61 protein-coding genes and 5 pseudogenes (1 of these 66 running past the window's edge) are annotated in these 57671 nt (G+C 32.0%); 50 read left to right on the forward strand and 16 right to left on the reverse strand.

Features of this window, described 5'->3' with window-relative positions; all coding sequences use genetic code 11:
• Positions 1-389: 389 nt before the first annotated feature.
• The 3 genes from desA (at position 390) to COJ46_RS22940 (ending at position 3252) form a co-directional block, all read left to right on the forward strand.
• On the forward strand, positions 390-1415 hold the full coding sequence (gene desA / locus COJ46_RS22930; protein ID WP_097976886.1) for a Delta(5) desaturase DesA: 1026 nt from the start codon (positions 390-392) through the stop codon (positions 1413-1415).
• Between the two features lie 104 nt (positions 1416-1519).
• The gene (locus COJ46_RS22935) at positions 1520-2656 is read left to right on the forward strand and encodes a sensor histidine kinase (protein ID WP_097976888.1); all 1137 of its coding nucleotides are present in this window, start codon (positions 1520-1522) and stop codon (positions 2654-2656) included.
• A complete protein-coding gene (locus tag COJ46_RS22940) occupies positions 2653-3252 on the forward strand; it encodes a response regulator transcription factor (protein WP_097976890.1) in 600 nt (199 codons plus the stop codon). The genes COJ46_RS22935 and COJ46_RS22940 overlap by 4 nt, the downstream gene beginning before the upstream one ends.
• Positions 3253-3358: 106 nt before the next feature.
• On the opposite strand, the gene COJ46_RS22945 is transcribed toward COJ46_RS22940, so the two are convergent.
• Entirely contained in the window at positions 3359-4219 is an 861-nt protein-coding gene (locus COJ46_RS22945) for an alpha/beta fold hydrolase (protein ID WP_097976892.1), read from the reverse strand.
• Between the two features lie 300 nt (positions 4220-4519).
• Here COJ46_RS22945 and COJ46_RS22950 point away from each other — a divergent pair, with 300 nt between their 5' ends.
• Together COJ46_RS22950 and COJ46_RS22955 are read left to right on the forward strand one after the other, a co-directional pair.
• The gene (locus COJ46_RS22950) at positions 4520-4759 is read left to right on the forward strand and encodes a hypothetical protein (protein WP_097976893.1); all 240 of its coding nucleotides are present in this window, start codon (positions 4520-4522) and stop codon (positions 4757-4759) included.
• Between the two features lie 42 nt (positions 4760-4801).
• Complete coding sequence (locus COJ46_RS22955; protein ID WP_098566379.1) at positions 4802-5671, forward strand: proline iminopeptidase-family hydrolase; 870 nt, start codon at positions 4802-4804, stop codon at positions 5669-5671.
• Between the two features lie 770 nt (positions 5672-6441).
• Here COJ46_RS22955 and COJ46_RS22960 read toward each other — a convergent pair.
• Complete coding sequence (locus COJ46_RS22960; protein WP_097976896.1) at positions 6442-7089, reverse strand: 2OG-Fe(II) oxygenase; 648 nt, start codon at positions 7087-7089, stop codon at positions 6442-6444.
• Positions 7090-7560: 471 nt separating this feature from the next.
• Positions 7561-8388 carry a 5'-nucleotidase, lipoprotein e(P4) family gene (locus COJ46_RS22965; RefSeq protein WP_097976898.1) on the reverse strand — a complete coding sequence of 276 codons (828 nt, stop codon included), beginning with the start codon at positions 8386-8388 and terminating at the stop codon, positions 7561-7563.
• Positions 8389-8605: 217 nt separating this feature from the next.
• Between COJ46_RS22965 and COJ46_RS22970 the strand changes: the two genes are divergently transcribed.
• On the forward strand, positions 8606-9070 hold the full coding sequence (locus COJ46_RS22970; protein ID WP_097976900.1) for a GNAT family N-acetyltransferase: 465 nt from the start codon (positions 8606-8608) through the stop codon (positions 9068-9070).
• Positions 9071-10548: 1478 nt separating this feature from the next.
• Positions 10549-12507, forward strand: coding sequence for a fructose-1,6-bisphosphatase (locus tag COJ46_RS22980; protein WP_098566380.1), 1959 nt, complete (start codon positions 10549-10551; stop codon positions 12505-12507).
• A 197-nt stretch (positions 12508-12704) separates the two neighbouring features.
• Here COJ46_RS22980 and COJ46_RS22985 read toward each other — a convergent pair whose 3' ends face one another.
• Together COJ46_RS22985 and COJ46_RS25160 are read right to left on the reverse strand one after the other, a co-directional pair.
• Complete coding sequence (locus COJ46_RS22985) at positions 12705-13769, reverse strand: FUSC family protein (RefSeq protein WP_098566381.1); 1065 nt, start codon at positions 13767-13769, stop codon at positions 12705-12707.
• 280 nt (positions 13770-14049) lie between these two features.
• A pseudogene (locus COJ46_RS25160) lies at positions 14050-14181 on the reverse strand (IS1595 family transposase); the annotation flags it as partial.
• A gap of 693 nt (positions 14182-14874) precedes the next feature.
• Between COJ46_RS25160 and COJ46_RS22990 the strand changes: the two are divergent.
• From COJ46_RS22990 to COJ46_RS23030, 8 genes and pseudogenes are all read left to right on the forward strand, one after another.
• Positions 14875-16344, forward strand: coding sequence for an MFS transporter (locus tag COJ46_RS22990; protein ID WP_097976907.1), 1470 nt, complete (start codon positions 14875-14877; stop codon positions 16342-16344).
• 89 nt (positions 16345-16433) lie between these two features.
• Positions 16434-16958 (forward strand): NAD(P)H-dependent oxidoreductase, encoded by a 525-nt coding sequence (locus COJ46_RS22995; protein ID WP_097976908.1) that lies wholly within the window; start codon positions 16434-16436, stop codon positions 16956-16958.
• A gap of 80 nt (positions 16959-17038) precedes the next feature.
• Positions 17039-17461 carry a universal stress protein gene (locus COJ46_RS23000; RefSeq protein ID WP_176522562.1) on the forward strand — a complete coding sequence of 141 codons (423 nt, stop codon included), beginning with the start codon at positions 17039-17041 and terminating at the stop codon, positions 17459-17461.
• Between the two features lie 125 nt (positions 17462-17586).
• Complete coding sequence (locus COJ46_RS23005) at positions 17587-17841, forward strand: aldo/keto reductase (RefSeq protein ID WP_483294975.1); 255 nt, start codon at positions 17587-17589, stop codon at positions 17839-17841.
• Between the two features lie 231 nt (positions 17842-18072).
• On the forward strand, positions 18073-18621 hold the full coding sequence (locus tag COJ46_RS23010) for a TetR/AcrR family transcriptional regulator (RefSeq protein WP_097976914.1): 549 nt from the start codon (positions 18073-18075) through the stop codon (positions 18619-18621).
• Between the two features lie 251 nt (positions 18622-18872).
• Positions 18873-20108, forward strand: coding sequence for a beta-ketoacyl-ACP synthase II (gene fabF, locus COJ46_RS23015; RefSeq protein ID WP_097976916.1), 1236 nt, complete (start codon positions 18873-18875; stop codon positions 20106-20108).
• A 91-nt stretch (positions 20109-20199) separates the two neighbouring features.
• Positions 20200-20423 (forward strand): annotated as a pseudogene (locus COJ46_RS25165) (FGGY family carbohydrate kinase); the annotation flags it as partial.
• A gap of 448 nt (positions 20424-20871) precedes the next feature.
• Positions 20872-21447, forward strand: a pseudogene (locus COJ46_RS23030) (TetR/AcrR family transcriptional regulator).
• Positions 21448-21615: 168 nt separating this feature from the next.
• On the opposite strand, the gene COJ46_RS23035 reads toward COJ46_RS23030, so the two are convergent.
• Positions 21616-21873: a hypothetical protein gene (locus COJ46_RS23035; RefSeq protein WP_097976918.1), complete on the reverse strand. Its 258-nt coding sequence runs from the start codon at positions 21871-21873 to the stop codon at positions 21616-21618.
• Between the two features lie 1055 nt (positions 21874-22928).
• Between COJ46_RS23035 and COJ46_RS23040 the strand changes: the two genes are divergently transcribed.
• From COJ46_RS23040 to COJ46_RS24710, 3 genes are all read left to right on the forward strand, one after another.
• Positions 22929-23708 carry an alpha/beta fold hydrolase gene (locus COJ46_RS23040; RefSeq protein WP_097976920.1) on the forward strand — a complete coding sequence of 260 codons (780 nt, stop codon included), beginning with the start codon at positions 22929-22931 and terminating at the stop codon, positions 23706-23708.
• Between the two features lie 27 nt (positions 23709-23735).
• Positions 23736-24074: an NIPSNAP family protein gene (locus COJ46_RS23045; RefSeq protein ID WP_176522563.1), complete on the forward strand. Its 339-nt coding sequence runs from the start codon at positions 23736-23738 to the stop codon at positions 24072-24074.
• Between the two features lie 293 nt (positions 24075-24367).
• Positions 24368-24520 carry a hypothetical protein gene (locus tag COJ46_RS24710; RefSeq protein WP_176522564.1) on the forward strand — a complete coding sequence of 51 codons (153 nt, stop codon included), beginning with the start codon at positions 24368-24370 and terminating at the stop codon, positions 24518-24520.
• A 221-nt stretch (positions 24521-24741) separates the two neighbouring features.
• Here COJ46_RS24710 and COJ46_RS23050 read toward each other — a convergent pair whose 3' ends face one another.
• Positions 24742-25206 carry a hypothetical protein gene (locus COJ46_RS23050; RefSeq protein ID WP_097976923.1) on the reverse strand — a complete coding sequence of 155 codons (465 nt, stop codon included), beginning with the start codon at positions 25204-25206 and terminating at the stop codon, positions 24742-24744.
• A gap of 197 nt (positions 25207-25403) precedes the next feature.
• On the opposite strand from COJ46_RS23050, the gene COJ46_RS23055 reads away from it, so the two are divergent.
• Positions 25404-25784 (forward strand): FixH family protein, encoded by a 381-nt coding sequence (locus COJ46_RS23055; protein ID WP_176522565.1) that lies wholly within the window; start codon positions 25404-25406, stop codon positions 25782-25784.
• Positions 25785-25906: 122 nt separating this feature from the next.
• On the opposite strand, the gene COJ46_RS23060 is transcribed toward COJ46_RS23055, so the two are convergent.
• The gene (locus COJ46_RS23060) at positions 25907-26347 is read right to left on the reverse strand and encodes a cupredoxin domain-containing protein (RefSeq protein ID WP_069032110.1); all 441 of its coding nucleotides are present in this window, start codon (positions 26345-26347) and stop codon (positions 25907-25909) included.
• Positions 26348-26548: 201 nt separating this feature from the next.
• Here COJ46_RS23060 and COJ46_RS23065 point away from each other — a divergent pair, with 201 nt between their 5' ends.
• The 5 genes from COJ46_RS23065 (at position 26549) to COJ46_RS23080 (ending at position 28767) form a co-directional block, all read left to right on the forward strand.
• Positions 26549-27304: a sporulation protein gene (locus tag COJ46_RS23065; RefSeq protein ID WP_097976927.1), complete on the forward strand. Its 756-nt coding sequence runs from the start codon at positions 26549-26551 to the stop codon at positions 27302-27304.
• Positions 27305-27483: 179 nt separating this feature from the next.
• Complete coding sequence (locus tag COJ46_RS23070) at positions 27484-27780, forward strand: hypothetical protein (protein WP_097976928.1); 297 nt, start codon at positions 27484-27486, stop codon at positions 27778-27780.
• A gap of 233 nt (positions 27781-28013) precedes the next feature.
• Positions 28014-28217, forward strand: coding sequence for a hypothetical protein (locus tag COJ46_RS24245; RefSeq protein WP_141437801.1), 204 nt, complete (start codon positions 28014-28016; stop codon positions 28215-28217).
• Positions 28218-28231: 14 nt separating this feature from the next.
• Positions 28232-28552 carry a DUF2085 domain-containing protein gene (locus COJ46_RS23075; protein WP_097976930.1) on the forward strand — a complete coding sequence of 107 codons (321 nt, stop codon included), beginning with the start codon at positions 28232-28234 and terminating at the stop codon, positions 28550-28552.
• Positions 28553-28635: 83 nt separating this feature from the next.
• Positions 28636-28767, forward strand: a complete 132-nt coding sequence (locus tag COJ46_RS23080) for a DUF4023 domain-containing protein (RefSeq protein WP_056466015.1) — start codon at positions 28636-28638, stop codon at positions 28765-28767.
• Between the two features lie 99 nt (positions 28768-28866).
• Here COJ46_RS23080 and COJ46_RS23085 read toward each other — a convergent pair whose 3' ends face one another.
• Positions 28867-29019, reverse strand: coding sequence for a YpzG family protein (locus tag COJ46_RS23085; protein WP_069032114.1), 153 nt, complete (start codon positions 29017-29019; stop codon positions 28867-28869).
• Positions 29020-29455: 436 nt separating this feature from the next.
• On the opposite strand from COJ46_RS23085, the gene COJ46_RS23090 reads away from it, so the two are divergent.
• A complete protein-coding gene (locus tag COJ46_RS23090) occupies positions 29456-30241 on the forward strand; it encodes a DUF4931 domain-containing protein (protein ID WP_438825642.1) in 786 nt (261 codons plus the stop codon).
• Between the two features lie 79 nt (positions 30242-30320).
• Here COJ46_RS23090 and COJ46_RS23095 read toward each other — a convergent pair whose 3' ends face one another.
• Positions 30321-30812, reverse strand: a complete 492-nt coding sequence (locus COJ46_RS23095; protein ID WP_097976933.1) for a DinB family protein — start codon at positions 30810-30812, stop codon at positions 30321-30323.
• A 295-nt stretch (positions 30813-31107) separates the two neighbouring features.
• Between COJ46_RS23095 and COJ46_RS23100 the strand changes: the two genes are divergently transcribed.
• The 6 genes from COJ46_RS23100 (at position 31108) to COJ46_RS23125 (ending at position 38517) form a co-directional block, all read left to right on the forward strand.
• The gene (locus tag COJ46_RS23100; protein ID WP_286133577.1) at positions 31108-31863 is read left to right on the forward strand and encodes a DeoR/GlpR family DNA-binding transcription regulator; all 756 of its coding nucleotides are present in this window, start codon (positions 31108-31110) and stop codon (positions 31861-31863) included.
• Positions 31860-32771: a 1-phosphofructokinase gene (gene pfkB / locus COJ46_RS23105; protein WP_097976937.1), complete on the forward strand. Its 912-nt coding sequence runs from the start codon at positions 31860-31862 to the stop codon at positions 32769-32771. The genes COJ46_RS23100 and pfkB overlap by 4 nt, the downstream gene beginning before the upstream one ends.
• Before the next feature lie 11 nt (positions 32772-32782).
• Positions 32783-34633: a PTS fructose transporter subunit IIABC gene (locus tag COJ46_RS23110; RefSeq protein WP_097976939.1), complete on the forward strand. Its 1851-nt coding sequence runs from the start codon at positions 32783-32785 to the stop codon at positions 34631-34633.
• 177 nt (positions 34634-34810) lie between these two features.
• Positions 34811-36307 carry a spore germination protein gene (locus tag COJ46_RS23115; protein ID WP_097976940.1) on the forward strand — a complete coding sequence of 499 codons (1497 nt, stop codon included), beginning with the start codon at positions 34811-34813 and terminating at the stop codon, positions 36305-36307.
• Positions 36297-37400: a GerAB/ArcD/ProY family transporter gene (locus COJ46_RS23120; protein WP_176522566.1), complete on the forward strand. Its 1104-nt coding sequence runs from the start codon at positions 36297-36299 to the stop codon at positions 37398-37400. Before COJ46_RS23115 ends, COJ46_RS23120 begins: the two co-directional genes overlap by 11 nt.
• Complete coding sequence (locus COJ46_RS23125; protein WP_097976944.1) at positions 37390-38517, forward strand: Ger(x)C family spore germination protein; 1128 nt, start codon at positions 37390-37392, stop codon at positions 38515-38517. Before COJ46_RS23120 ends, COJ46_RS23125 begins: the two co-directional genes overlap by 11 nt.
• A 37-nt stretch (positions 38518-38554) precedes the next feature.
• Here COJ46_RS23125 and trhA read toward each other — a convergent pair whose 3' ends face one another.
• Entirely contained in the window at positions 38555-39202 is a 648-nt protein-coding gene (gene trhA / locus COJ46_RS23130) for a PAQR family membrane homeostasis protein TrhA (protein ID WP_097976946.1), read from the reverse strand.
• A gap of 141 nt (positions 39203-39343) precedes the next feature.
• Between trhA and COJ46_RS23135 the strand changes: the two genes are divergently transcribed.
• The 12 genes from COJ46_RS23135 (at position 39344) to COJ46_RS23190 (ending at position 51698) form a co-directional block, all read left to right on the forward strand.
• A complete protein-coding gene (locus tag COJ46_RS23135; protein WP_097976948.1) occupies positions 39344-39916 on the forward strand; it encodes a DUF1836 domain-containing protein in 573 nt (190 codons plus the stop codon).
• Positions 39917-40483: 567 nt separating this feature from the next.
• A complete protein-coding gene (locus COJ46_RS23140; protein ID WP_098566382.1) occupies positions 40484-40996 on the forward strand; it encodes a methylated-DNA--[protein]-cysteine S-methyltransferase in 513 nt (170 codons plus the stop codon).
• 30 nt (positions 40997-41026) lie between these two features.
• Positions 41027-41845, forward strand: a complete 819-nt coding sequence (locus tag COJ46_RS23145) for an SPL family radical SAM protein (RefSeq protein ID WP_097976952.1) — start codon at positions 41027-41029, stop codon at positions 41843-41845.
• A gap of 91 nt (positions 41846-41936) precedes the next feature.
• Complete coding sequence (locus COJ46_RS23150) at positions 41937-42362, forward strand: GNAT family N-acetyltransferase (RefSeq protein ID WP_097976954.1); 426 nt, start codon at positions 41937-41939, stop codon at positions 42360-42362.
• A 222-nt stretch (positions 42363-42584) separates the two neighbouring features.
• A complete protein-coding gene (locus tag COJ46_RS23155; protein ID WP_098566383.1) occupies positions 42585-43775 on the forward strand; it encodes a DUF445 domain-containing protein in 1191 nt (396 codons plus the stop codon).
• A gap of 272 nt (positions 43776-44047) precedes the next feature.
• Positions 44048-45547 carry a glucose-6-phosphate dehydrogenase gene (gene zwf, locus COJ46_RS23160; RefSeq protein WP_097976958.1) on the forward strand — a complete coding sequence of 500 codons (1500 nt, stop codon included), beginning with the start codon at positions 44048-44050 and terminating at the stop codon, positions 45545-45547.
• Positions 45548-47542 (forward strand): transketolase, encoded by a 1995-nt coding sequence (gene tkt / locus COJ46_RS23165; RefSeq protein WP_097976960.1) that lies wholly within the window; start codon positions 45548-45550, stop codon positions 47540-47542.
• A gap of 93 nt (positions 47543-47635) precedes the next feature.
• Positions 47636-48529, forward strand: a complete 894-nt coding sequence (gene gnd, locus COJ46_RS23170; RefSeq protein ID WP_097976962.1) for a phosphogluconate dehydrogenase (NAD(+)-dependent, decarboxylating) — start codon at positions 47636-47638, stop codon at positions 48527-48529.
• Between the two features lie 48 nt (positions 48530-48577).
• Positions 48578-49243: a fructose-6-phosphate aldolase gene (gene fsa, locus COJ46_RS23175; protein WP_097976964.1), complete on the forward strand. Its 666-nt coding sequence runs from the start codon at positions 48578-48580 to the stop codon at positions 49241-49243.
• A 115-nt stretch (positions 49244-49358) separates the two neighbouring features.
• Entirely contained in the window at positions 49359-50417 is a 1059-nt protein-coding gene (locus COJ46_RS23180; RefSeq protein WP_097976966.1) for a lactonase family protein, read from the forward strand.
• 22 nt (positions 50418-50439) lie between these two features.
• Positions 50440-50754, forward strand: a complete 315-nt coding sequence (locus tag COJ46_RS23185) for an iron-sulfur cluster biosynthesis family protein (protein WP_097976968.1) — start codon at positions 50440-50442, stop codon at positions 50752-50754.
• Positions 50755-51347: 593 nt separating this feature from the next.
• Positions 51348-51698: a hypothetical protein gene (locus COJ46_RS23190; protein WP_097976970.1), complete on the forward strand. Its 351-nt coding sequence runs from the start codon at positions 51348-51350 to the stop codon at positions 51696-51698.
• Positions 51699-51784: 86 nt separating this feature from the next.
• Here the strand turns inward: COJ46_RS23190 and pssA are convergent, their stop codons facing one another.
• Positions 51785-52276: a CDP-diacylglycerol--serine O-phosphatidyltransferase gene (gene pssA / locus COJ46_RS23195; RefSeq protein WP_098566384.1), complete on the reverse strand. Its 492-nt coding sequence runs from the start codon at positions 52274-52276 to the stop codon at positions 51785-51787.
• A 144-nt stretch (positions 52277-52420) separates the two neighbouring features.
• A pseudogene (locus COJ46_RS25310) lies at positions 52421-52657 on the reverse strand (EAL domain-containing protein); the annotation flags it as partial.
• Positions 52658-53192: 535 nt separating this feature from the next.
• Here COJ46_RS25310 and COJ46_RS23205 point away from each other — a divergent pair.
• The 4 genes and pseudogenes from COJ46_RS23205 to COJ46_RS25175 all read left to right on the forward strand — a co-directional run.
• The gene (locus COJ46_RS23205; RefSeq protein ID WP_286133578.1) at positions 53193-53480 is read left to right on the forward strand and encodes a hypothetical protein; all 288 of its coding nucleotides are present in this window, start codon (positions 53193-53195) and stop codon (positions 53478-53480) included.
• Between the two features lie 124 nt (positions 53481-53604).
• Positions 53605-53748: a hypothetical protein gene (locus COJ46_RS24715; RefSeq protein WP_176527981.1), complete on the forward strand. Its 144-nt coding sequence runs from the start codon at positions 53605-53607 to the stop codon at positions 53746-53748.
• Between the two features lie 109 nt (positions 53749-53857).
• The gene (locus COJ46_RS23210) at positions 53858-54157 is read left to right on the forward strand and encodes a hypothetical protein (RefSeq protein ID WP_097976978.1); all 300 of its coding nucleotides are present in this window, start codon (positions 53858-53860) and stop codon (positions 54155-54157) included.
• Between the two features lie 123 nt (positions 54158-54280).
• Positions 54281-54370 (forward strand): annotated as a pseudogene (locus COJ46_RS25175) (DUF6440 family protein); the annotation flags it as partial.
• 110 nt (positions 54371-54480) lie between these two features.
• Here COJ46_RS25175 and COJ46_RS23220 read toward each other — a convergent pair.
• Positions 54481-55062 (reverse strand): TetR/AcrR family transcriptional regulator C-terminal domain-containing protein, encoded by a 582-nt coding sequence (locus COJ46_RS23220; protein ID WP_097976980.1) that lies wholly within the window; start codon positions 55060-55062, stop codon positions 54481-54483.
• Positions 55063-55300: 238 nt separating this feature from the next.
• On the opposite strand from COJ46_RS23220, the gene COJ46_RS23225 reads away from it, so the two are divergent.
• A complete protein-coding gene (locus tag COJ46_RS23225) occupies positions 55301-55960 on the forward strand; it encodes a class I SAM-dependent methyltransferase (protein ID WP_286133579.1) in 660 nt (219 codons plus the stop codon).
• Positions 55961-56042: 82 nt separating this feature from the next.
• On the opposite strand, the gene COJ46_RS23230 is transcribed toward COJ46_RS23225, so the two are convergent.
• Positions 56043-56822 carry a nitroreductase family protein gene (locus tag COJ46_RS23230; protein ID WP_097976984.1) on the reverse strand — a complete coding sequence of 260 codons (780 nt, stop codon included), beginning with the start codon at positions 56820-56822 and terminating at the stop codon, positions 56043-56045.
• A 396-nt stretch (positions 56823-57218) separates the two neighbouring features.
• On the opposite strand from COJ46_RS23230, the gene COJ46_RS24720 reads away from it, so the two are divergent.
• Both COJ46_RS24720 and COJ46_RS24725 read left to right on the forward strand, forming a co-directional pair.
• Complete coding sequence (locus tag COJ46_RS24720; protein ID WP_176522567.1) at positions 57219-57380, forward strand: hypothetical protein; 162 nt, start codon at positions 57219-57221, stop codon at positions 57378-57380.
• Positions 57377-57529 carry a hypothetical protein gene (locus COJ46_RS24725; protein ID WP_176522568.1) on the forward strand — a complete coding sequence of 51 codons (153 nt, stop codon included), beginning with the start codon at positions 57377-57379 and terminating at the stop codon, positions 57527-57529. Before COJ46_RS24720 ends, COJ46_RS24725 begins: the two co-directional genes overlap by 4 nt.
• An 85-nt stretch (positions 57530-57614) precedes the next feature.
• On the opposite strand, the gene COJ46_RS23235 is transcribed toward COJ46_RS24725, so the two are convergent.
• A protein-coding gene (locus COJ46_RS23235) for a bifunctional GNAT family N-acetyltransferase/carbon-nitrogen hydrolase family protein (protein ID WP_069032142.1) crosses the window boundary here: on the reverse strand, positions 57615-57671 show its end. It continues 1491 nt past the right edge of the window; 57 of the gene's 1548 nt are visible here — the last part of the coding sequence; the start codon falls outside the window, past its right edge — the gene reads right to left on this strand; the stop codon is at positions 57615-57617.

The following is a 57671-nucleotide window of genomic DNA, read 5'->3' on the forward strand; positions in this document are numbered from 1 at the left end:
AGCGGGAAGGCTGAGACCCCGCAGGCTTGCCGAGGAGGCTCAGGTCTCTCCCCATGGAAAGCGAGCATCCTGTAATGGAAATCAACATCACTTTACTCCTTTTACGAAAATTTGATAATTAATTGACAAGATTGTTTTTCAACAGCGTGAAAAAGTAATACTATTTGAGTATTACTTTTTTTTATGAAAAAAACTATAATATTTACCAAAAAATTAAACATTCTAATTAATATGTTTAGATAAAATCGAGATTGAAAGTAAGCGTTTAATTTAATATGACATTTGTCATCTTTTTCATATGACGCCTGCTACTACCACTAGGAAAATTAACATATATAATTAGGATAATATAATAATGAAAAGTTACAACATTAGGAAGGAACTTCTAAATGTCAAAAGAAAATCAAAAGAGTTTACGAAAGCAAATTATTCCTTATGAAAAATCAAATTTAAAAGCTAGTATTTGGCAAATGATTAATACTTTTATTCCATTTATCTTCTTGTGGTATCTTGCTTATAAAAGTATTTCTATTTCAGTAGTATTAACGATCTTTATTGATATAGTTGCTGCACTATTCTTAATAAGGATATTTATTATCTTCCATGACTGTTGTCATCAATCGTTTTTTAAGAATAAAACAGCAAATAAAGTTCTTGGCACAATTACAGGCGTTGTTACATTATTTCCTTTCAGCCAGTGGAAGCATAGTCATTCAGTCCACCATGCGACCAGTGGTAACTTAGATAAGCGTGGAATTGGAGATATGTGGGTTTTAACTGTTGAAGAGTACGTTGCAGCACCTTTCTGGACAAAAATACAATATCGTCTATACCGTAATCCATTAATCATGTTTGGTTTAGGACCAATTTATATTGTATTAATTTCCAATCGATTCAATACGAAAAATGCAAAATTAAAAGAAAGACTAAACACTTATTTAACGAATATTTTAATTGTTGGGGTTTCAGCTTTATTTTGCTATACAATTGGTTGGGAAAATTATTTAATAGTGGAAGGTCCGATCTTTTTCATTTCGGCAGTATTAGGAATTTGGCTTTTCTATGTACAGCACCAATTTGAAGACACTTATTTTGAAGAAGATGCGAATTGGGAATATGTAAAAGCAGCGGTTGAGGGAAGCTCTTTTTATAAACTTCCAAAATTATTACAATGGATAACTGGTAATATTGGATACCACCATGTTCATCATTTAAGTCCAAGGGTACCGAATTATAATTTAGAGTCTGTTCATAATAATACGCTTCCATTACAAAATGTACCGACGATTACACTAAAAACAAGTTTTACATCTTTAAAATTCAGATTATGGGATGAAGAAACAAAGCAATTTGTAGGATTTAAAGATATAAAATCAATCTATAAAGTAAATCGCGAAAGTTCAGACACTGTCTGAACTTTTGATGTATTTTATTTACATTTTTATAAAGATTAACTTTGCTTAAATATGATAAGATTGTTAAAGTAGGTCACAAAATGTTTGAATAATGAGGTAAATTTATGTTTAAAAGATATTTAGTTTTCCTAAAAAGTACAGGAATCTCACCATATATTTGGACAGTTTTAGGAATATTGCCATTTTATTTTATTTTTCTTTCTGCTCATTCCACTTTAAGAATCATAATCGGGATTTTACTAACAATATCATTTTTTATAATCTATCGATTGGCGTACAGATCAAAAGGATGGTCAATTTTTCTATGGTCATCCATCTTAATCATCATATCCACTTCAATGAATATACTTTTTAGCTATGTATATTTTGCATTTTTTATAGCTTATATGATTGGAAAGAGAAAAAATCGAGCTACTTTTTTAACTTTATATATCCTTCATTTAGTCATCACTACAATATCAATCAACATCACGATTATCCTTCAAGAAGAATTAATCATTAGGCAACTTCCATTTATTATCATTACTTGGATTAGCGTTATTTTATTACCATTTAGTCTTTACAGTCGAAATGAAAGAGGGCAATTGGAAGAAAAGTTAGTAGATGCTAATAAACGTATATCAGATCTTGTAAAACTAGAAGAACGTCAAAGAATTGCTCGTGATTTACATGATACACTAGGTCAAAAACTTTCTCTGATTGGCTTAAAAAGTGACTTAGCTAGAAAGTTAATTACAAAGGATCCGGATTTAGCTCAAAATGAATTAAAGGATGTACAACAAACGGCCAGAACAGCTTTAAATGAGGTTCGAAAAATCGTTTCTCAAATGAGAGGGATTCGAATTAAAGACGAAATAATAAGAATTAAGCAAATTCTACATGCTGCTGAAATTACAGTTGAATGTAACGAAAACTTTCAACTTTCAAATGTTTCCTTACTGACAGAAAATATTGTCAGTATGTGCTTAAAGGAAGCCGTAACAAATGTTGTAAAACATAGTAGTGCCACTTTATGTAAAATATCAATTAAACAAATGAAAAATGAAATAATTTTTTCGGTAATAGATAATGGAGTTGGTTGTAAATTGGAAAAGTTTACAACTGGCTATGGGTTAATTGGAATGAAGGAACGACTCGAATTTGTGAATGGAACATTAGAGGTAAACTGTGAAAACGGGATGACTTTAATTATGACAGTTCCAATCGATGTAAAACAAATTGAAGTGGAGGAACTAGTATGATTAGGATCGTAATTGCTGAAGACCAACGAATGCTATTAGGTGCTCTTGGTTCTTTACTTAATCTAGAAGATGATATGGAAGTTATTGGTCAAGCATCAAATGGAGAAGAAGCAGTTAAACTAGTCAAGCAATTACAACCTGACATTTGTATAATGGATATTGAAATGCCTGGTAAAACTGGACTTGAAGCTGCAGAAGAATTAAAAGCTTTAGATTGTAAAGTGATTATTTTAACAACTTTTGCTAGATCAGGTTATTTTCAAAGAGCATTAAAAGCGGGTGTAAAAGGCTATTTATTAAAGGATAGTCCAAGTGAAGAGTTAGCAAGTTCAATTAGAAGTATTATTGCCGGGAAGAGAATTTATGCTCCAGAACTTATGGATGATGTATACGCTGAAGAAAATCCGTTAACTGACCGTGAAAAAGAAGTTTTAGAACTAGTAGCGGATGGTAAAAACACACAAGAAATTGCGGATGAATTGAGTCTGAAAACAGGAACAGTTAGAAATTATATATCTATGATTTTGGACAAATTAGAGGTTAAAAATAGAATCGAAGCTATAAAACAATCAAAAGAAAAAGGTTGGTTTAAGTGAAGTTAATGGCAGGAAGAATAAAAACAAGAAAAGCAGGTAGGGAAAGAATTGAAAACAAAATTTTTCAATCCTAAAAGGCCTAAATCCTGCATTCCTTGATCACCATTTAGTTTCCTGCTTTTCTTTTTTCTTTTTTTCTAGATTTTGTTTTTCCTTTTCCAGATTTTTGTACTTCCTTAAAAAATTCGTCTAGCTCCTGATTGAACTTATCTGTTTCTTCCAAAAATAAAAGATGACTACTATTATAAAATGGAACAAATTTTGAACCTTTTATATTTTTTTGTATAAACTCACCAGCGGCTAATGGAAAAAATCCATGACTACCAAAACAAATTAATGTTGGAATATCAACATTACAAAGAGTATCCCGATAATCTACAGCCGTTTGATTAAACACGATTGTACTTGCAATCGCTGCAGGTAATTTATTCATTTCTTTTAAGATCCATTTATGTTCTTTTGGATCAGGTTGATCCATATACATACCATATATAAAATCACTATTAAATTTGTTCTGATCTTCTTGGATCGACTGCATTACATTTTTTAAAATCGTAAAATCAAATGCTCCAAACTCCCAATCTGGCCATATATAATCGGATGCAGATTGATCAACAACTGTTAGCGCCTTAATATTTTTACTCCCAAATTGATTAACATAATCCCACAATACAAAAGCTCCCATTGACCAACCTACTAAAATTACATCCTTTAAATCTAGTTTTTCAATAAAGCATTTTAAATCACGAGCGTACTGTGCCACTGTGTGCCCATATTGAACTTTTGAGGACTTACCATGTGCTCGTAAGTCTAAAGTAATGACGCGATAATTTTTACTAAAATACGGTACTTGTTTATGAAAAAACTTACTACTCATCATTACTCCATGAACAAAAACAACTGTTTGACCTTCTCCGTGATCTTCATAGTAGAGCTTTGTATGAGAATCAAGTTCTACATATGCCAATAAAATCGCCCCCATTGGCTTTTAAATGCCTTACTTTCCTATATTATTTCATCTCATAATATTTCATGACTTTTACGCAATTTCTTTGAATAAGGCTGTTTAAGTAAAAATAACTATTTTTAATCACCTTAACTTGTAATTACATAATGTTTTTCTATTTAAAATAGAAATGTGGTAAAATTCAGATAAATATAGAATTTCCAAGTTTAAATATGAAATAATACCTATCGTTTATTTTTTTATCGGAATCATCTTTAAATTTTTTCCTGTAATACATAAAACTGACTAGGGTGTGAATTAGTGGAACATGCTGGATTCTATTGGGTAGGTTTAATCTTTTGGTTGTTAATTAGTTCTGGATTTATTCTTTTAGTTTTAGGACTATGGAAAAAATCCTGGAAAACATTAATATTAAGCGGAGTTGCATTAATACTACCAACACTATATATTGGTGGCGTAGAGAGTTGGTTTAAGTTGGTTGCATTTCTTCCAATGATTCCATTAGCACTTGCTTATATTATTAAAAAAACCAATGGTTGAATGAGTATTAATTTACTGTTTGAATGAAAAGGAGAGAAATAAATGAATGTGATTGAGGGTTTTATTGAAGTAACAGGCGGGAAAGTGTGGTATCAGTTTCATAATAAAAATTCATCTAAAATCCCTGTTGTTGTTTTACATGGAGGGCCTGGATCATCGCATTATTCCATGCAAGGTCTACACGTATTAGCAGAAGATCGCCCAGTTATTTTTTATGATCAGTTAGGCTGTGGAAAGTCTGACCGTCCAAAAGATACTTCTTTATGGAATATTGATAGATTTGTGGAAGAATTAGCTCAAATCCGAGTAGCTCTTTCGCTTGATGAGTTTCATATACTTGGTCATTCATGGGGTACAACACTTGCTGCAGCTTATTATTTATCGAAACCAGATGGAGTGAAAAGTATAATCTTCTCAAGCCCTTGTTTAAGCGCCCCATTATGGGCTGAGGATCAGGACCGAAATCGAAAACTACTCCCGCTTGATGTACAAGAAACATTAATAAAGTGCGAGGAAAACGGAACAATAGATTCAGAAGATTACAAAAATGCCAACGCTGTATTTAACAAGCATTTTGTTTGCAGATTTGATCCATATCCAGAATTCCTAAAAAAAGGAAAACACTACAGAAATCCAGAAGTATACAATATTATGTGGGGTCCATCCGAGTTTCATGTAACTGGAAACTTAAAGGATTTTGACTGCACTTCAAAATTAAAAGACATCCAAATCCCTACAATGTACACTTGCGGTAGATACGATGAAGCTACACCTAAATCAACAGAATATTTCAGCGAGCTAACGCCTAATGCAAAATTCCACGTTTTTGAGCAAAGTGCACATATGCCGTACATAGAAGAGCCAGAAGAGTATATTCGAGTAGTTGAAGGCTTTTTGAAGGAAGTTGAATGAACAAATGATTTGTGAAACGTAAGGTCGATACCTTGCGTTTTTTTGATGCTGATTTCCGTTGAGCGTTAATGAGTCGGGGAATTAGGGGGATAATGTTTGTAGTAACTCATGAGGTGTTTATGGGTTAGTAAAATAAGAAAAAAATAGAATTATAGTAACTCATGGGGGATTCATGAGGAAGTAAAAAAGGAAAAAAGTGATTTATAGTACCTCATAGAGTGTTCATGAGGAAGTAAAAAAGGAAAAAAATGATCTATAGTACCTCATAGAGTGTTCATGAGGAAGTTAAAAAGGAAAAATGAGTGCTATAGTACCTCATAGAGTGTTCATGAGGAAGTTAAAAAGGAAAAAAGTGATTTATAGTACCTCATAGAGCGTTCATGAGGAAGTAAAAAAGGAAAAAAGTAATTTATAGAACCTCATAGAGTGTTCATGAGGAAGTTAAAAAGGAAAAAAATGATTTATAGTACCTCATAGAGTGTTCATGAGGAAGTTAAAAAGGAAAAATGAGTGCTATAGTACCTCATAAGGGGTTCATGAGGAAGTAAAAAAGAAAAAAAGTGATTTATAGTACCTCATAGAGTGTTCATAAGGAAGTAAAAAAGGAAAAAAGTGATCTATAGTACCTCATAGAGTGTATATGGCTACTGGAAAAACAATAATGAATACAGTATACATAAAAATAGGACCGAATATTATTAGAATTATCTGAAATATAAGGTCCTAAATATACAAAATATTAACTTTAAAACCTATTTATTTTTTTAATACTAACGAATACGTTGTCGTCTCATCCACTGAGTCGCAACCCATTTTTCTCCGCTAATAACAGGACTACCTGCATGAATCGTTAGTTCATTGATTGCTTCGTCCTGATAAAAATATTCGAAGTATAAAGCAGTGCCTTTTTTGGCGGTAACAGAATAATTAAGTGTAGGAAAAATCGTTTCTCCGCCTTCTTCCACATCATTTAAATAGAGAATAAGTGTACTGATCCTATTATTATTTGTCCGATGATTAGAAAAGTAATCGAAATGCGGTTTATACTGCTGACCAGGCTCGTAATGAAGAATTTGTAATGGTTCTGCATGTTCGATTGGAATATTCATAATCGTTTCGACTCGTTTTTCAATGCGTTTGATCAGTTCCGTTTCACTTTCCTCAAAAAACATACCACTACTTGTTCGCATCTCATTTTCCACATGAGTTAACCCAATTTTTGACCGTTTCATACGTAATTTTGCATGGTTTATTAGCTCGTCACATTCTTCATCACTTAAAACATTATCAAGTAAGACAACTAACGGTTCCTCTTTCCGAGAAAGTATCTCAATCTCGCGATCAATTGTTTGGATAATCGGGCCAGTATGATTAAAAATGGTTTGTTCGGTTTCCTTTAAATTTCCTACTTCTAACATTTTGTCACATCTCCTTGTATATTTCATTAATACAAATCCTAGGAAAAATTGGTGAGATCATTGCTTTGAACAAATTTCGCAAATCATTTTTGTAGAAAAGAAAAAACTAAAATTAAGATTGTTGAATCAAGGCTACAATATCCGTAGACAAAAAAACTGTTTTTAGAATAAATTCCTCATTGTGTCGGCATTTTCCTGCTTAAATCAAAGCCTATCAGACTAATGTTTAAAGAAAATTTTTAAAAAAATTTAAGGGCATATTAATTGTGGTAATTCGGGAGTATTGTCGAATTTAAATGTATTAAACTCCGTAGTATTGATAAAAAGGGGGATATGTTTGAGTTAAATAATACAAGAAATGATATAATTTAATCATATGAAAATAGTAATTATCCAATCAAATATTGGATTTTTAATAAAGAAAAAAGGTCAGATAAGTTAAAACTAACTCATCTAACCTTAGGAAGCTATCTATTTCATTGGCTGTAATGCCTTATAACGATCGACTGCTTTTTCATCTGGAGTTTTTGACATTTTGTAATGATAGATCGCATCTTCCCAGTCTCCATACATCGGATTTGGTAATTGGATATACTTTATACCTAGGTCCTTTGCAATTTTATCGACATTATCTTTTCGAGTTTTCAAATCCGCTTTATAAAAAATATCTGATAAATCGTTTGAATTATCGCCTACTAACATAACAATTTCATGAGTTTTTGCAATCTCTGCTTGTCGTGGTCCTTTTTGAGCTGTATCTGTTTTTAAAAATAAATGTTTTGAGTCGACATTCGGTAATCCATGTAAATTCAAATTTTTAATTGTGTCATCTCGTGTTTTTTCAGGACGATTTGTAAGATAAAAAACATCCACATTCATTTTTTTCGCTGCGAGCAAGAAATCTTTTGCACCTGGGATTAAATCAGCTTTTGCCATATGGATCCATTCATCCCAGCCTTGTGGGTAGGAAGTATTATTTTTAATGGACCAAGCAGTATCAGGGGAATTATCAAGGATTGTTTCATCAATGTCTAAAACTACTGCGGCTGGTTTTGCCTTTTTATTTAATTTATCACTTGCTTTCTTTTTAACCATTGTTTCAGCAAGCTCTTCTTTTGCTTGATTATAAATTTGAATTTGCAAAGCTTTATTTTCCGCAGAGGATTGAAACCAATTAGTAGACATAACATTATGTTCTTGTGTGCTTCTTGCAAATTCAGCTTTACTAAAACCAATGCCAGCCAATGAACCAAATGCAAATGCAAATAAGATAGAGAGAATAATAACAATTTTTTTCATAATAATTTCCTTTCATATATATTAAATGTACAAGCTAAATAAAAATTAGGTAGTAAATATGAAAAATTGCTTTTCAAGGTTGTTATTGCCTAAAGACTAAAAAATATTCGCTTTTAATTAAAAATTTCATTTACCGCAATTTCGGAAATTTCTGAATTCGGAAAAGAAAGTGATATGATATAAGGGGGTTAAATTTAAGTTGAAAGGGAGGCTATCGATGACTATTCATTTAGAAATTGTAACAAGAGAAAATTGGGAAGAAGCTTTAAAACTTGATGTAGAAAGTGAACAATTGAATTTTGTTCCTTCGGTTGCAGTATCCATTGCAAAAGTATATATAAAACCAGATGGCGAAAATGTGGAATATATCCCATTTGCAATTTATGATGATCAGAAAATGGTCGGATTTATTATGCATGCATATGAAGAACATACAACAAATAGTTATTGGATAAATGGGTTTTTAATTGATAAACAGTTTCAGGGTAAAGGTTTTGGTAAATTAGCATTTGCTGAAATGATAAAATGGATTGTAAATAAATTTCAGCAATGCAATGAGATTCGTTTAACAGTACATAAAGATAATAAATTAGCTATGAATTTATATAAGCAATCCGGATTTAATCCGACTGGTGACTACTTTGGAGAAGAAGAAGTTTGGAATTACAACGTTAAGAGATAACTGAATTTTACGTATTATTAACTTATGAATAATATGTGAACAATTTTTTAGTTGATAGGAATTAGTACCTATTTTCAAGAAATAGTAGTGTATGTCAAAAAGTAGGGGTATATACGCTATGGAGAAATGGGAACGAAGACTAAGAATTATGTCAAATGTAAAGCTTCATCTTTTCTATAGTTCTACTGTACAAATTATAAATTAGCTCAATGTTGAAGAACATTGGAAAACTATATATAGGTATTTGGAGTATATATTCCAAATGTATCACTTTGTGAATAAGCAGTTGTCAGAGAGTGCCATAGCCTTTGCACAAAACCTCAAGGTGGTCAGATGGTTATATTTTCATTTTATACAAGGATGCATCATTAAGGTGCCATAATTGCAACCTAAGTGGTAAACAGATCAAGTTTTTTCGGTGCTGTAGGAAACCCATACGGTACAAGACTTTCTGTTGATCAGATTGGCGAAATGGTTAGAGAAGATACTCCCATACAAGCAGCCATCAAATATCTAACTAACTTGTTTTTATATTGAAGAAACAGTGAAATTTGTAATTTAAATCTAAAGAGCCATTCGAAATTATTTGATGGCTCTTTTTATATAGGCTAGGTCCTTTCGGAATAAATATTCAACCTAGTTGTTTATAACATTATTATTTAATCTTAAATTCTATTAAAAGTATTTTTCTGTTTGAGGCATTGAAATACCTATATGCCTAAACCCTAATCCAAATAATCCAAATTCTTTTTGTTAGTCGGAATTTGGCTAACAAGCCTCTAGGATCCTCGAACCATACCTCATGTTGTATCCTATTTTTATCCTTATATTGAAAAGATGGGGCTGAAACCTTTTGATCATAGAAGGTTTGACTTTCATTTTTTTTACTTTTTGATAGCATTTTGTGGTGAATATACTACTTATGTACGATTGTTTCCAGAAATTTGCCAATCTTATGCATAGTGTGGAATACCTAAAAGTAATTTTGATTTAGGAACTAAAGACACTTTTAGTATTTCACTATAATCCGAATGAAGGAAATGAGAAAACAGATTATTTAGCTAACGATTTAGAGTGGTTTCTTGCTTCTTCAAAGTTGGAAAATATATTAAAAGAGTTAGATAAAATGAAATTCAATACCTACCTGTAACAGTAGTGAATAAAGAAGATAAGAAGGATAGACTACATTGAAACGATCTAAAAGGTGAGGATGCATTTCCTTTTTTGTAAATAATTGAAAATTATTCAATTATTACCAGTTATTATCATCAACTTTGCGGTGGTCAGCTTCACTGGCATTACCTCTTGTGATCATTCAATACATTTTGTTGAGTACGGATGTTTTTAATGTATATATTTACTCTAAAAATGTAATCTACTATTATAAGATACAATCGAGTTTTATTTGATCATGTAAGTATTAAGCCCAATCTTCGAGAGAAAAAGAATGAAGAAATTATAAAGGAGATACCATAAAGTTGAACATAAATTACTTAGATTTACTGGCTCTTAAATATGATAGTGAAGAAAAAGTGGTAACTGAAATAATTAATCTTGAAGCCACCCTAAATCTGCCAAAGGGGACAGAGCATTTTGTCAGTGATTTACACGGGGAATATCAAGCTTTTCAACATGTGTTAAGAAATGGTTCGGGTAGAGTAAAAGAGAAAATAAGAGACCTATTCCAAGATGAACTATCTGATACAGAACTTAATGAATTTGCGACGTTAGTTTATTATCCTGAAGAAAAATTAAAGTTAATTAGAGATAAGTGTGTAAATAAACAAGAATTACATCAATGGTACACAGAAACCATTGACCGTATGATAAAGCTAATTTCTTATTCCTCATCTAAATATACACGTTCAAAGTTACATAAAGCATTGCCTCAAGAGTTTGTTTATATAATAGAAGAGCTACTTTACAAAACGGATGAATCCACAAATAAGAAACTATATTATTCAAAAATAGTCCAACAAATTATTTCTCTTGGTCAGGCAGATAAGCTCATTACAGGTCTGGCATATTCTACTCAGCGGTTGGTAGTTGACCATCTTCATGTCGTGGGTGATATTTATGATCGCGGACCTGAACCTGATAAAATTATGGATACTTTAATTAATTATCATTCTGTTGATATTCAATGGGGAAATCATGATGCCCTTTGGATCGGTGCCTTTGCTGGGTCAAAGGTTTGCCTAGCTAATATTATTCGTATCTGTGCTCGATACGACAATTTAAGTATAATTGAAGACGTGTATGGAATAAATCTTATACCACTTCTAAATCTTGCGGATAAGTACTATGAGGACAATCTAGCGTTTAGACCAAAGAGCAATTCGGATAAAAAAAAGTCTGATCATGAACTTTTGCAAATCACAAAAATCCATCAAGCAATTGCAATTATTCAGTTTAAACTTGAAATGCCAATCATAAAGAGACGCCCGTATTTTAATATGTCAGAAAGGCTTTTGCTTGAAAAAATTAATTATGACAAAAATGAAATAAAAATGAATGGGAAAACTTACCCATTAGAAAATACTTGCTTCGCGACCATTAATCCAGATAATCCTAGTGAATTATTAAAGGAAGAAGAGCAAGTCATGGACAGACTATTGTTTTTTGTCCAGCATTCAGAAAAATTGGCCAGACATATGAATTTTCTCATGAAGAAAGGCAGTCTTTATTTGAAATATAATGGGAACTTATTAATACATGGATGCATCCCAATTGATGAAAAAGGAAATATGGAAAAAATGGTAATTGAAAATCATACCTATGCAGGTCGTGATTTACTTGATATTTTTGAACATTATTTACGACATGCTTTTGCACATCCTGAAGAGACGGATGATCTTGCAACAGATATGGTCTGGTATTTATGGACAGGAGAATATTCATCATTATTTGGGAAAAGAGCAATGACGACCTTTGAAAGGTATTTTATTAAAGACAAAGAAACCCATAAAGAGATTAAGAATCCCTACTACCATTTACGAGAAAAAGAGGAAATCTGCAGTAAAATTTTAGCAGAAATGAATCTTTATCCTAACATAGGTCATATAATAAACGGCCATACACCTGTTAAAGAAATAAAAGGAGAGAATCCAATTAAAGCAAACGGAAAGTTGATTGTCATTGATGGAGGATTTTCCAAGGCTTATCAATTAACAACTGGTATTGCTGGATACACTTTATTATATAATTCCTGCGGTATACAACTTGTCGCCCATGAAAAATTTAATTCAAAAAAAGATGTTCTACTAAAAGGGTCAGATGTTTTATCAGTAAAGAGATTGGTGGAAAAAGAACTCGAGAGAAAAAAGGTTCTAGAAACTAATGAGGGAGAGCGATTATCACAGGAAATATCCGTTTTAAAAAGTCTGTTGGAAAATCGCTATAGGAGCTTAGATCAATCATTACAATCTAATGATTAAAGACTTTATATAAACATAAACGAATTATGCCATGACCTTTATTAAATCATAGTAAAGCAGCGGAAATTCTGAATTCGGAAAATCAATACAATTAACAAAAAAATGGCGTACCGCTTCTTGGTACGCCATTTTAAATTTTGAATATCTCTATATTGAACTAACGTCTCTGTTAGATGAGTAAACAATTTCATATTAGTTCAGCGAACAGAAAGCTTTCTTTCTGTAACATGACGAGCACCACCTTCTACTTCGTCTAATATGCGGTGGAGGTCGGTTAACATAGAACCAAATTCCCTCAGACTTTTTAATGATTGAATATCTTTGATATGCAACAAACATAGACTTTGGTGCTTCTTTGCTTCTTCTAATGCAAGCTTCAGAGCTTCCCTTAAGTCATTTGAAGAGTTGATTTCCTGTTTTGCAACTAATTCAATACAAATAGCTGTGGATTTCATTGCTTCAATGAAGTAATGATTTGGGTGATTTTCCTGTTCTAGGTCGACCAGCGCACGTGCGATGCCACGAATTTGACTCGTAATTCTTTCGAATCGGAGAATGATATTAGACAAAGCTATAACACGGGAACGTCTATTACGTAACAGTGGACTGTATCGCAAACTCTGAAGGGAAACTTGTACAGCTTGATACGTTTTTTCCGTTTCATGTAAAAGTTCTTGAACATACGGCATATCGACAGGACTTAAGCTTTGTACCTGATATGCAAAAGCGAGGTTTTTAAGTACCGTTGAGGCGTAATCACTCAAGTACAAAACTTTTTTCTCTGCATCTGGAATGGGATTAGGTGGAATCACCACGGTATTGATCAATACGGCGATTACGCATCCAAAAATGGTTTCAACGATTCTATCAACGGCGTAACCCTGCATTCCCCCGAACGCTAAGACAAGTAGTGTACTTACAGCCACTTGAGAGATAATCTGTGGATGCAACCTTATTGCAGTAGAGAACGCCATCCCAACGCATACGACAAGAGCGACAGTGAGATAATTAACAGGAAGCCAATGTCCAACGATGATGCTGACAATAACCCCAACAACAACACCACTGACTCGATATATTCCTTTATTAATGGAATCGAAGACAGTTACCTGTACAGTAAGAATAGCACCGAGTGCGGCAAAATACGGATAGTGGCTGTGGTATACCGTTGATGCTACTAACCAGGACAATCCAGCTGCGAGAGCTGTTTTAATGACATATAGAGTTAAACCTAATCTATAAAAGATGTTTAAACTTGTAATTCGAAATCACCTCGTTATGATACGTCGTCTCCACAATGGGTGCAACCCACAGTTATACATCATTATGAAAGAATCCTAACAGCGATTTAGTCGGTGACAGCGTTGTATGATTACTCCAATAGCGGAGCTTTTATGGGTGGTTTCCTAAGAACAATCGAAATTAAGACATTTAAATTTATAATGAAACCCACTTGCAAAAAACGTTTTATTAAATTTATTTCCTTACATTAAAAGTACTCCTTCTTTTTAGCATACTCACAATTGGAAATTATATTTTTCACTATTCGACAATGAAATTTGACTTCCTAAGACTATCATAGGTTTCCTCCACAGGGAAAATGCATGCGTAAATAAGCATATCTTTCAAATTTGCCTTTGTAGATTGTTTCTTGGAAGTGTTCAGAGAGAAATGACCTAAAATCAATTATTTGAACCCGATTTGGAATGAAAAAATTACTGCAAAAGGTGAGGTTATAAAGAAAGGAAAGACTATTGGGCTAATCAAGTGCGATGTTTTTGATGAAGGTGGTTCATTAGTTGCCCATGCTTTAAGTACGGGTATGATCCTTCTTGGTGAAAATTCAGTAGGAAGATAAAAAAGCACCAAAAAGTGATTTTAGAATTAGACGGTGAAGTATTTATTAAAAAAGCAGAAAAAAGTTCTAACGTCGATTCGATTAAAGCTGGTAAGGTCGGACTCCAATGAAATAGGGAGGGGAGAGTAATTCTGCTCTGATCAGCTTGACACTTACCTACTAGTAAGTTAAAATACAGTGGTGGAAATCGAAAAACACAAATTTTAGGCCTGGCACTAAAACTTATTCCGGAAAAAAGGTTATGTTGCCATAAGTTATGTTATCCATGTATAAACTCCTTATTGATGTCCATATTATACTCATATCAACCAACATGGCGTTTCTGGAATCCATGAGCGGGACCATGTATAAGAGGTGCTTTGCAATATAAACGAATATTGGGAAAGAATGTATTCCCAAGTTCTGAATCAAATAAACAGTCTTTTTAAAAATTAAAAGGCAGTTTTTCTAGGAACATAACTTGCCAACTAGTAAGTAAAATAAAATTGAGAAAGTAGGAATTTTCTAAAATGAAAAGAATGCTTTTGGTTTATCTTATAATGTCCTGCTGTGCAACATTTATTACACCGTTATTTCCTTTGTACAGTGAACATTATCAAATGAATAGTCTGCAAATTACGATTTTGTTTGCCGTTTATGCCGCTATCCTACTGCCGACCTTGCTTGTTGTAGGAGCCAAAGGGAGCGCCTGGGGATTGAAGAGGGTGCTTCGCTGCAGTATATGGATTTCTATTGCCTCTACGTTGCTCTTTCTAGGCAGTTTTGATGTTTGGATGCTCTATGCTGCAAGAATTTTGGAAGGTATTGCTTATGGTTCTTTTACAGGTACTGCCGCTGCATTTTTAATTAAACAAATTTCTCCTAATAAAGTAAGTACAGCTATCAAGTTATCAGGAGCAACGATACTCATCGGATTTGGCCTAGGTCCAGCTATTACTGGTTTAATTTTGCAATATTTACATCTGCAGCCCCTTAGAGTACCATTCTGGTTTTTACTTGTAATGTTAATTACTTCTTTAGTAATTCTGGAAACTCTTCCTAAGCATGAGGATTCCCTCATGCAGAAACCGGTTAAGACTAAGATATCACTTGGAGTACCTAATAGTATTCGTTCACATTTTTGGTCATTTGCTGCACTGCCGATCTTTACTGTTTTCACAATTCAAGGAATTGCGTTATCCCTGATACCTTCTTTCGTCAGAAATGTCATTCACACTTCAAATCTTGCCTTTTCAGGGATTATAATCTTGTTGCTTCTTGGAGGAGGGGCTTTGGCTCAGTTCGTTCCTTGGCCGAGTCATCCAGTCTCACGGATGCGCTTTGGAATCTTACTACTTGCTATTGGATCATGGGGCATTGTATTTGCTGGTCTGACAGCGAATTTATTATGGGTATGGGCCAGCATATTCATTCAAGCAATTGGCGGTGGGTGGACGTTTCAAGTTGCTTTAAGGTTTGCCAGCCAGTTGCCGAAACCGGAAGAACGTCCGCGAGTCATTTCGGCATTTTATTTATGCGCCTACTCCGGATTCATAATTCCTCCTATTGGAGTCGGAGTGCTGACTCAATTTTTTAGCTTGAACTTCTCATTGATTATTCTAAATTTGTTTGCTGCGCTAATCGTTATCTATGTATTGATTTATTCAGTCAAATTTAATCGTTATTATTCTAAAGTTACGGTTGAGGAAACCCAGGTAAAAAATGAAAAAACGCTATTAAGTAGGGAAGCTGCTGCAAGTTTTGAAACAGAACCTGGTACTGAAACGTCTAACCAACGGAAAACTTTAAGCTATGATGAAAAGAATGCTGATTTTGATTTCCGCAAGGCTATCCAAGAAATCAAACGAGGGACTTTACATCCAAAAGCTTCGTTAGAACATGGGGACAGAATTATTAACGATAGGGAATTTCGTGAGGTTCTTAGTGCGTTAATCAAAAATGGAAAAATCCTAGAGGCAGATGAGCCCATGGATGATTAAATTTATCGGGATGCTATTCGAAGGTTCCAGCACAATTTCTAAATGAATTACTAAAATCAATTATTTAATTTAACGGAGGAGATACAACAATGAAAATATCTGTAGTATTTGACAGTGATAACGGACATACCCAAGCATTAGCGGAGGCCATTACCGAAGGGGCAAAAAGTGTCAACGGTGCGGAGGTATATATAAATCATGTCAATAATGCAAACGTAAAAGATCTTGAAGATATGGACGCCATTATTTGGGGATGCCCGGGACACTTTGGAACGATAAGTGCAGGTTTAAAAACCTGGATAGACAAATTAGGTTATCTGTGGGCCCACGGGAAATTAATAGGGAAAATAGGCGCTGTATTTTGTACCACGGCTACCACTCATGGCGGAGTCGAAGCCACAATGTTAAACTTGATTACTCCGATGCTGCATCAAGGAATGATCATTGTCGGATTACCCGGAAACATTCCGGAAAATGCCACCTATGGCTCCTACTATGGGGTTGGGATTACATGTCCGGTTGATGAATCTGATAACATCCTTAATGAAAATGATCTTGCTTTAGGAAGGGCCCTTGGAAAACGTGTGGCCGAAACAACCAAAAAGTTTGTTTGAAATTCTAAAGTTACATCACAATAATCACAGTCATGTGTTTTATTATAAAAATAAGATTTTATAAAAAGGAGAGTGAGAACATGTATGAACGGTTTTTGGTTCCAGTTGACGGGTCCGAACACTCCAAACATGCATTGAAATCGGCTAGTTGGTTGGCGCAAAACGTTGGGATAAATGCCCGTATAACGCTACTTCATATTATTCCTAATAACAATATCAATACAGTTGCTTATGGAGTGGATAGTGAACAATTGCAAATAGAGGAAGTTAGGAGGATTTTAGAAGAATCCGCACAAGTCCTTTCAGAGTCATTAATACAATATGATAGCGAATACCATATTGGAGATCCTTCAGAGATGATATGTAAGAAGGCAAAAGAGGGAGATTACGACCTGATTGTAATGGGCAGCAGGGGACTTAGCCTCTTTTCAGAGCTGCTCGTGGGAAGTGTAAGCCATAAAGTAGTCCAGCACGCGCATTGTGCTGTAATGATTGTAAAGTAAATATGAGGTGATCGTTACCCCAAGTACTAAGATTAAAAGTACAAGAAGTAAGCTAGCTCGTATTTCCCGCTTGCTTCAGGATTTTAACGGGCAACTATAACAAACATACCGATCTAAGTGAAAAAATGAGAAAACGCCCGCAATTCCGGGAGGGCGTTTATGAGGAGAACCTAGAAAAAATCGAGAAAGTTCGTAAAATTGCCAGTGAAAAAGGGTCTGAAATTGCCCATGTCGTTCTTGCCTGGTATTTAACCCGTGAAGCCATTGACGTCATCATTCCGGGAGCAAAAAGGGAAGTACAAGTCTTGCATAATCTGAAAACACTGGAAGTCCATTTAAAGAATGAAGAAATTCAAGAAATTGACCGGATTTTTTCCTGAAAATAGTATAATGGCCTTTGAAAAAAACACTCATCTGAGTGTTTTTTTCTTATAATTTTTAAGACAAAAGTCATCCGCAAAACCTACACAATTTGTTAAATATCTACGACTATTTTTGTATTTTTGAGAAATAAAACAAAACTGATTGTAATGCTATATTGACACAAGAAGAAGAGAGGATGAAATCGGACTGCACTTGACACTTACCTACTAGTAGGTTATGATGCAATCATGGAAAATAGAAAAACACAAATTACCGATCTGGCACTTAAATTAATACGTGAAAAAGGTTATGTAGCCATTAGCTATGATGATTTATCCAAACAATTGGGTGTGACGAAAGCTAGCATCCATTATCATTTTGAAAAAAAGGAGGATTTGGGAGTTGCCGTTACTGAGCGGTTGCTTCAAAATTTGCAGGACTTTTCATCGTTAATTACGAATTCTAAGATGACTGTTGAAGAAAAGATCAATCATTTTTTAGAGAGACAAATCGTTTTAAGCGATGGTGGGATATGCCCTATATCATCTCTCCAGTCTGATATTGAATCCCTTCCTGAAAAAATAAGGCAAAATGTAGAGGAAATCAGTCAGTTAGAAATAACGATTTTTAAAAATATTCTTAAGGAAACAATGAATGAAAGGCGAGTCGAAGAAATTGAATCATTAGCTTTTGCCATCGTGTCATGTATGAAAGGAGCAATACAATACGAACGGGTTCTGGGAAAGAAGATATTGCCGCAAGCAATGAATGAAATAAACCGCCTTATAAAAGGTTAAAAGGCGGTTTTAAGTGAGTTATTCTTACCTACTAATAGGCAAGAATGGACAGCTTAGCGACATTGTAGATTCTGCGTAGGGACTTGCTTATGCGACTAAGCTTGATGAGGGTTATTTCTCATTTTAAGCATCAAAGGCGGATGACAATGAAAAAGTGTATTATGAGATGGTTTCTAGTCTAAAATATTGGAATAACTTAATGAGCTTTTGAAGTAGTCATGCGAAAAAGGAATGACAGGAGAGTGTTGTTGATGGCACGAAGGGTTGTAGTGACAGGATATGGAGTCGTTTCACCGTTAGGAAATACAATTGAAGCCTTCTGGAAGAACATTAAAGAAGGTAATTCAGGCATCAAAAGAATTGAATCTGATGACTATAACAATATTAGTACCCAAATTGCAGGCTATATTACCGACTTTGTCGCAGAGCAATATATGGATAAAAAAGAACAAGAGAAATATGACTTATTCATACAGTATGCTGTTGCTGCTGCTCAACAAGCTTTAGAACAGGCGAATCTAGATTTACAAAATGTTAATAAGGATCGATTAGGGGTTTATATAGGTTCAGGTATTGGAGGAATTAATACTACATTAGATAATAATAAAGCTTTGCTTGAAAGGGGACCAAGAAAAGTTTCTCCATTTATGGTCCCAATGATGATCAGTAATATGGCGTCAGGAATAATATCTATAAAAACTGGTTTTAAAGGGCCTAGCTTTTCGCCTGTTTCTGCTTGTGCAACAGGGAATCAAGCAATTGGGGAGGCTTTTTTAAATATTAGACACGGTTATGCTGATGGCATATTAGCTGGTGGGGCTGAAGCTCCTATTAATCCACTATCTTTTGTTGGATTCTCAAGAATGAGAGCAATGTCTACTTCTAATGATTTTCCAGAAAAGGCAAGTCGCCCATTTGACAAAGGGCGTAATGGCTTTGTCATGTCTGAAGGAGCGGGTGTTTTATTCCTGGAAGAATATGAACATGCGAGGGAAAGAGGAGCGACAATTTTAGGAGAAATCGTAGGTTATGGTTCTACAACAGATGCATATCATATTACTTCCCCTGATTACAATGGGGCCGCAAATGCCATGAAATTGGCTTTAGATATGGGAAATATTCGATTGACTGATGTGGATTATATAAATGCACATGGTACAAGTACCCCTGAAGGAGATAAATCAGAGACCAATGCGATTAAAAGTGTTTTCGGTGCTCATGCTTATAACTTAAAGGTAAGTTCTACTAAATCAATGACTGGGCACCTTTTTGGAGCAGCAGGTGGGATTGAGGCTGTAATAACCCTCAAAAGTATCATGGAAGATATAGCTCCTCCAACGATAAATTATGATACACCAGATGAAGAGTGTGATTTAGATTATGTTCCAAACCATGCTGTTAACATGAAAATAAACTATGCTATTTCTAATGGCTTTGGTTTTGGAGGACATAATGCAGTGTTGGCATTTAAGAAATTTTCAATATAGATCAGAATGTTTTACGTGAAGGAGAGAAGCTCATCTTGAGCTTCTCTCTTTAATTAGGAAGCAGTGAAAAATTCTTTGAAAGGAGGAAGAAATCGTGAGTTCAAAATATAGGATAGGTGTAGGTATCGGAACTACTAGTACAAAATCTGTTCTATTTTCAAACACGGTACTGTTATATCAAGCCATGGAATTGTATATCCTTTGCATTCTCCTACATCGGAAACGGCGGAACAAGACCCTGAAGAGATCTTTCAGGCCGTGATAAACACCATTAAGAAAGTTGTACAAGCAAGCCATGTCGAGCCTAATGAATTAAGGGCCATGAATGATTTATATTCCATAATCGTTCGAATAGTTCGAAATAGGATAAAAAACGGAGAAATCATTCCTACAATAGATTCTGAAACTTTTACAACTATATTTATATCCACAATTGAGGAATCTCTTATGATGACAAAGATATATTATGACCCCATTTTTATAAACCGCTCTATTGGCTTCTTAAGAGATTACCTAACTAAACTTGAAACGACGAATAATAAAGATTGAGTTAAGATTGCAACTATCATTCCAGGTTTTTCAGTTGATGAACCATTCATAGAACTTGAGAAAAAACTCATGTTACCCTCGTGGCTAGAACCAAAAAGAGAATATTTAGATTCGAGAAACCTTTATCTGTCACACTCCTTTAATAAAAGTGCTTTATTGATTTTTCAATGTTTATTTTTTATTATGCTATAATGTTTCAAAAGGAGGTACCAGCGTGGCTAGACATAAAGAATTTCATGAAAAGGAAGCATTACAAAAAGCAATGGAACTATTTAGGTATCAAGGTTACGAAAAAACCTCATTGCAAGATCTTGTTTCTCATATGGGGATTCATCGAAGAAGTTTATATGATACATTTGGTGACAAACATACTTTGTTCATTAAAGCATTAGAACTTTATGATAACACTATGAAGAAAAAAATTGATATACAAGTTTAGAATTTATCATCTGTGAAAGATACTATTAGAAGTATATTAGAAATGGTCATTTCTCAAGATAATGAAAAATCAATTGGATGTTTGATAGTAAATAGTGCAGTTGAGTTGGCTTTACATGATCAAGAAGTGGCAGAAAAAGTTGAACGAAATTTTTCTAAAACAGAAAAGATTATACTTGAATTACTATTACGTGGACAAAATTCAGGTGAAATCCCTAAACACCATGATATAGAAAAACTATCTCAGTTTATTAATAATTCTTTTGTAGGTTTACGAGTATTAGCAAAAACAACTAACGATAAACATAAACTAAAAAATATTGTTGATATGACACTCTCTATATTAGATTAATTATTTAAAATTGTTAGATTTTATTTTAAAAGACGGAAAAGGGTGCTAGACAATTGAAAATGATAAATGTGGTGTATGAGATGAGTTTATGTGGGACATCATTTTGGTACTAACAAAAGGCCTCTTGATTCAGAATATGCAAACTTGTATTGTAAGAAATCAAAAAATCTAAGCCTTATTTTCATTATTATGAGAAACTGGTAGAAGCTCTGGTTCAAAAGCTAATGTAACCATTCTATTGAGAGAAACGTATCTCGGATCATTGTCAGGTTTACCATTGTTCAATAAAAAAGAAATTGCATTTGCTTGCCCTAAAGCAAAAAAAGAGGCATTAGCATTTTTTTCGACTATAGATTCCTCAAGCATTTTATAAATATTATCTAATTGTTCATTAAGGTACTCAGTTGTAATTAATTCTGCTGTCATAAAAACACTCCTTAAATTTCTATATAAAGTGTTTATTCGTCAAAAAGAATATGAAACCTTCAGGGTAGGGAGACTAGTATATAAAAATAAACTCTTTCAACATAATACTAATTTAGTTGATATAGTTATAGAATTGTATAATTTGCACATTACAAAGTGCTCAAAAGTGAAATCTGGACTCTAAGCTTGCAAAGTTTTACGGGTTTCAGTACCTAAATTATCTGATTACATTCTAATTTAATATTTTAATCAAATCTTCTTAATATAAATAAAACCTTTCAATGGACAGTTTACACCCCATTTTTTTACGTATTTTAATCCATTCAAGTAAATTTTAATTTTGTTGTTAATCATGTTCTAGGGATTCATCTTATACAGTTGAAGATTGTATCACATGGAGATATTCTTTCACCGATGGTATAAAGTACAAGTTTACATTCATCTAAAAGATTGTATCTTGTCTCATTATTTGTTTGAATTTCTCTAGATACAGCATCATGCATTTATTCTGTATTGTTTTGTTCATTGTGATATAGTATTTGCTATTAATGCCTTTAAATCCCTTAAGTTCAAGGTCCTCGAACTATTGTTCTGTGGAGTGCTGTCCTCGCACGGAGGCTTTGTCCACTAATTAAGAATGTACACTCGCCTTACTAATAAATTTTAATATCACTTTGAACACCGTTCAAAACTATACACACAATGTCAATAAAATAATTTCCTATAACTATAATAGTTATATATTTAATAAGCATTAATAGTAATAAATATTAGGGATATACTTTCCTACAATCTTTACTCATAATATTTAAGTTTATCTTTAAAAATAAAATGGTATTATTTTATTTTTTAATAAGTAAATATACTTTTAACTAATGTTTTTATTCAATAAATAAAATGAGAAATTGAAATTAATATATAGTTTGTTACTAAAAATATACAATAGTTTAATTATATTAAAAATTATATATCATAAAAATCAATGAAAAAATTTAAGGGAATTAAAGGTTTATATAAAATTAGGGGTTTTGTTTTTTCACAATTTTTATTATTAGTTGCTAAACTGTGTCACACATAATTACTCTGAGTTTAATGATACTGGAGATTATTTTGCCAATTCATTTACTAAATTATTTAAAGTATTTTTAATAAATTTAAGAGAAACGGGTAATTCTGAAAAAGCACATTTTCCTTATGAATTGAGTATGTTAGAAACAATTTTTGATTTAGAAGAAATTAGGAAATCATTAGTTTATTCATCCTGGAATTTTGCTGGACATTCTACCGGTGGAATGCTTGGAATCATTTATGCGATCTATTTTTCAAATTCTTTAAATCATAATATTATCGTTGGGGCTGCAGCAAGAGACTATGCAACATTTTCAAAAAACTGTATTTATAACCGGGCTCATCCGCAATTTAATAACATGCAAGAATTAATTGAAAGATTAAAAAGTAATGAATTGTCTAATGAAGAAAGAAAAGCGCTATTAATTGAGCGGACAAAGCTATCTTTACATAAGCCTGAACGATACTATGACTATTTTAATTTACCAATCTCTAAAAAAATGTCTGAAATTCGACTTAATTATTTTAATAGGGAATATCAAATTTACGATGTAACAAAAAAGTTAGCATTAATAAGCTGTCCAACTTTAATCATTTGTGGCAAACATGATGTACAATGTCCAATCGAATATTCAGAAGAAATGGCTGAAGGAATAGAAAAATCGAAATTAGTCATTTTAAATGAAAGTAATCATTATCCATTTTTAGAAGAGAAGGAACTATTTTTTAAGGAAGTAAATCAATTTATTAAAAAAACGCTTGTCTAAATTCACTTTATGGAGTGGAAAATAAAAATGATCTATAGAAAGAAGTCTTATAAAATAAACCCAGAAAAATTATTACAATTTAATGATTTTTTTCATCAATATTTATATCCGAATCAAATTAAGCATGGCGCTAAATTGATTGGCAGGTGGGTAAACGAATCGAATGATAAAATTGAAGCGATTTGGCAATATGAAAGTATTGAACAGTATGAGCAGATTGAAATGATGATAAGGGAATCTGAGCTTCATCTAAAAGCAATAGAGAAAAGGGCTCAGATAGGTAAATTATATATAGAAAGTCATCAAGAATTTCTTACTTCAACTTCACCAATTGGAACATATGAACTTCCTAAACACAATGTTTAGAGTGAGTAGGTTATTATAAATGATAACTGAGTAGTCATATTTGTTCAAAACGAGAATCGTTCAGATATAATAGAAATGCCTGGGGGCAAGTAGAATTGATAATCGATTTGAAGTAAAACAAGAAATTTAGAAATAATCAACCAATAATCACTACAAAGCGATTCAAATGAATCGTTTTTTTTTTTTTTTTTGAATTGTTAGAAAATGGTTAATTCATGGTAAAATATTTTTAATATAAAATAGTCTTAAATATGTCCAAAATTATTTAACTTTTCATTTAAGGAGAATACAAAATGAATTTGCCAGTCCTTTTCGTTATTATTGCGTTTTTTTTATCATTAGTTTGTGGTTCTGGATTTAGTCCATTGTTAATAACAAATGTTTTACTTGCCTTAATCGCAGGGATATTATATGAACGTAGAGAAGAAAAACAAGTTAATGAATAATTTACTAAAGCTGGAGGATTAAAGTTGTTATCAATTCATTTAAAAAGACGCTGAGATACGGTAATTATTGAAGAGGATGATTTAAAAGAAATAAATTTTGGTGAAGAAAAAGAGTTTGAATTTCAATTACTATGCGATACAGCTCATTTGGATCGTATTTAATTTTTTTTACTAAAATATGATAGCCTACCTAATTTAAAAGAGGTAGGCTATTTTAATGATCAAATTGATTGGATAGATTTTTCATTTTTATTGAATTTGCTTACTTCTTGATCAATCACTTTAATTAATAGGATTGTAACTAATACAAAAACAACATCTATAAAATAGATTAAAATGTTTAAATAAGTTTCCTGTAGCATTATACCAAGCATTGCTCCCATCATTCCACCCATAATTCCAGTAGTTATACCTTCTAGTACAGCCATTAATGATAAAGGTTTACCCGTTAAGTATCCTATTAATATGCCTGCAGTCATTGAAATAATTGTAGGGATTGTTAAATCTGTATTCCGAAAAAAAATACCAAAGATTGTACCCACGGTGACACTTGTCATCATTGAATTCGTCATACTGATCATTTTTCCAGCTGTACAAGAAAGTTTTTCTTTTTTTCTATTTGCGATTAAGATGACATATGATGAAAGTAAAACAGTTAAGACAATGCTAGCCCATTCTAAGAACATTAAGTTAAACTCCTCCCTATGTAGGATCCTTAGTTGATTGAGTTATAACGTTCAATTATATGTTGAAAAAGCTTAATTGTATGATGAGATTACAATAATTTTATTTTTAATTTATGCTTTCACATTTTATCACAAATTTAATGAACCTTTTTAAGTAAAGTAAGGGTGAGAATTTTATCTAAAAAGGAGTGATGTTAATGAAGAAATTCTTTTACATATTCATAACTATGTTATGTATTTTACTAGTTTGTTCTGGCTGTGGAAAAAAGGCTGAAGTTAAATCGAGCCCTTTTTTAGATCATATTAAATTTTCAATTAACGAAGAAAAATTAAGAAATAAAAACCATACACATGTGTATCTAGTAAATTTAGTAGATTCAGATGGAAAAGAAGTTGATGTAGATTCGATTAATTTTAAAATGGAAATGAAAAGTATGAATCATCATGTTGAAGCGAGTATGAAGAAAATAAATACAGGTATATATGAAGTGAGGTTGGAACTACCAATGGAAGGTACTTGGAGTAAACAAATTACTTTAAAAAAAGGTAAAAATGTACGTAAAGTATCAATTAAATAAACAAGAATCAGAAAAAGATAGTAAATATAGTAAACTAGACTATTTTTACTATCTTTTTTCATGAAATAAAATTAGTTGTTCATATTAGCCAGATTGATTTACCAGCTTCTGTTATTAAATAATTAATCTACAACAATATAACCAATCATCGGTGCCCCGTCATGGGAATGTGTATCACAAATTAATCGGTATGTACCTTCTTTTTTAAAGAATAAAGGTACCTCAGTCGTTTTACCTTTGACAACTACACCCGTGATATTTGTTCCTTCGATATGGAAACTATGTTCTTTTCCGTTTATTCCATGAATTTTTAAATTTACTTTTTGGTTTTTTTCAACAACTATCGTACCGGGATCCCATCTATAAGCTTCGATTTCCGTTCCATCATCTAGTTTTGTACTGAATTCGGCTGTAATCATATCGATGTCTATTGTTTTTACGTGCTGCTGCTCTACTGCAGTTTGAACTGAATTTGGAGTTAAGTAATACCAACCACTTAATCCAATCACTACAAGGAGAAAGCAAATTAATAACCATTTTTTCTTAATAAAAATAAAGTGCATATGACACCTCCAAAATTAATTTCATATTATAAAATATGCTTATCCTACTAATAACTTGTCTACTAATTCTACTTTCATAAGTTTCATAATTATTTCTATTATTCATAATGTATAGAAGGGAAAAATTACTAAATTTTGATTATTCAAGAATGGTAATCTACTCTATAATGGAAATGTAGTAATTTTTTTGGAGGGGATCTAATGTTTAAAAAAGTACTAGCTAGATTAGGAATTGGAGCAGCTTCGGTAGATACAATTATTCATACGAAAGATTTATATCCAGGAAAAAATGTTGAAGGTGTAGTTGAAATTAAAGGTGGTTCAGTTGCACAAGAAATTAATCATATTGGGCTTAAATTAAAGTCTTATGCTAAAAAGAAAAGTGGAGACGATGAGGTAAACGTTAAAATCCAATTACATGAAGAACGTGTATCCGGCAAAATGAAAATTGAAGCGAATGAAGAAAAAGTAATTCCTTTTTCGTTCCAATTGCCATTTTACACACCGATTACATTAAGACATGGCCAAGTTTGGATTGAGACTGATTTAGATATCGATTTAAGTATAGATCCAACAGATACTGATTTCTTAAAGGTTCATGCACATGAAGAATTAGCAAACTTTGTAGAAGCATTTAAAATTCTTGGCTTCCGTTTACGTCAGGTCGAGGTGGAGGCTCAAAATGGTCGATTTTATCAAGAGTGGGAGTTTGTTCCAAGCTCTAAAAGAGAATGGCGATTTGATGAAATTGAATGTATGATCGAACCGAATAAAGACGGACTGTTTATGGTGGTAGCAGTAGATAAAGCTGGTTCATATCGTGGTTTAACAGGTTTACTACAAGAGTCATTGGGATTAGATGAAAAGAAAACATCACTTAGCTTTAAAAATGAGCAACTTAAAGATGTGCAATCAATTGCAAATTCGGTTAGGGCTTTTTTACAACAATATAACTGATAAAAAAGTAAGAGAGAGTTTTTGTCTCTTGCTTTTTAATTTTTACACTTTCTGAAATTCTCATTCTTTAGACTGAATTTAAATGGAATTTATAATAAAAACTATCCGTAAAAGAATTTATCGAATACAATAGTAATTATTAGAAAAAATTAACATTTTTAAGTTGAAAAGGAGATTTAATGAGATCTAACGTGAAAAATATGAAATGGATTTCGGGTGGTTTTGAAGCATTACTCGGGATACCAGTTTTAGGTGGATCAATCGTTATTGGTTTTGGATATACGCCATTATTTATAGCTTTAATCCTCCACATTATTACACTCGTGTTAGCGAAAAAGGCTGGTGTCTCTGCTAGTGGAAATATTTTTGGAATCGTAACTTCTTGTCTTGCATGGATTCCAATATTAGGTATGATTATGCATATTCTATCAGCTATTTTTATATTAATTGGTGCAGCTACTCAGCGTTCAAAATAGACTTATTTGGGATTATTACTAAGTTTTATGTGAATAAGTACAAGACTAACATCAGTTTAATCTTTAGTGAATACACAAAGTTCAAAAAAATTTGACTAACATCAGGTTAGTCTTTCATTCTTTTTAAGAAAGAGTGGTAAAGTTGGTCTATTTCTTAATCAGTGGTTTTTTCATTCTTCTTATTTTTAGGAATTGTTTTAATTATAAAGGGTTTTTTAGTAAAAGGACTAATTTTGATTAGTGCAAGTATCGTTTTTGGAATTATTATGATTATTTACTATGAGCGGAGGAGACAGAAAAGGGGATTCGATTGGTGTGATTGCGGTGATTTTGGTTTTATACCAGATTGTGACATCCCTGATTGTCATCATCACATGCCTGATTGCACACCGGATTGTGCACCAGATTGTGATTGTAGTCCAGATTGTCCAAGCTAATAGGGGGATTAATTTTGATTTTAAATTGGATTCCATGTCATCGTAAGCAAGAAAGGTCATTTCAAGGTTCTTATACTTTTCCACTATGTGCAAGATGTACTGCCATACTTCTGGGTTATTTGTTTCTTCCATTTCTATTTATGATCTCATCATTTATATTTTGGTGGTATATTCCTATTTTAATGATTCCGTTATTAATTGATGGGTATACACAAAAGTGGAAATGGAGAGAAAGTAATAATTTCTTACGTTTCATAACAGGATTCTTATTTGGAATTGCTCAAACAATCTTGATTGTTAAGTCTGTTTTATTTTTGATTCAAATTCTTATGTAACTTCTATATCACGCTAATATGAATTTTTTCCTACCTGATTGGTTAAAGTAACATTTAGATTCTTTACTAAGGAGGATTAATAAATGGAAGATACACATGAATTTGTCGAAAAATTACATGAAAAACAAAGAAAAGACCAAAAAAATAAAGAACACCAAGGTAATGGAACACCAAATGAAAAATTACCTACTAAGCAACATGGAACAAATAAATAATGATTGTTTTACTGGCCATGGCAAATGTCATGGCTAGTTTTAATTTGATAAAAGAAAGGAAGACATCTAAATGTCTTCCTGCTCCTTAATTATCCATTTTTACCATCTATGTGCCTTAGCATTGCTTCTTAAAATGATCGTGTTCTGAGACTCCATAGTATGTCCATTGACTTGTGATTTAGCATGTTTAGGTCTAGTCCAATTGTGGTAAAATTTCTGAGAATGAGGATCTAAATGATTTTTTAATGTCATGTTTGATTCACCTCTAAGATAATTTAGGATATCTTTGATATTCAATTGAATATCGTTGTTAGTATTTGAAACTTAGTCGAAAAAGATACTATTTTAAGTCACTAAAATTAATTTGATTTAATTTTACATGAGATTTTGGTTTATACGATATAAATTAACTTTAAGTATTTAAGGTGAAAATAGAATTTCATTTAAGTAAATTGTTAAATCTAAAAATTAATGGTTATTAATGAGCGTTTTAATTGATAATCCATTGTATCGTTTATTATTATTTTAAGTAATAGAATATACATCTTGCTAAGTTGTTGAAATAAGATGGCAATTTTCAATAAGAAAAAAACAATTGTGTATTAACTAAAAAATGATGTATTTTCAAAGAGGAGAATATTTAGTCTAACTTTTTTTCAATTTATTCAAAGGGGAAACCGTAATGGATATTCAAAATGAGGTTTTACAATTTAAGATGGATATAGGCGTTAAAAAACCTGATAGTATTAAAAATAAAGAAGTTAAATGCCCATTCTGTGATCGTGAAAACTTAACTGATATTATCGATACAGCTGGCTCGATCATTTATTTGAAAAATAAATTTCCAACATTAGAAGATACTTTTCAAACGGTTATTATTGAAAGCGATGATTGTGAAGGAGATCCTTCGAAATATTCATTAACACATTTGACAGAATTATTAGCCTTTGCAATTGATAAATGGGATGAAATGGAATCAACAGGGGAATATAAATCTGTTATTTTATATAAAAATCATGGCCCATTATCAGGGGGAACACTGAGTCATCCGCATATGCAAATTGTTGGCTTAAAAAATATTGATTACGACAAAAAGGTAACAGATGTATATTTCGAGGGGATTACCATTTCGTCGGGTAATGGATATGAATTAAACATTTCTACTCATCCAATTATGGGATTTAGAGAATTCAATATTCTTATTGATGATCCCAAATTTGTTCCACAAATGGCCGTCTACTTACAAACGGTTACACATTACTTACTTAACCATTTTTATAAAGGACTTCAAAGCTATAACTTATTCTTTTATAAATGGAAGGGGAAAATTATTTGTAAAATTATTCCAAGATTTGTTGTATCGCCATTATTTATCGGCTATTCAATTTCTCAAGTGTCAAATCAGTTAGAAGTACATAAAGATCAACTCCTTAGTCTTTACCAAAAAGAATTAGAGGCAATTTCTTCAATATAAAAGAGAGCTTACAAGGCGTAAGCTCTTTTTTGTTTTTAGGAAAACTTCTATAATCAACTTCCAAGTAACTATAATCCGATTATTTAATAAATAATTCGTTTTTTAATTCTCTAATTTGATCAATATGACGTTTTTCATGAACACCTATAAAAGGAATCCATTGTTTTAAATTGATTTGTCCAAAAATCGGATGTGGCATTCCCTTATCATCCAATTTATGATCTTTAGTTAGTTCAACAAATTCATGTAGTGATTTTCTAGATTGGTTCAATTTCTCAGTCATTTCTATTTTAGTAATGAATTGATCAGTTGGTTCAAAATGAGGTGGAGAGGTTATTTTTTTAGTACGATCAGTTGCTAGATGAATTGGCTTATCTTGTATAACTTCACTAGGTGCTTCATTAAATGTACGTGTCATTAGCTTTACTAATTTAGATTCCATCAAGTATAAATGTTCAAGTACTTGGATAATGGACCATTTTTCATTATTTACCTTCTTATTTAACTGTTCATCTGTTAAATGATCAATCACTTCAATAAGTTCTTCACGAATTTGGATATTCTCTTTCAAAAGGTATTCCCCATTTCTATTTTAATAATGATAAACCAAAATTTTAACCAGACTCTATGAATCTAAAATTTGAGTATTACTTATTTAGATAAATATTATGAGTAATCATAAGAAATAATATAAAAAACAAATTTACCTTCTATTTTTAGATTAATGTAGCTTGTAAATTTTTACAAATTTGAACGGTTTTGAAAACTTTTGAGTGGTTTAGGTTGTTAATGAACGTTTTTGGAAGAAAATGATTGATTTTTTATTTTTTGTGTCTTATACTTGGTTTTATGAAAGGATGAATTCTATGTTAACTCCGGAAAGACAACAATTCATTATAGAGATGATAAAAAGAATGGGTATTGTGAAATTAAGGGATATTGTAGAGGCTACAAATACTTCTGAGTCAACAATACGTCGTGATTTAGTTGAGCTTGAGTCTCTTAATCTCTTAAAAAGAGTTCATGGTGGAGCAGCTTCAATCAATAGTAAAGCCACTGAATTAAGTATGACTGAAAAAACATCCAAAAACGTTCAAAGTAAAAAATTAATCGCCGGGCTTGCAGTAACTCAAATTAATGAGGGCGATTGTATATATTTAGATGCTGGTAGTACTACATTCGAAATGATTCCTTTATTAAAGGGGTTAGATGTAACAGTCGTTACGAATGGATTAATGCATGTTGAAGCTCTTTTCGAAAATGAAGTGTCCGCATATCTTATAGGTGGAAAAATGAAAGGGCATACAAAAGCGTTGATTGGGAGTATGGCATCTGAAAGTCTAAAGAATTATCGGTTTGATAAATGTTTTATTGGGGCGAACGGTATCCATCCTCAATTTGGCTACACTACGCCAGATCCTGAAGAGGCGTTTGTAAAGAAAACAGCAATCTCTATTTCAGAGAAAGTATTTATAATAGCTGATTACAGTAAATTTGGTGAAACAAGTTTTGCGAAGATTGGTGAAATTGAAGAAGCGATTATTTTAACGGACGAAATAGATGATGCTCTAGCCAAACAATTAGAGGAAAAAACATCTTTGATAAAGGTAGTGAAATCATGATTTATACAGTAACACTTAATCCTTCAATTGATTACATCGTTGAAGTAGAGGATCTAGGGTTAGGAAAAATTAATCGAATGAAAAGGGAAAATAAATTTCCTGGTGGTAAAGGAATTAATGTTTCTAGAGTTTTGAAAAGATTAGATGTGGAAAGCATAGCACTTGGTTTCGTTGGAGGATTTACAGGAGATTTTATTAAAAATGTCTTGGAAAATGAAAGCGTTACATCTGACTTTGTTCAAGTAGAAGGCGATTCTAGAATTAACATAAAATTAAAATCTCTACTAGAAACTGAAATTAACGGACAAGGCCCTGCAATTTCTGAAGAAAAATTAGATCAATTTTTTTATAAATTAAAACAAATTAAAAAAGGAGATTATGTTGTATTAGCTGGTAATATCCCTAATACATTACCAGCTGATTTATATGAACAATTGACTTTGTGGGGACAAGAAAATGGGATTCATATCATTGTAGATGCAAGTGGAAAAGTTCTTTTAGATGTGGTTAAACATCGTCCATTTTTTATCAAGCCAAATCATCATGAATTAGGTGATTTATTTGATGTCAAAATTACTTCAATTGAACAAGCAATCCCGTACGGTAAAAAATTAGTTGATATGGGTGCTCAAAATGTAGGGATCTCGTTTGCAGGTGATGGAGCGATTTTAATTACAGAGTCTTCTGTTTATATATCAAATGTTCCAAAGGGAGAAGTAATTAATTCAGTCGGTGCAGGTGATTCACTTGTGGCTGGTTTTGTTGGTACTTATGTAAAAACAAATAATATTGAAACTGCATTTAAAGTAGGTGTAGCATCAGGTAGTGCTACCGCTTTTTCAGAGGATTTAACAAAAAGAGAGAAAATTGAAGAATTACTTAATCAAGTAAAGATTGAAAAAGATTAGGGGGGCGAAATATGAGAATCACAGAATTATTAAAAATAGATACAGTTCTCATTGATTTGAATTCATCATCAAAAATGTCAGTAATTGATGAATTAATACAAGTTTTAGATCAAGCCGGGAAATTAAACGATCAACAACAGTTTAAAGAAGCGATTTTAACACGTGAAAGTCAAAGTACAACAGGAATTGGAGAAGGTATTGCAATTCCACATGCTAAAACTGCAGCGGTTAAGACTCCTGCCATTGCATTTGGTCGATCAAAAGATGGGATTGATTATGAATCACTTGATGGTCAACCGGCTCATTTATTTTTTATGATTGCAGCTAGTGAAGGTGCAAATAATGCACATTTAGAAACATTATCTAGATTATCTTCACTATTAATGGATGAAGAATTTCGCGGCTCTTTATTAAGTGCAAAGGATGCAAATGAAATTATTCAATTAATCGATCAAAAAGAAAAATCGTTAAATAATGAAAATGAAGAAACAGTTTTAGAAGATTCTTCACGTCCACTGGTTCTTGCAGTAACTGCATGTCCAACAGGTATTGCACACACTTATATGGCGGCAGATGCTTTAAAGGCAAAAGCAAAAGAATTAAATATTGATTTAAAAGTTGAAACGAATGGATCAACAGGGATAAAAAATGAATTAACAAAAGATGAGATTAATAGAGCAGCAGCTATTATCGTTGCAGCAGATAAACAAGTTGAAGTAAATCGCTTTGATGGAAAACATGTCATCCAAGTACCAGTAGCAGATGGAATTCGTAAGCCAAAGGAATTACTTGAAAGAGCTGTTAAACAAGATGCACCAATTTTTCAGGCTAATCATAATGGTGGAGGAAGTTCTTCAACTAATCAAGGTTCGGGGATTTACAAGCACTTAATGAATGGTGTAAGTAATATGTTACCTTTTGTAGTTGGTGGAGGAATTCTAATTGCGTTAGCATTTGCTTTTGGAGGAATTCATACAAAAGGTCCTATTGCTGAATTACTAATGAAAATTGGAGGAGCTGGTGCTTTTAGTTATTTAGTTCCTATATTAGCTGGTTTTATTGCAAGTTCGATTGCCGATCGACCTGGATTTGTACCAGGGGTAGTTGGTGGATTTTTAGCTTCAAGTGCTGGCGCGGGATTCTTAGGTGGTTTAATTGCAGGTTTCTTAGCTGGTTATGTTGTACTTGGACTAAAGAAAGTATTTTCTAAGTTACCAAAATCATTAGAAGGTATTAAGCCGGTTCTATTATATCCAGTATTTGGATTATTAATTACTGGTGTTTTAATGGAATTAGTCGTAAATCCTCCTGTAACTTATTTAAATTCAGCTTTAACTCATTGGTTAAGTAGTTTAAATGGTGGAAACGCTGTATTGTTAGGATTAATTCTTGGTGGAATGATGGCAGTCGATATGGGTGGACCTATAAATAAAGCTGCATTCACATTTGGTATAGCTGCAATTGCAGCAAATAATTTTGCACCACATGCTGCTGTAATGGCAGGTGGTATGGTACCTCCATTAGGTATTGCTTTAGCTACTACACTTTTCAAATCGAAGTTTACTGAAATGGAACGTAAATCAGGTATTACAAACTATATTATGGGGATTTCTTTTATAACAGAAGGAGCGATACCATTCGCTGCTGCAGACCCAGTAAGGGTAATTGTCAGTTCTGTTGTAGGTTCTTCAATCGCAGGTGGACTTGCAATGGCATTTGGTATTACATTACCTGCCCCACATGGTGGAGCATTTGTTATTCCGTTAGTAAATAAACCAGTATTGTATTTACTAGCTATCTTAATTGGCTCGATTATCACAGCGATCATGCTTGGAATTTGGAAAAAAAGAGTAAATGAATAATTAAGTACAATAAAAAGGCGACCTTAAAGTCATTACTTTGACTTATAGGATCGCCTTTTTTTATTCAAATGTTAACAGTTTTACAAATACTGGGATTTACAAGTGAATAATAACCTTAATTTAACGCAAAATAAATCTAATTTATTGTATGAGTTTGGAAATTAGGTGAAATGCATAATGCGTTCTAATAAACATAACCAAAATAATCGAGGTTCAATCATCGAAATTAGTGGAAATTTGGATCAGAATGTAGAAAATGTAAAAAAATCACTAATAAATACAAGTGATTTAACAATCAGACATTTAATGTTTCATCATAAAAAGATTGTAGTTGTCTATATTAGTACAATTGTAGGTAGAGAAGCTCTTGAAGTCCAAATTATTCAACAAATTATTAATAATCCCAAGGATACGATTCCGAATACAGTAGCAATTAATGATGTTAAAAGTTCGGATTCATTTGATGAATGTATTCTCAGTATTGTAAAAGGAAACACGCTCATTTTCACAGAATTTGAAAAAAATGTAGTTATTTTAGAAACTACTTCCTATCAAAATAGATCTATTCAAGAGCCTAGTAGTGAGCAAACGATCAGGGGCTCCCATGACGGATTAGTAGAATGTATACTGACAAATATTAATCAAATAAGACGAAGAATTAGTAATCCTAATCTTGTTGTAAAAACTTTATCATTAGGGGTAGAATCTGACACGCGATTAGCAGTTATATATATTGATACGATTGCAAATGAGGAGTTAGTCAAGGAAGTCCATAGAAGACTTTCATATATAAATGTTGATTATGTCCATTCACCAGGTAATCTTGAGGAATTTATAGAAGATGACCCTTATTCACCTTTTCCGCAAGTATTAACAACTGAGCGATCTGACCGAATAGCTGGAAACTTAATGGAAGGAAAGGTTGCTATTTTAACAGATGGTAGCCCTTCAGCACTTGTTTTACCAATTACTTTTTTCACTTTTTATCAATCACCAGATGATTACAATAGCCGATGGATGGTCGCTTCATTTGCACGTATTTTAAGATTGGTTAGTTTTTTAATTTCTATATCATTGCCTGCTTTATATATTGCATTAGTTTCTTTTCACTTTGAAATTATTCCAATAGATCTAGTATTTAATGTAAAAAGTTCATTAGAAAACGTTCCATACCCACCGTTAATTGAAGCTCTAGGAATGCAAATAACGTTAGAATTGCTTAGAGAATCAGCAATACGGTTACCTAATCCAATTGCACAAACAATAGGTGTTGTAGGAGGTTTAGTTATTGGAACTGCTGTTGTACAGGCAAATTTAGTTTCAAATACGATGATTGTCGTTATTTCACTTACTGCAATTGCATCATTTGTTGTACCGGACAATGAAATGGGAACCTCTGTCCGATTGCTTGGATTTCCACTAATGTTTGCAGCATCGTTAATTGGATTAATAGGAATTGTTTTTGGACTCAGTTTTATCCTAATCCATCTATGTAAACTTGAATCGTTTGGGTCACCATATTTTGCGCCATTTGCTCCATTTAGAAAATCAGACCTAAAAGATACAGTTGTTCGTGCGCCATCATGGAAAATGAAAAAACGACCGTTTGCACCTTTACCAAAGAATTTTAAAAGAGAAAATAATTCTAGAGGATGGAAAAATGATGAAAAATGAAAAGATGCTTTCAATAACGCAATTCACATTCGTCATCATTCAAGCGCAAATTGGTGTGGGATTACTTTCACTACCATATGTAGTCCATAAACATGCAGAACACGACGGTTGGATTTCAACATTAATTGCTGGGGTTGGGATATTTGTACTATTACTAATAATGTGGTTACTTGGTAGTCGATTTCCAAAAGAAACGATCTATGAATATGTATCGAAAATAGTCGGTAAATATATTGGGACTGTAATTTCGTATCTTTATATCATATTTTTCTTTATTGTTGCGATTTATATCGTGATTATCACCATTTCTGTACTGAAAAAATGGATTCTTACATTTACTCCACCTTTTGTATTAATCCTATTTATAGTTGGTACAGGGGTTTATTTAGCAAAAGAAAATATGAAAGTAATTGCACGATTTTTTACTTTCGTTTGTATTTTAATTTTATTTTTGATTTTCTTTGAAATTTGTTCTTACAATAACGTAAATTATCGTTATTTATTTCCAATTGGACAGGCGGGTGTTAAAAACATCCTTCTTGGAGCACATGATGCGCTAATCTCCATGATGGGATTTGAATTTATTTTAGTATTATTTCCGTATGTAAAAGGAAAGCCAAATAAAATATTAAAAGCTGGAACGATCGCAATTAGTTTTGTTAGCCTTTTATATACATTTTTTTTAATTACAAGTTATATGAGTTTTAGCAAAGCAGAAATTGAAATCATACCTGAGCCAATCTTATATTTACTAAAATCATTATCATATGAAGTGATTGAAAGATTAGACCTTGTCTTTCTATCTATTTGGGTTGTACCAATCTTAACTTCATTTGTGACCTACTTATATTTAACTAGTTTCGGAATCAGCAAACTCTTAAAGTTTAAAAGCCATAGTAAAACAACTATTTTTATAGGAATTGTCATGGCGATTATCTGTACTTTTTTACCAAATAGTGAAGAATTTATAATGAAATTTGGGACAATTCTTTCTTTTACAAGTTATGTTTTTATCTTTGTATTACCTTTAATTTTATTAATTGTTTCGCTTATTAGAAAAAAGAAAGAACTCGGTAATTCATATGAAATATAAAATGGTATTGATCTCTTTAATTTGTATTTTGCCTTTAACTAGTTGTTGGGATCAAAGATTACTAAAGGAGTCTAGGCTTGTTTATAGTGCTGGATTTGACTTAGCAGAGGATAATAATATGCTAGTAACTGCAGTCATTAAAACAAATAGTCAAGGTGGAAGTGATCCTTCACAAGTTAAAACAACAAATGTCATTATTACTACTACTGGAAAAACAACAAGTGATGCAAGAATAAAAATTACTCGAAAAGTAGCGGGAGATTATGCTACTAATAAAACAAGAGTTTTATTACTTGGAGATGAATTGTCTAAACAGGATATTTATCCTATATTCGATGTTATATATAGAGACCCAAGAAGTTCATTAGGGGCAAAAGTTATTATTACTAAGGGCCGAGCGATAGATGTTTTAAAATTAAGCAAAGTAGAGGAAACCCTTGTAAGTGAAGAAATTTTGGATCTAATAACTAACGCAGAAAGCCATACGATGATTCCTATTGGAAATGTCCAAACGATTTGTACAATTATGTTCGACCCAGGTGAAGATATTTTTTTACCGCTAATTGAAAAAGATGATGATAAATTGATTGATATTTCTGGGGTAGCATTATTTAACGATCACAAATATACAGGGTATAATCTTTTAGGTGATGAACCTACTATGTTACTTTTATTTAAAGATCAAATGAAGAAGTACGCAAGATTTAATCTAGAAGTTAGTCCGAAAGAAAAAGAGATTAGGGAACGGTATATAACGATTCAAGTGAAAAAAAATAAGCCGAAAATGGAAATTAAAGTTTCAAAAGACAATAAAATAACCGTAAATTTAAATCTAAAACTGGACGTCGATACACTTGAGTACGCACATGATGAATTAGATTCCAAAAAATTAATAGATATGTTAAACAAAAAAATATCAATGGAATTAACAAAAAAAGCTGAAAAAATTATTAAAACAGTTCAAGAATCAAATTGCGATGCATTCGGAATTGGTAGACAGTTAATTTCATTTCATCCAGACGTGTGGAAAAAACTGGATTGGAACAAAGACTATGCTAAAATTACAATTAAACCAAAAGTTGAAGTGAACATTGTCGGAACAGGTATCTTAAAATAATAAAAAACCATCCATTGAGGATGGTTTTTTTGTTTATTTAGATTACAAAGTAATAAACACAGAAGAAATGACAAAGTGTTCCAAGCATAATGAAAATATGAAAAATTTCATGGAATCCCCAATTTTTAAAAGATAAAAATTTAGGTTTAACTCCGTAAATCACGCCACCAACCGTGTAGAAAATACCACCTAAGATTAGCGCGAACATTCCTTTCATACTAATCGCATCAGATAAAGGTGCCGAAGCAAGTATAATGACCCATCCTAAAGCGATATAAAGGGCTGTTGATAACCATCTTGGGCAACTAAACCAAATCAACTTGAATAAAACACCACAAAATGCAATGAAAGAAACAATTGAAAAGATGATCCAACCCAATGTTCCTTTTAGACTAATGATACAAAATGGAGTATATGTACCTGCAATTAAGACAAAGATCATTGAGTGATCCATCCGTCTTAAGAAAGCGATTATTTTATCGCTAGCTTTTGCCATATGATAGGTCGTTGAAGCTGAATAGAGAAGAATCATACTTACACCGAATGCAATAACCGCAGATGTTTGTAACACACTTCCACCAGAAAAAGTTGACTTTAAAACCATCGCTAGTAACCCAAATAATGATAATACAGCACCGACTAAATGTGTCATGGAATTAATAGGTTCACGCATAAAGTTCCCCATGTATATCTCCTCCAACTATGTTATGTAGTTTTCATAACTATATATAAAGTTATCATTAACGACATTATATAGTCAAGTGTTTAAAGTGCAATTTATTTATGTTAAAATTAAACAGTAAATTATATAAAAAGAGGACGTAAAATGAAAAAGATTAATGAATTAATAGAAGAAATAGATTTAGATAAAAAAATAGTATTAGATGATATTCCTAATCTTGATCTTTATATGGATCAAGTAATTCAACTATTTGATAATAAATTTGCGAAACCGAATACTAATGAAAAAGTAATGACAAAAACAATGATTAATAATTACGCTAAAGCTAAATTGCTTTTCCCAATAAAAAATAAGAAATACACAAAGAATCATATAATTTTAATCAGTTTAATTTACCATTTAAAGGGTGCACTTTCGATTAATGATATAAAAGAAACTTTAAACGGTTTAAATCAAAGAATCCTTGAAAACAATGAAATAAATATTGATGATATTTATTCAAGTTTTTTACATTTAAATGAACTAAATATCGAAAAGTTTAAAACTGAAGTTCAACAATCTAGTGAAAATGTAAACAAAGAAATTGAAGAGATTGATGATGAAAGTAAAGAATATATTGAACAATTACTCTTAATTTCTTCTTTCGTTAATATGAGTAATTTATATAAAAATGCAGCTGAAAAATTAGTAATGGATATGATTGAGAAGCAGAAATAGAATACATTTTTGGAGCTTTGTGGAAGGGTAAGGGGCCGATTCAATTGTTTGCTCAATGCATAAAGTGGCCCCGCCTTATATTTAGTAGGATGTACGAGCTTTAGGGTATTATTAATGGACTTGATCGCGTCCTTGCAGGTAATTAGCTGATATATATTTTTTTATTCATTCTAGAAAGGTTTAGAGTATATTTACTAGCTTTTCATTTGAAATTACACTCTAGTACACAAACTTAAGGCTATAATACCCTAACTGGTATGGGTAATTTTTTATTTTATTTGCGATTCTTTTGAAATTAATTGCAGTTTAGGTAATTTTATTTGCTATTCTCTAATTTTAATTGCAGTACACTTTTATTTGCACAGATAGACTCCCTATTTGAAGTGATCCAGCACTTTTTTACAATTCTCAAGGCCTTATTTACAGAGTTCTCCAAGACTTTATCCGCAGTTCATTCTAAACTATTTTTCAAATTCTTGCTCTTTCATTCTAATAACAGCCCATTTTTCTTAATTAAGTCTATAATAAAAATTAAATAAGACCATGAAGAGCAAAGGGTGATTTAAATTGCATTCAACTGAAAAATTATATTGGACTTTAATTGAACATAAAGAATGGAAGATTCATATTGCTGCAACAACAAAAGGGCTATGTTTCGTAGGCTCACAATGTGGAATCATTCAAGAATTAATTTTATTTAAGGATAAATACTTTCCTAGAATTGAAATGATAGAAGATGAAACAATATTAGAAGCTTATAAAAAAGAGATTATTGAATTTTTAGAGGGCGATCGGACTAATTTTAAGAGTAGGCTTGATTTTCGTGGTACTGCTTTTCAAAATTCAGTTTGGAGTGCGCTATGCTCGATCAATTATGGAGAAACTAAAACTTATTCCGACATTGCGAGTTACCTAAATAAGCCAAAATCTGTTCGAGCAGTCGGGAGAGCAATTGGTGCAAATCCATTATTAATCATAATTCCTTGTCATCGTGTAATTGGAATGGATGGATCTTTAACTGGCTACCGTGGTGGTTTAGAAATGAAGAAAAATCTTTTAAAAATTGAAACTAGAAACTAAAAATGTAGATATTAATTAGGAGGTGTTTGGATGAAAAGTGAAATATTTTATAAAAATCCAAAAACCATCCTAAATAAAGGTACAGGTTTTCTCTCAGGATATACTCACTCTTTAAATCCTTATACTGGTTGCTCATTTGCCTGTTCATTTTGCTATGTAAGACAAATGCCTGTTTCACTTTTTCGAAAAAAAGAATGGGGTAGTTGGGTTGATATTAAACAGAGTGCCCCTACTATTCTAGAAAAAGAATTGAAAAAGGCAAAAAGCAAAGATAAAGTAACCATTTTCATGTCTTCTAGCACAGATCCTTATCAACCAATTGAATTTAAAGAAAGATTGACTAGAAGTCTATTAGAAGTCATGCTGCAAAATCAACCAGATTTTTTATTCGTTCAAACTCGGAGTCCGCTTGTAAAAAGAGATATTGATCTCTTAAAGCTATTTAAGGAGAAAGTACGTGTAAGTATGACGATTGAAACTGACTTGGATGAAATTAGAAAGTCTTTCTCACCAAATGCACCTCCTATTAATGCACGACTTAAAACGATCGAAGAACTTGTAAAAGCTGGAATTCCAACCCAAGCTACAATCGCTCCTATTCTGCCTAGTAGCGAGGAATTCCCAATAATGTTATCGGAAATTGTTCATAGAATCTGTATCGATGATTTTTTCATGGGTGACGGAAGTGGAGGGAAACGAACAAGTCGTCTTGGCATTGAAAAAAAATATACTGAGCTTAATCTAGATGATTGGTATGGTCCAGATGCCTATCATATAGTTTATCAACGGTTTAGAAAATATTTTTCAGAGGATCAACTTTTTATTAGTCAAAAAGGTTTCGAACCATAAATAAAAAATTAAAAAATATCAATTCATAAAAAAAGACAGAAAATTGTGGTATTTTATAGTTGAACGTTTTTTATGAATGGAGAGATAAAAGATGGCAGAAATAAAAATAATGAAAACTAGTTCGGATATTTTGAAAACATTTCAAACAGTAAGTCAATTACGTCCACATTTAAGAGAAGATGAATTTGTAAACACGATTAACAGATTAATCAACACAAATAATTATCATCTTGTAGCCGTAATCGAAAACGATGAAGTAACAGCTGTTGCTGGTTATCGTGTAACAGAATCATTAGCATGGGGGAAATATTTTTATGTTGATGACTTAATTACAAGTGAAAATCATCGTAAAATGGGCTATGCACAACTTTTGTGGAACTGGTTAATACATGAAGCAAAACAAAATAATTGCGAACAATTCCATTTAGATTCAGGGGTACAGCGTTACGATGCTCATAGGTTTTATCTTAAAAATAGTTTAAATATTACTTGTCATCATTTTCAATTGAATTTTTAAGTAAATTAGTGTGAACTCAACTCTCAAAATTAGTTATAAAATATATACTCTATACATTGAGGCTGTGAGAACAGTCTCTTTTTTGTTAGTTAGTTAGTTTAAAAAAACTTTACTAATATGCTTACGGATCAAATCTTTTATTTTTTAATTAGAATTGATTTTAGAAAATAAATGAAAGGAATGATATACTATTTTCAAATAGATACAGGAGGCAAGTAGTAAATGAAAGAAAAGAATTCAAAACGGCTAGCCAATATTTCACTTATAGTGGCAACTTGTGGTTTCGCTGCAACAATGCCGTTTCAAACTAAATTATTTCAAATCCTTTCTGGTGGATTTGAGGCAGCTTTAGTAGGTGGTCTAGCGGATTGGTTTGCAGTTACTGCAATGTTTCGTCATCCTCTTGGTGTACCGATCCCACATACAGCCTTATTGCCTAAAAATAGAAAGAAGATTACAGAGGGGATTTTAAGCACACTTAATAATCAATGGCTAAGTAAAGAAAGTTTAATTGAAAAGGTAGAAGAACGTGATTGGATTAATCAAGGTATGAATGCTTTTGAAAAGATGCTTGAAAATGATGAATCAAGAAATAAAATGGTTCATTCAATCAAGCAGTTTGGTGCATCTATTGAGGATGATAAAATCAAAGAATTTTTATTAAATACATTTAAACCGACAATTGATTCCATATCATCTCAGAACTTATTAAGTAAAGCTGTCGATACGGTTATTGAGAAAGAATGGGATGCAAAGACATATGAATTTTTAATTAATAAAATCGAAGAAACTGTTAGCCTACCACATATTAAGGAATTAATCGGCAAAGAAGTTATACAGTTTATCGAGCGAAAGTTTTTTATGATTAAAGCTTTTCTACCAATGATTGGAGAAGAGAAAATAACAGAATTTATACATAGCGGATTAATCGATTTACTAACTGAATTAAAACACCCTAATAGTGACAGAAGGAATTTCATTTTATCGTTTATTCGAATGGAAGCTGAAAAAAACAAATCGAATGAAAACATTATTCGCCAATTAGATGAATGGAAAATTAAAGGCTATGAATATATAGTAGATCAAGCAATTAAACTGTTTAGAACAAAAATTAATGACGAAGCTTTTATTTTAAATGCGATCCAAAAAATAATCAGCTTCATTAAAAATTCGAATTGGATTGATAATGTTGAGCAAAGTTTTAAGAAACTATTAACCAATACAATTGAAAAATATCACCACAAAATTAGTGATTTAGTAAGATACAATATTGAAAAATTATCTACTGAAGAAATAACGGATTTATTGGAAAATAAAATTGGTAAGGATATTACTTGGATTCGTGTAAATGGAGCGGTTTGTGGATTTATTATTGGTCTAGTATTGACAAGCCTAAGATTGATTTTCACATAATATTTCATTCTAAAGCCTTAATTAACGTCAAACGTTAATTAAGGTTTTTTTAATGAAATTAAAAAAATCCAATAAATAGAAACATAAGCATTTTATTGGAAAGAAAAATTTTTTTCATGTATTATAGTTTTGGGTAAAAAATATTTTCCGAATGAATAATTGGAATAAATTATTTGAACTAACATTAGCTCTAAATAAAAATAAAAGATCGTTTGAAAATATATTTTTTATTATCAACTAGTTAAAAGTTCGACTAAGAGGAGGTTTAGTTAATGGATTCTATGTCATTTGTATTGTTCGGAGCCACAGGCGATTTAGCAAAACGAAAAATTTTTCCTGCTTTATATAATTTATATATAGATCAAAAGATGCCTGAGTCTTTTTCAATCATTGGAATTGGTAGAAAAGATTTTTCAAATGATGAATTTCAGAATCAAGTAATGCAATCACTAATTACTTTTTCAAGACGTTCTATAGATGATCAAAAAATGGTCCAAGAATTTCTAGATTCAATTCGTTACCAACAGCTAGATATCACGAACAAAGAAGGATTCGTTGATTTATTAGATTTAGTCAAAGAAAGAGAACTGGAATTACAGATACCTGAAAACAGATTATTTTATTTATCTGTAGCACCAGAATTTTTTGAAGTTATTGCATCAAATATTAAGGGAAGTGGACTTGGTACGACAAAAGGTTGGAAGCGTCTAATTATTGAAAAACCTTTTGGACGTGACTTGAAAACTGCTAGAGATTTAAATGAAAAATTAAGTAAGTCATTTAATGAAGATGAGATCTTCCGAATTGATCATTACTTAGGCAAACCTATGGTTCAAAACTTAGAAGCTTTAGAGTTTGCAAATCCAGTTTTACAAGCGTTATGGAACAATCAATATATCGCAAATGTTCAAATTACGGCAAGTGAAACAGTCGGAGTTGAAGAACGTGCGGGTTATTATGATAAATCTGGTGCAATTCGAGATATGTTCCAAAATCATATGTTACAAATGTTAATGATGTCTGCTATGCATTTAACGAAACAAAATACTGCATGCGATGTGAGAGCTGAGAAGAAAAAGGTTCTTGAATCTCTTCGACCTCTATCAAAAGAAGAAGTAGTTTCTCATGTAGTTCGAGGTCAATATGGTTCTGGTGAACAAAATGGTAAAAAAGTAGTTGCATATAGACAAGAACCAGGAATTGAGTTTTCATCACAAAATGATACTTATGTAGCAGCTAGAGTATTAATCGAAAACGATTTTTGGAAGGGAATCCCATTCTATATCCGTACAGGTAAAAGAATGAAAGAAAAATCAACTCGAATCGTTTTTGAATTCAAAAGTCCGATTCAAAACCTTAGAACTGACAATGGAACAAATTTATTGGTTATTGAAATTAATCCTAATGAAAGAGTTTCTTTCTATTTAAATAGTAAAAACGTAGAGGGTAATATTGAACCTGTACAAGCTGAGTATTTTGCGAATAAAGAAGATCGTCCAGAAGCGTATGAGTTATTAGTTTACGATGCGTTACGAGGCGATTCGAAATTTTTTGCTCATTGGAATGAAGTAGAATTATCATGGCAATGGGTTCAACCAATTTTAGAAGCATTTGAAGAAAATTTAGTACCACTTCATACTTATAAATCCGGTTCATTTGGTCCAGAAGCTGCTGATGATTTATTAGCAGAAGATGGTTTCAAATGGTGGTTAGATAAAGATTTTGTACAAGATAATGAAAACAACAAAACAGATCTAAAAAGGAGTATTTAAATTATGAGTTCGATTTCTACATTATCAATTAATACAATTCGTACACTTTCAATTGATGCGATAAACCAAGCTAATTCTGGTCATCCTGGTTTACCAATGGGTGCAGCTCCAATGGCATATGCATTATGGGCAGAGCATTTAAAGCATAATCCAAAAAGTTCAAAATGGTTTGACCGTGACCGTTTTGTTTTATCAGCTGGTCATGGTTCAAGTATGTTATATAGTTTACTACATCTTGCAGGCTACGATGTTTCAATCGAAGACCTTAAAGATTTCCGTAAACTAAATAGTAAAACACCTGGTCATCCTGAATTTGGACACACTGATGGTGTTGAAGCTACGACTGGACCATTAGGTCAAGGTATCGCTACTGCAGTTGGTATGGCAATGGCTGAAGCTCATTTAGCAGGTAAGTTTAACAAAGATAAACTTTCTATTATCGATCACTTTACTTATGCATTAGTTGGTGATGGTGATTTAATGGAAGGTGTTGCATACGAAGCTATGTCACTTGCTGGCCATATGAAACTTGGTAAGTTAGTTGTATTATACGATTCAAACGATATTTCATTAGATGGTACATTAAATCTTTCTTATTCAGAAGATATGAAAAAGAGAGCTGAATCATTTAACTGGCAATATTTAAGAGTAGAAGATGGAAACGATCATGTAGAAATTTCTAAAGCGATCGAACAAGCTAAACAAAACACAGACCAACCGACAATTATTGAAGTTCGAACAATTATTGGATACGGAAGTCCAAAAGTGGCTGGTACAAATAAAGCCCATGGTAATCCATTAGGTCTTGAAGAAGCAAAAGAAACGAAAAAAACATATGCTTGGAACTACGAAGAAGATTTCTTTGTACCAGAAGAAGTTAAACTACATTTCAAAGAAATACAAGAAAAAGGCAGTGAAAAAGAAGCTGAGTGGAATCAATTATTTAATGCATACCGTGAAGCTTACCCAGAATTAGCTGCTCAGCTTGAAAAAGCAATTAAAGGTGAAGTTTTAATCGAAACAGAAGATTTATTAACTTTTGACGAGAATAAAACAATCTCTACACGAGTTGCGAGTGGAGAAGCAATTAATCACTACATTAAAACAGTTCCTGAAATTTTTGGTGGAAGCGCAGATTTATCTCATTCAACAATGACAGATATTAAAGATGAAAGTAAATTTGCTGTCGAATCATTTGCTGGACGCAATATTTATTTTGGTGTACGTGAGCATGCGATGGGTGCTGCTGCAAATGGTATGGCATTACATGGTGGAGTTAAGCCTTTTGTAAGTACATTCTTCGTATTTAATGATTATTTACGTCCATCAATTCGTTTAGCAGCATTACAACAATTACCAGTAACATATGTATTCACTCATGACTCAATTGCAGTTGGTGAAGATGGTCCTACACATGAGCCAGTTGAACATTTAGCTGCTTTACGTGCAATCCCTGGTTTAACTGTTATTCGTCCATCAGACGCAAATGAAACAGCTAATGCTTGGGCATATGCGTTACAAAATACAAATGGACCAATCGCTTTAGTATTAAGTCGTCAAAATTTACCTGTTTATGAAGAAACAGCTTCTAGATTAGATAATCTTTCAAAAGGTGGATATGTTTTAACAGAAACGAACGATCAACCAGACTTAATTTTAATCGCTACAGGTTCAGAAGTATCACTTGCAGTGAATAGTAAAAATGAGTTAGAAAAAGAAAACTTATCAGTTCGTGTTGTAGCAATGCCAAGTTGGGAGCTATTCGATCAGCAATCAGATGAATACAAAGAGTCTGTGTTACCATCACATGTATTAAACCGTGTTTCAATTGAAATGGGGATTTCACTTGGATGGGAACGCTATGTTGGTTTCAAAGGTAAAAAAATCTCAATTGAGACTTTTGGAGCATCTGGAACAGGTAATGAAGTAATGGAATTATTTGGTTTTAGTACTAAGAATGTAGTAAACGTAAGTAAAACTTTATTAAATTCTTGATTTAAATAATATTTTATTTATTTTTTTAACATAAAAATTTTTACTTAGAGAAAAACATTAATATTACTGTAGATATTATGGGAGGATAACGTAATGAAAGTTGGTTTAATTGGATTAGGAAAAATGGGTCTAAACTTAGGTCAAAATTTAATGGATCATAACCACGAAGTAGTAGCATTTGATTTAAATACTGCTGCTGTAGAAGAAATGAAAGGTTTAGGTGCTGTTGGTACTACAAGCTTAGAAGAATTAGTTAAAAATCTTGATACTCCAAGAGTTCTATGGATCATGGTACCGCATGGTGTTGTAGATTCAGTTATTAATGATGTTAAACCATTCTTATCAGAAGGGGATATTATCATTGAAGCAGGAAACTCACATTATAAAGAGTCTATTAGACGTTATGATGAATTAAAAGAACATAGTATAAGGTTCATGGATGCTGGTACTTCTGGCGGTATGGAAGGCGCTCGTAACGGTGCTTGTTATATGGTTGGTGGAGACCAAGAAGCTTGGGAAATCGTAGAACCAATCTTTAAAGATACTTCAGTAGAAAATGGTTTCCTATATGCTGGTAAAATTGGTAGTGGACATTTCCTAAAAATGGTTCATAATGGTATCGAATACGGTATGATGGCTGCAATCGGTGAAGGATTTGAAGTATTAGAAAAAAGTGACTTTGATTATGATTATGAAAAAGTTGCGAAAGTATGGAATAATGGTTCTGTAATTCGTTCTTGGTTAATGGAATTAACTGAAAATGCATTCTCAAAAGATGCTAAGCTTGATGAAATTAGAGGCGTAATGCATTCATCTGGTGAAGGAAAATGGACAATTGAAACAGCTCTAGACCTTCAAGCTGCTACACCAGTTATTGCAATGTCATTATTAATGCGCTACCGTTCATTAGATAACGATACGTTCACTGGTAAAGTTGTTGCGGCTCTTCGTAATGAATTTGGTGGACATGCAGTTGAAAAGAAATAAATAAAGTATAAAATAGGAAATATCCCTAAAAATTGGAGGAATTTAAAAATGAAATTTTTTATTGACACAGCTAATGTAGAAGACATCCAAAAAGCTTATAAAATGGGCGTATTATCTGGAGTAACGACAAATCCATCTTTAGTAGCAAAAGAAGGCGTTAAATTCGAAGACCGTATTGAAGAAATTTTAAAATTAGTTCCTGAAGTAGAATCTGTTTCTGCTGAAGTAACGCCAAATGCTGTATCTGCTGAAGAAATGATCGCTGAAGCTGACGAGCTTATTAAAATAAACGGCGGAGATAAAAATATTACAATTAAATTACCAATGACACTTGCTGGTTTAGAAGCTTGCCGCTACTTAACGAAAAAAGGTATTAAAACAAACGTAACATTAATCTTTACTGTTAACCAAGCATTATTAGCAGCTAGAGCGGGTGCTACTTATGTATCTCCATTCTTAGGTCGTTTAGACGATATTTCTGAAGATGGCGTATTATTAGTTGCTAAAATTGCTGAATTATTCCGAGTTCATAATATGGACGCTCAAATCATTGCTGCGTCAGTTCGTCACCCAGACCATGTTACTCGTGTAGCATTAGCTGGAGCTCATATCGCAACAATTCCTTACAGTGTTATTGAGCAATTATCTAAACACCCATTAACAGATCAAGGTATTGAAAAATTTGCTGCTGACTGGGCAAAAACTTCATTATAATTTGTAACAAACTTTAAATCTAATAAGTATAAAGCCCCCATCTTCATTGAAACTCATTTGTAGCTATGAAATGGGGGTATTTACATAAAAACAAGGAATAGAGGAGGAAATAGTAATGAATTCGAATCAGAAATTTGTTGGTTATGTAGGTACATATACAAAAAGTGAAAGTAAAGGTATTTATCAATTTACACTTGATACAGTAAAAGAAAGAATAACTGATGTAAAAGCTGTTGCTGAACTAGGAAATCCAACTTATTTAACAATTAGTGAAGATAATAAGAACCTATATGCTGTTGCAAAAGAAGGAAACTTAGGTGGAATTGCAGTTTATTCAATTGATGAAAACAGTGGTGAGCTTAAAAAATTAAATGAACAGCTTAATGAAGGCGCTTCACCTTGTCATATTAGCGTTGACTCAGTTAAGCAAAATATTGTTACAGCAAATTATCATAAAGGTACAATTGAATTATTTAAAATCAATCAAGAAAATGGTTTTGCTAGTGATGTTAAATCGATTATGCAACATGAAGGAACAGGTCCGAATAAAGAACGTCAGGAAAAACCTCATGCCCATTTTTCAGGTTTTACATTAAATGAAAAATATGTTGTTGCAATTGATTTAGGAATCGATCAATTAATTACTTATAAAATCGAAAACAATTCTTTAATTGAAGTAAGCAGTCTATCTGTTAAACCTGGAAGTGGGCCACGTCATATCACATTCCATCCGAATGGAAAGTTCGCTTATATTATGACGGAGCTTAGTTCAGAAGTAATTGCGCTACAATTAAATGAAGATGGAAGCTTTACAGATTTACAATATATTTCTACAATCCCTAGCGATTTTACTGAAAACAATCAAGGAAGTGCCATCCATATTTCAAAAGACGGTCAATTTGTATATGCAGGAAATCGTGGTCATAATAGTATCGCAGTATTTAGTGTAAATCAAGATACTGGTAAGCTTGAATTAGTGGAAATTACCTCAAGTGAGGGTAATTGGCCAAGAGATTTCGTTTTAGATCCATCTGAGAACTATTTAGTTGGTTCAAATGAAATGTCAGGGACTCTAGTATTATATGCAAGAAATAAAACGACTGGAAAATTAACAGTGCTTCAATCAGACGTACAAGTACCTGAAGCAGTGTGTGTGAAATTTTTAAACGTTTAATCTAAATTAGGAGACTTTTAATATGGATTTTAAAATAACTGATGCAGCTAAAGAAATACTTGGCGCAGTAGATCAAAATAAATTACTTCAATTAGAATTTGACCGTGGAAGCTGTGATGTCGTTAATAACATTTACGAGATAAAAGTTATTAATAAAAGAGAATGTGGTCCTAATGAAAAAATGATCATTGGAGACCAGTTTGAATTTATGGTAAATAAAAATTTTGAAGATGTATACGAAGACCAACTAGTCATTGATTATGTTGATGGATCATTTGTTTTCAAAAATCGAAATCAAATTTTTAATAATCGAATCGGATTAACTTATATTAAATAGGTTTAAAAAAGAATTTTGGTTTTTTGAATGATTACAAGAGAAGAATTTTTTGGAGATGCGATTCTTTGAGGGATAGCGTCTCTTTTTTATGATTTAAAGAGAGGGGTACTTGTGAATAAAAAATCATTTATGTTGGTGTAATGGTTGGGAGAGTCGAACCATTCCTTCTAATTCAATATGGATGTTCATATATAAATCAACTCTTTATCGTTGAATACTATGGCTTACTTCATATATTTTTATAAAAATAACAAATTACATTGTTCTCATTCCTTTCAATAAAATTTAAATTGGTGTTAAAAAATAATCTCTTCTATTCTAGTTTTAGTCGATTTGCTTTAATCTGTTTGGTCATCCAATGTTTATCTGTCTGCACATGATTTTCTCGAACAAATTTTGCAACCGAGTGTTTGAAATCATTGTATTGAAATCCATCAGTTAATCGTATAACATATGTGGCTCTTATTTTATTTGAATTGCTTTTTTCCATGAAGAAGTAGGATACGAGATTAATTGGATTGTTTGTGATATGATTTAAAATAAAAACATACACTCTAGTGATGTATATTTTTAACACTATAGGGGATGGAGATATGAAATTTGAGATGCAAAAAGCGAACATGTTGGCTGAAGATATAAATGATTTTGTCAAATTAGTACATAATAGTTATGAAAATAGTAAATACACAACTACTACTAATAAAGACAAAATATATCAAATAAAACTATTAATTGAAGAATTTAGATTCCAAGTATTAGCAGATGAATTATTCAGAATTAATCGATTCGCATGGGACGGAAAATATACATATTTATTGATCGAGAACTTTATAAAAGGGATTAGCATTATTGATGAATACGTGGAAAATAATTATAATGAACTTTATATTTTCACAGCAAAACTTTACACCTTAAAAAATGCAATCATTTCATTTAATAATTAGTAAAGTAATGCGATAAAATTTTTTCAATAAAAATTAAAAATGCTATATCCTCAACAGAGGGTAATAGCATTTTGCATTAAAGTTTGTTAAAGCTTTTTAAACCTAATTGGACTAACCATTAAGAAAGCAAGAATTAAAGTAATCCATGCATTACTATAAAAAAACATTCCCATACCAGCTAAAGGTAAACCAGCGGCAGGAATAGGTAATCCCTTAAAATAACCTATTGTAGGCTTAGCGCTAAATTTTGCTAATCTTAATGCCCCCATCGTAGGAAAAAGGATAAATGCTAGTGAGGTTAAGATTGATGGTGCCGATATGGAATGAAATAAAAGCGCAGGGGCAACGCCGAAACTAACAATATCCGCTAAAGAATCTAGCTCTACACCAAATTCACTATTCACTTTTAGTTTCCTTGCAACTCTACCGTCAAGAAGATCAAACATAGCAGCGATGAAAATAAAAATTGAGGATAACATGATTAAACCACTCATATTAAGCGTAATCGATAGAACACCACAAATTAAATTTCCGATTGTCAGTAAGTTGGGTATAGATTTTACGACCTGACTAAACAAAATATCCCCCCTGAACATTAAAAACCTTTCAATAGTATTTTCTAACTATTTACACTTTATTCCTCACGAGAAGCCTTGACTATCTTGTAAGAAAAGTGAGCTCAAAAAAAGGACGTATTAATACGCCCTTTAGTAAAGTTCGAATCAGTTAATTCCTATCTCCTTTGAAAGACAGATTTCCTCTAACGGTAAAGGACGATTAAAATAGTAACCTTGACCGACATCGCAATTTAAATTTTTTAACATTTTCATTTGATCTTCGGTTTCTACTCCCTCAGCAAATTTAAATCCTAAACTATGACCCATCTTAATAATCGCTTTGACTAATGAAAAGTTCTTAGGATTTTCAGTCATATTTTCAATGAAGGAGCGGTCTATTTTTAAGAATTTCGGTTGGTTTTAGTCTATTCAGTCTTAGATAAAATAAAGGGCTTATATACCAGTGAAATTAGACAGTAATAACATTCAGATCATCTTGTACTGGTTGTGAAATATCGTAGACAAGTAATTGATAGTGAAATAGCCCATAGCTTGATATTGATGTATTTTTATTTAACACAAATTGTATACAAAATTTTATAACTTGATGAACGAAATTTAGGTTAAATTACAATGGAACTTCATACCATTTAGTAAACAGATTATTTATATGGAATTATTGAAAATTAAAAGTTTGTAAGAAGGATCTATTCGTCTAATTAATAGGGGGAATTTATTAAGTACAATGAAAAATCCCTTTAAAAGGTAAACATAGAATGCTACATTTAATTTTTTTTTAATTAAAACGTGGATAAAAAAGGTGAAAATTACCAAATATCGAATATATATCTTAGATAGAAATATTTTAAAAAGTAAAATAAACTTTTGGAGGCTTTAAATGAAGGCAATGTCAGCTTAAGTGGGACTAATATTAGAAATGATTAGAATTATCGTAATCTTCGGGATACTAGGTGCTCTATTTTCAACAGTTTTATCAGAAATATACATGGGAATTGGTGTGAATCTTTCAAATTCGGGATGGTGGAGTTCTTTTGGAATCCTTTTATTAATATTTGTCTTATATCGGAATAAAATTCAATTTAGTGGATGGTACAATGGTAAAGGAAAAGTGAAATTATCTAATAAAGTCACAATACTGTTGGTTTCTTCCTCAATAATTATGATATTAATACCTGGAATAAATGAATTAATTCATAGTTTGTAAATAGTAGATATGCAGTTTACTTAAATCTATTTTAAAACAACGAGATCGACGTAAAGTCGATTTTTATTTTGCTAATACTATTAATTAAAGTAGTGATTGAATTGACACTATTTGGCTATCTATTTTGGGGGGGATAGTTGTCGCAATTGCATTTGGTTTCTTTATGCAAAAAAAGTTCGGAACAAAAGCGCCAGATAAAACAGAAAGTCAAAAATTACATGAAGAAATTACGAGACAGACACATAATAATGATCGACCAAGATTTTAAATCACTGGTGTGGTTATTGAATTGAAAAATGACCAACACATCGAATTGATTCTAATCAATAATTTATATAATAGAGTAAGTAGTACTTATATCAAGAGAGGAAAATACCATGAAAAAGATTGATGAATACTTTGAAACAGCAATGGAAGCTTGGAGCATGATGCAAAAAACGACTGATGATGAAGGAGCAGAGTGGGCAGAAAGATTTGAACGCTATTTCTATGAATTTATTGATGAATTGAAGAAATGGTGGGAAACGCTTGATCCAAAACCAACAAATATTGAAGAGGCTGAAGAGTTACCTGAAGTTAAAAAGTGGATGGAGCAAATTCCCGGTCCAGTCCAATTAAATTTTTTAACTGAATTAGAAGATATAATGGATGGTTTTGATACAGTTCGGTTTGATTAAGGAGGATACATTTGTCTATAAAAGATTCGGATAATAGATTTTTGTAATCTATAAAGAAGCTAAAATGATGTCTGTCGTAAAAAAGATAAAGAGTCAGGAATACAATATTTATTTAGTTAGGATGGCTATGCTGGAGGACTCACCCCATTATTGGATAAGGACGGGAAACCAGTTATAAAGGAAAAGAATGAAACTAAAATAGGAGCTGATTAGTTTTCAGATCCTATTTTAGTTTCAAAGAAAGTTAACGTATTAAAAATTGATGTAAATTCTAAATACTATTTCAAAAAGTCACATCGAAAGTATGATGTGACTTTTTTTATTTATTCAGTATGTAATCCAGCAAATATTACCCTTAATCCATATAAAAATTGTTCTTCAAAATCAAAACGATAATGATACTGCTCACCAAAAAATGATGTAAATGCAGTTACTTCTTCGGGAGTATATGTGAACTGCATTGCACGATGTTCATCTGCTACAAATGATAATACGTAGTTGTTAAAAAGGTTACCAGCAACTAGACAGTTTTGATCAGATACACCGAATTTAGTTAAATTTTCTAAAGTGAATTTTACTGCTTTTAATCTACTCGGTGTAGTTGGCATTGATTGCGCAAAAACTTCTACTGCATCTCGTGTTTTTAATAAGACTCTTCGCACTTCAAATGCTAGAGCTGTTAAAGCTTCCCTAGCATCATCTAATTCTTCAGGTAGCACAATTTCATTATTTAAGTGCTCTGCAATTAAATCATACAAACCCTGTTTATCTTTAATATGCCAATATAAGGATGCGGCTTTGATCTCAAGTTCTTTTGCCAATGTGCGCATCGATAAATTACTTATTCCGTCACGATTTAAAATATCGAGGGATGCTTTTACAATTGCTTCTTTCGTTATCGCCATAAAATCTCTCCAAAAATATAATAATTGTCATTGACTCTAACAGTGTTAGATGTTACTCTAACGATGTTAGATAACTAACGTTGTTAGACGTTTTTGTTCTCTTATTGTACTAGAAATATAAACTACTTTAAAGTTCAAACAAATTACCTACTAGCTAAATCAAATAAATTTTTTAAAATAATAAGGCTTGTGAACAATGATTGATCACATTAAAAAAAGAGGTAGGGTGGATAAGATGATGAAAAATATGCGGAAGAAAAAAGATGTTGGTATTTATGGGTATACAGCAAAATGGTATGACAAAAACTCCCGAAAAAGCCGTATGACACAAATGCAAGAATATGCAACCGAAATACAATCTTTAGTTCAAGAAGGTGCAAAGATTTTAGAAGTAGCTCCCGGACCAGGATATCTATCTATTGAGCTTGCAAAAATAGGTTTTGATGTTACAGGAATAGAGTTAAGTCCAGATTTTGTTAACATCGAAAAAAATAATGCAAAGGAAGCAAATGTTTTAGTAAATTTTAAAGAAGGTAATGCATCAAATCTACCTTGTGATGATAACACATTTGATTTTATTATTTGCAGTGCAGCATTTAAGAACTTTATGGATCCAGTAAAAGCACTCAAAGAAATGTATAGGGTATTAAAACCAGGTGGAACATCACTTATAATCGATATGAATTTTAATGCAACTGCACAAGATATTGAAGGTGAAATTAGAAAAACTGGAATGACGGGGTTTGATAAGTATTTTGTAAAATTTGCTTTTAAAACGTTCTTGAAAAAAGGTGCTTATACAAAAGAAAATTTTGAGATGTTTTTAAATGAAACTGAATTTAAGAATTATAACATTAAGCAAGAGGGTATTAGTTTATATGTTTATCTTTATAAATGAGAAGAATAACTAGTAATCTATAAAAAATGAAAATATAAAAAGTCGATTCTTCATTGGAAATCGACTTTTCTATTGATAACTATCATTTATTATTCATAAAATTTTGTTTCTCTAAATATTCTAGTACTGTTTGTGAATATTCATGATGTGATTCTTGTGTATACTTTGCAATCGTATAAATTTGGGCTAAATTCTTTAATCCTAGTCGCTCTGTCATTTCTTTAAGCTTTGGAACGTCCATGTAACGTTGCCAGCCTTTTTCATTTCTTTCTTTATAGATTTCAAGAATATCTTCATCTGAATAATCATTATATTGTTCATAATGAACTAGACCTTGTCTTGGAAGCCGGTCACGTAATGCTGGATTTTCTTTTGGATAGCCTAAAGAATAGCCTACAACTGGTACGACATTTGAAGGTAAGTTTAGGATATCACCAATTTGATTACAATTTGCTAGGGTAGAGCCCATGTAGCATAGACCAAGACCTGCGTTCTCAGCTGCTAAAGCACAGTTTTGGGATGCCAAAGTAGCATCAATGGCACCAATCATAAAGCTCATGAAATTATCAAAATGTACGGGTGCATCATTAAGCGTAAGCCACTTTCTCATTCGATTAAAATCCACACAAAAAGTTAAAAGAATAGGTGCATCAATAACCATTGATTGCTCCATATGAGCAGAATATAATTTCTTTCTAATTTCCTTGTCTTTTGTGACAATAATCGAATAAGATTGCATATTACCACTTGAAGACGCACGAATACCTGCATCTAATATTTGATCTAACAATTCTTGGCTTACTTCCTTATCCTCATATTCTCGAATTGATCTATGCCCATGTAATACATCGTTTAATTCCAAAACTTTCACTCCTCGTATTAAACAGATTTCATTAGAAATAATAAGAAAAATACAAAAATTCGACATATAATTTAAAATTATAATTATTTCTGAATAATCAAATTATAAAGTAAAGATATCATAAAAAAATGTTATCGTACACAGATTTGTACTTTTTAAAAATTTTTAGGAAAAATTACTCAGATTAACATTTTTTTAGAATAGTAGAGATTTGTTTCAATGTCTGAAAATGTCAAAAAAAATACAGAATATTAGTTGCGATAAGGATTTAAATATTAATTTATTTTATTTACGAGTAAAACTATTAAATAAAATATAAGAATAAATGAATTTTAAAAAATTGGTAGAATATAGTAAAAGGTGAAACTTAGAACAGGGAGACAAAGAGGTGAAAAAGTGAAAAATTTACTCTCGGGGAGTATTACGTTTATAAGCTTGATTCTGACACCTTTTGGATTTTCCTATGCAATGGGTTCTACTTGGACTAATTGGCTTTTTGTTAGTTCGTTGATTATTACAGCTATAATCGTTTTTTTAATACTAGTAGGGATGGCTTGATTGGAAGATTAGATAAATCAACAGTTCAGGGAAAAACGGGAATCATAGCAGGTATAGATAATGAAACGGAAATTTTTAAAGTTCCATTTTCGTTTTATATTTCATCAATCTTTACAATTGGAAGCCTATTTCTAACACATATAAATTGAAAAAATATAAAATAAATTAAGCTCAGCATACTATTTTAGACTGAGCTTAATTCTTTAATATCAATTTTTTTATCAATCAAGGTCTTTATTCTAGCTTTAAATTCTTAAATTCAATTCGATACAAATCACGACGTCGATCACG

The organism is Bacillus sp. AFS077874 (assembly GCF_002566505.1).
Lineage (GTDB): Bacteria > Bacillota > Bacilli > Bacillales > Bacillaceae_G > Gottfriedia.

What these genes read in the sequence shown, in the direction of transcription:
- COJ46_RS22990 (WP_097976907.1), top strand. Translation starts at nt 14,875, where the DNA reads ATGAAAAGAATGCTTTTGGTTTATCTTATAATGTCCTGCTGTGCAACA.
- COJ46_RS23045 (WP_176522563.1), top strand. Translation starts at nt 23,736, where the DNA reads ATGATCTATAGAAAGAAGTCTTATAAAATAAACCCAGAAAAATTATTA.
- COJ46_RS23115 (WP_097976940.1), top strand. Translation starts at nt 34,811, where the DNA reads ATGCGTTCTAATAAACATAACCAAAATAATCGAGGTTCAATCATCGAA.
- COJ46_RS23155 (WP_098566383.1), top strand. Translation starts at nt 42,585, where the DNA reads ATGAAAGAAAAGAATTCAAAACGGCTAGCCAATATTTCACTTATAGTG.
- COJ46_RS23080 (WP_056466015.1), top strand. Translation starts at nt 28,636, where the DNA reads ATGGAAGATACACATGAATTTGTCGAAAAATTACATGAAAAACAAAGA.
- COJ46_RS23065 (WP_097976927.1), top strand. Translation starts at nt 26,549, where the DNA reads ATGTTTAAAAAAGTACTAGCTAGATTAGGAATTGGAGCAGCTTCGGTA.
- COJ46_RS23070 (WP_097976928.1), top strand. Translation starts at nt 27,484, where the DNA reads ATGAGATCTAACGTGAAAAATATGAAATGGATTTCGGGTGGTTTTGAA.
- COJ46_RS23000 (WP_176522562.1), top strand. Translation starts at nt 17,039, where the DNA reads ATGTATGAACGGTTTTTGGTTCCAGTTGACGGGTCCGAACACTCCAAA.
- COJ46_RS23050 (WP_097976923.1), bottom strand. Translation starts at nt 25,206, where the DNA reads ATGTTCTTAGAATGGGCTAGCATTGTCTTAACTGTTTTACTTTCATCA.
- COJ46_RS24710 (WP_176522564.1), top strand. Translation starts at nt 24,368, where the DNA reads ATGAATTTGCCAGTCCTTTTCGTTATTATTGCGTTTTTTTTATCATTA.
- COJ46_RS23225 (WP_286133579.1), top strand. Translation starts at nt 55,301, where the DNA reads ATGAAAAATATGCGGAAGAAAAAAGATGTTGGTATTTATGGGTATACA.
- COJ46_RS23190 (WP_097976970.1), top strand. Translation starts at nt 51,348, where the DNA reads ATGAAATTTGAGATGCAAAAAGCGAACATGTTGGCTGAAGATATAAAT.
- COJ46_RS23055 (WP_176522565.1), top strand. Translation starts at nt 25,404, where the DNA reads ATGAAGAAATTCTTTTACATATTCATAACTATGTTATGTATTTTACTA.
- COJ46_RS23010 (WP_097976914.1), top strand. Translation starts at nt 18,073, where the DNA reads ATGGAAAATAGAAAAACACAAATTACCGATCTGGCACTTAAATTAATA.
- fsa (WP_097976964.1), top strand. Translation starts at nt 48,578, where the DNA reads ATGAAATTTTTTATTGACACAGCTAATGTAGAAGACATCCAAAAAGCT.
- pfkB (WP_097976937.1), top strand. Translation starts at nt 31,860, where the DNA reads ATGATTTATACAGTAACACTTAATCCTTCAATTGATTACATCGTTGAA.
- COJ46_RS23035 (WP_097976918.1), bottom strand. Translation starts at nt 21,873, where the DNA reads ATGACAGCAGAATTAATTACAACTGAGTACCTTAATGAACAATTAGAT.
- COJ46_RS22965 (WP_097976898.1), bottom strand. Translation starts at nt 8,388, where the DNA reads ATGAAAAAAATTGTTATTATTCTCTCTATCTTATTTGCATTTGCATTT.
- COJ46_RS22970 (WP_097976900.1), top strand. Translation starts at nt 8,606, where the DNA reads ATGACTATTCATTTAGAAATTGTAACAAGAGAAAATTGGGAAGAAGCT.
- COJ46_RS23005 (WP_483294975.1), top strand. Translation starts at nt 17,587, where the DNA reads ATGAGAAAACGCCCGCAATTCCGGGAGGGCGTTTATGAGGAGAACCTA.
- COJ46_RS23135 (WP_097976948.1), top strand. Translation starts at nt 39,344, where the DNA reads ATGAAAAAGATTAATGAATTAATAGAAGAAATAGATTTAGATAAAAAA.
- COJ46_RS23180 (WP_097976966.1), top strand. Translation starts at nt 49,359, where the DNA reads ATGAATTCGAATCAGAAATTTGTTGGTTATGTAGGTACATATACAAAA.
- COJ46_RS23100 (WP_286133577.1), top strand. Translation starts at nt 31,108, where the DNA reads ATGTTAACTCCGGAAAGACAACAATTCATTATAGAGATGATAAAAAGA.
- COJ46_RS23220 (WP_097976980.1), bottom strand. Translation starts at nt 55,062, where the DNA reads ATGGCGATAACGAAAGAAGCAATTGTAAAAGCATCCCTCGATATTTTA.
- COJ46_RS23085 (WP_069032114.1), bottom strand. Translation starts at nt 29,019, where the DNA reads ATGACATTAAAAAATCATTTAGATCCTCATTCTCAGAAATTTTACCAC.
- zwf (WP_097976958.1), top strand. Translation starts at nt 44,048, where the DNA reads ATGGATTCTATGTCATTTGTATTGTTCGGAGCCACAGGCGATTTAGCA.
- COJ46_RS23110 (WP_097976939.1), top strand. Translation starts at nt 32,783, where the DNA reads ATGAGAATCACAGAATTATTAAAAATAGATACAGTTCTCATTGATTTG.
- COJ46_RS22955 (WP_098566379.1), top strand. Translation starts at nt 4,802, where the DNA reads ATGAATGTGATTGAGGGTTTTATTGAAGTAACAGGCGGGAAAGTGTGG.
- fabF (WP_097976916.1), top strand. Translation starts at nt 18,873, where the DNA reads ATGGCACGAAGGGTTGTAGTGACAGGATATGGAGTCGTTTCACCGTTA.
- gnd (WP_097976962.1), top strand. Translation starts at nt 47,636, where the DNA reads ATGAAAGTTGGTTTAATTGGATTAGGAAAAATGGGTCTAAACTTAGGT.
- COJ46_RS23060 (WP_069032110.1), bottom strand. Translation starts at nt 26,347, where the DNA reads ATGCACTTTATTTTTATTAAGAAAAAATGGTTATTAATTTGCTTTCTC.
- COJ46_RS22960 (WP_097976896.1), bottom strand. Translation starts at nt 7,089, where the DNA reads ATGTTAGAAGTAGGAAATTTAAAGGAAACCGAACAAACCATTTTTAAT.
- COJ46_RS22995 (WP_097976908.1), top strand. Translation starts at nt 16,434, where the DNA reads ATGAAAATATCTGTAGTATTTGACAGTGATAACGGACATACCCAAGCA.
- desA (WP_097976886.1), top strand. Translation starts at nt 390, where the DNA reads ATGTCAAAAGAAAATCAAAAGAGTTTACGAAAGCAAATTATTCCTTAT.
- COJ46_RS22935 (WP_097976888.1), top strand. Translation starts at nt 1,520, where the DNA reads ATGTTTAAAAGATATTTAGTTTTCCTAAAAAGTACAGGAATCTCACCA.
- COJ46_RS23125 (WP_097976944.1), top strand. Translation starts at nt 37,390, where the DNA reads ATGAAATATAAAATGGTATTGATCTCTTTAATTTGTATTTTGCCTTTA.
- COJ46_RS22940 (WP_097976890.1), top strand. Translation starts at nt 2,653, where the DNA reads ATGATTAGGATCGTAATTGCTGAAGACCAACGAATGCTATTAGGTGCT.
- trhA (WP_097976946.1), bottom strand. Translation starts at nt 39,202, where the DNA reads ATGGGGAACTTTATGCGTGAACCTATTAATTCCATGACACATTTAGTC.
- COJ46_RS23150 (WP_097976954.1), top strand. Translation starts at nt 41,937, where the DNA reads ATGGCAGAAATAAAAATAATGAAAACTAGTTCGGATATTTTGAAAACA.
- COJ46_RS23205 (WP_286133578.1), top strand. Translation starts at nt 53,193, where the DNA reads ATGATTAGAATTATCGTAATCTTCGGGATACTAGGTGCTCTATTTTCA.
- COJ46_RS23185 (WP_097976968.1), top strand. Translation starts at nt 50,440, where the DNA reads ATGGATTTTAAAATAACTGATGCAGCTAAAGAAATACTTGGCGCAGTA.
- COJ46_RS23210 (WP_097976978.1), top strand. Translation starts at nt 53,858, where the DNA reads ATGAAAAAGATTGATGAATACTTTGAAACAGCAATGGAAGCTTGGAGC.
- COJ46_RS23145 (WP_097976952.1), top strand. Translation starts at nt 41,027, where the DNA reads ATGAAAAGTGAAATATTTTATAAAAATCCAAAAACCATCCTAAATAAA.
- COJ46_RS23120 (WP_176522566.1), top strand. Translation starts at nt 36,297, where the DNA reads ATGAAAAATGAAAAGATGCTTTCAATAACGCAATTCACATTCGTCATC.